At 60.2% G+C, this 56340-nt stretch carries 53 protein-coding genes (1 of these 53 only partly in view); 26 read left to right on the top strand and 27 right to left on the bottom strand.

Going from position 1 to position 56340, the window contains the following annotated elements; translation table 11 throughout:
- Nucleotides 1-1520, top strand: partial view of an alkaline phosphatase family protein gene (locus KHO33_RS10960; RefSeq protein ID WP_054033729.1) — the 3' portion only. The gene continues 148 nt to the left of window position 1, outside the view; only the last 1520 of its 1668 coding nucleotides appear in the window; the start codon falls outside the window, past its left edge; it ends in the stop codon at nucleotides 1518-1520.
- 59 nt (nucleotides 1521-1579) lie between these two features.
- On the opposite strand, the gene KHO33_RS10955 is transcribed toward KHO33_RS10960, so the two are convergent.
- The 3 genes from KHO33_RS10955 to KHO33_RS10945 all read right to left on the bottom strand — a co-directional run bounded on the left by KHO33_RS10955 (nucleotide 1580) and on the right by KHO33_RS10945 (nucleotide 3042).
- Nucleotides 1580-1783: a hypothetical protein gene (locus KHO33_RS10955; RefSeq protein ID WP_128575976.1), complete on the bottom strand. Its 204-nt coding sequence runs from the start codon at nucleotides 1781-1783 to the stop codon at nucleotides 1580-1582.
- A 64-nt stretch (nucleotides 1784-1847) separates the two neighbouring features.
- Nucleotides 1848-2180, bottom strand: coding sequence for a hypothetical protein (locus KHO33_RS10950; RefSeq protein WP_234475218.1), 333 nt, complete (start codon nucleotides 2178-2180; stop codon nucleotides 1848-1850).
- Nucleotides 2181-2298: 118 nt separating this feature from the next.
- Complete coding sequence (locus tag KHO33_RS10945) at nucleotides 2299-3042, bottom strand: SDR family oxidoreductase (protein WP_054033733.1); 744 nt, start codon at nucleotides 3040-3042, stop codon at nucleotides 2299-2301.
- A gap of 100 nt (nucleotides 3043-3142) precedes the next feature.
- Between KHO33_RS10945 and KHO33_RS10940 the strand changes: the two genes are divergently transcribed.
- Nucleotides 3143-4063 (top strand): AraC family transcriptional regulator, encoded by a 921-nt coding sequence (locus KHO33_RS10940; RefSeq protein WP_054033735.1) that lies wholly within the window; start codon nucleotides 3143-3145, stop codon nucleotides 4061-4063.
- 55 nt (nucleotides 4064-4118) lie between these two features.
- On the opposite strand, the gene KHO33_RS10935 is transcribed toward KHO33_RS10940, so the two are convergent.
- Complete coding sequence (locus tag KHO33_RS10935; protein WP_200565100.1) at nucleotides 4119-4883, bottom strand: SDR family oxidoreductase; 765 nt, start codon at nucleotides 4881-4883, stop codon at nucleotides 4119-4121.
- 139 nt (nucleotides 4884-5022) lie between these two features.
- Between KHO33_RS10935 and KHO33_RS10930 the strand changes: the two genes are divergently transcribed.
- On the top strand, nucleotides 5023-5940 hold the full coding sequence (locus KHO33_RS10930) for a LysR family transcriptional regulator (protein WP_054033737.1): 918 nt from the start codon (nucleotides 5023-5025) through the stop codon (nucleotides 5938-5940).
- Between the two features lie 121 nt (nucleotides 5941-6061).
- Here the strand turns inward: KHO33_RS10930 and KHO33_RS10925 are convergent, their stop codons facing one another.
- Nucleotides 6062-6817: an SDR family oxidoreductase gene (locus KHO33_RS10925; protein ID WP_054033738.1), complete on the bottom strand. Its 756-nt coding sequence runs from the start codon at nucleotides 6815-6817 to the stop codon at nucleotides 6062-6064.
- Nucleotides 6818-6865: 48 nt separating this feature from the next.
- Entirely contained in the window at nucleotides 6866-7267 is a 402-nt protein-coding gene (locus tag KHO33_RS10920; protein WP_054033740.1) for a nuclear transport factor 2 family protein, read from the bottom strand.
- A 228-nt stretch (nucleotides 7268-7495) separates the two neighbouring features.
- On the opposite strand from KHO33_RS10920, the gene KHO33_RS10915 reads away from it, so the two are divergent.
- Both KHO33_RS10915 and KHO33_RS10910 read left to right on the top strand, forming a co-directional pair.
- Entirely contained in the window at nucleotides 7496-8134 is a 639-nt protein-coding gene (locus KHO33_RS10915; RefSeq protein WP_054033742.1) for a TetR/AcrR family transcriptional regulator, read from the top strand.
- A 257-nt stretch (nucleotides 8135-8391) separates the two neighbouring features.
- Nucleotides 8392-9528, top strand: coding sequence for a branched-chain amino acid ABC transporter substrate-binding protein (locus KHO33_RS10910; RefSeq protein WP_054033744.1), 1137 nt, complete (start codon nucleotides 8392-8394; stop codon nucleotides 9526-9528).
- A 105-nt stretch (nucleotides 9529-9633) separates the two neighbouring features.
- Here KHO33_RS10910 and KHO33_RS10905 read toward each other — a convergent pair whose 3' ends face one another.
- A complete protein-coding gene (locus KHO33_RS10905) occupies nucleotides 9634-10110 on the bottom strand; it encodes an Lrp/AsnC family transcriptional regulator (RefSeq protein WP_054033746.1) in 477 nt (158 codons plus the stop codon).
- Between the two features lie 170 nt (nucleotides 10111-10280).
- Here KHO33_RS10905 and KHO33_RS10900 point away from each other — a divergent pair, with 170 nt between their 5' ends.
- Together KHO33_RS10900 and KHO33_RS10895 are read left to right on the top strand one after the other, a co-directional pair.
- Entirely contained in the window at nucleotides 10281-11510 is a 1230-nt protein-coding gene (locus KHO33_RS10900; protein WP_200565101.1) for a diaminopropionate ammonia-lyase, read from the top strand.
- A 36-nt stretch (nucleotides 11511-11546) separates the two neighbouring features.
- A complete protein-coding gene (locus tag KHO33_RS10895) occupies nucleotides 11547-12710 on the top strand; it encodes a M20 aminoacylase family protein (protein ID WP_054033750.1) in 1164 nt (387 codons plus the stop codon).
- A gap of 63 nt (nucleotides 12711-12773) precedes the next feature.
- On the opposite strand, the gene KHO33_RS10890 is transcribed toward KHO33_RS10895, so the two are convergent.
- Complete coding sequence (locus KHO33_RS10890) at nucleotides 12774-13433, bottom strand: FMN-binding negative transcriptional regulator (protein ID WP_200565102.1); 660 nt, start codon at nucleotides 13431-13433, stop codon at nucleotides 12774-12776.
- Nucleotides 13434-13573: 140 nt separating this feature from the next.
- Between KHO33_RS10890 and pdxR the strand changes: the two genes are divergently transcribed.
- Nucleotides 13574-15097 carry a MocR-like pyridoxine biosynthesis transcription factor PdxR gene (gene pdxR / locus KHO33_RS10885; protein ID WP_200565103.1) on the top strand — a complete coding sequence of 508 codons (1524 nt, stop codon included), beginning with the start codon at nucleotides 13574-13576 and terminating at the stop codon, nucleotides 15095-15097.
- A gap of 8 nt (nucleotides 15098-15105) precedes the next feature.
- Here the strand turns inward: pdxR and KHO33_RS10880 are convergent, their stop codons facing one another.
- Genes KHO33_RS10880 through KHO33_RS10870 form a run of 3 tightly spaced genes read right to left on the bottom strand, consistent with a single transcriptional unit; the run spans nucleotide 15106 to nucleotide 19314 of the window.
- Complete coding sequence (locus KHO33_RS10880; RefSeq protein WP_054034233.1) at nucleotides 15106-16563, bottom strand: efflux transporter outer membrane subunit; 1458 nt, start codon at nucleotides 16561-16563, stop codon at nucleotides 15106-15108.
- Between the two features lie 17 nt (nucleotides 16564-16580).
- Complete coding sequence (locus KHO33_RS10875) at nucleotides 16581-18179, bottom strand: DHA2 family efflux MFS transporter permease subunit (protein WP_054033753.1); 1599 nt, start codon at nucleotides 18177-18179, stop codon at nucleotides 16581-16583.
- The gene (locus tag KHO33_RS10870; RefSeq protein ID WP_234475216.1) at nucleotides 18172-19314 is read right to left on the bottom strand and encodes an HlyD family secretion protein; all 1143 of its coding nucleotides are present in this window, start codon (nucleotides 19312-19314) and stop codon (nucleotides 18172-18174) included. Before KHO33_RS10870 ends, KHO33_RS10875 begins: the two co-directional genes overlap by 8 nt.
- Nucleotides 19315-19423: 109 nt before the next feature.
- On the opposite strand from KHO33_RS10870, the gene KHO33_RS10865 reads away from it, so the two are divergent.
- On the top strand, nucleotides 19424-20194 hold the full coding sequence (locus KHO33_RS10865; RefSeq protein ID WP_200565104.1) for a CerR family C-terminal domain-containing protein: 771 nt from the start codon (nucleotides 19424-19426) through the stop codon (nucleotides 20192-20194).
- Between the two features lie 93 nt (nucleotides 20195-20287).
- Entirely contained in the window at nucleotides 20288-20689 is a 402-nt protein-coding gene (locus KHO33_RS10860) for a hypothetical protein (RefSeq protein WP_054033755.1), read from the top strand.
- A 94-nt stretch (nucleotides 20690-20783) separates the two neighbouring features.
- Here the strand turns inward: KHO33_RS10860 and KHO33_RS10855 are convergent, their stop codons facing one another.
- Nucleotides 20784-21155 (bottom strand): hypothetical protein, encoded by a 372-nt coding sequence (locus KHO33_RS10855; protein WP_054033757.1) that lies wholly within the window; start codon nucleotides 21153-21155, stop codon nucleotides 20784-20786.
- A 166-nt stretch (nucleotides 21156-21321) separates the two neighbouring features.
- Nucleotides 21322-22677, bottom strand: coding sequence for a C4-dicarboxylate transporter DctA (gene dctA / locus KHO33_RS10850; protein WP_054033758.1), 1356 nt, complete (start codon nucleotides 22675-22677; stop codon nucleotides 21322-21324).
- Here dctA and KHO33_RS10845 point away from each other — a divergent pair.
- A complete protein-coding gene (locus KHO33_RS10845) occupies nucleotides 22676-22837 on the top strand; it encodes a hypothetical protein (protein WP_200565105.1) in 162 nt (53 codons plus the stop codon). The genes dctA and KHO33_RS10845 overlap by 2 nt on opposite strands.
- A gap of 4 nt (nucleotides 22838-22841) precedes the next feature.
- Here the strand turns inward: KHO33_RS10845 and KHO33_RS10840 are convergent, their stop codons facing one another.
- The gene (locus tag KHO33_RS10840; RefSeq protein WP_054033760.1) at nucleotides 22842-24008 is read right to left on the bottom strand and encodes a mandelate racemase/muconate lactonizing enzyme family protein; all 1167 of its coding nucleotides are present in this window, start codon (nucleotides 24006-24008) and stop codon (nucleotides 22842-22844) included.
- A 130-nt stretch (nucleotides 24009-24138) separates the two neighbouring features.
- Here KHO33_RS10840 and KHO33_RS10835 point away from each other — a divergent pair, with 130 nt between their 5' ends.
- Complete coding sequence (locus KHO33_RS10835; protein ID WP_054033761.1) at nucleotides 24139-25098, top strand: LysR family transcriptional regulator; 960 nt, start codon at nucleotides 24139-24141, stop codon at nucleotides 25096-25098.
- Between the two features lies 1 nt (nucleotide 25099).
- Here the strand turns inward: KHO33_RS10835 and KHO33_RS10830 are convergent, their stop codons facing one another.
- Nucleotides 25100-25999, bottom strand: coding sequence for a LysR family transcriptional regulator (locus tag KHO33_RS10830; protein ID WP_054033762.1), 900 nt, complete (start codon nucleotides 25997-25999; stop codon nucleotides 25100-25102).
- Between the two features lie 123 nt (nucleotides 26000-26122).
- Between KHO33_RS10830 and KHO33_RS10825 the strand changes: the two genes are divergently transcribed.
- On the top strand, nucleotides 26123-26905 hold the full coding sequence (locus KHO33_RS10825) for an SDR family NAD(P)-dependent oxidoreductase (protein WP_054033764.1): 783 nt from the start codon (nucleotides 26123-26125) through the stop codon (nucleotides 26903-26905).
- A gap of 115 nt (nucleotides 26906-27020) precedes the next feature.
- On the opposite strand, the gene KHO33_RS10820 is transcribed toward KHO33_RS10825, so the two are convergent.
- The 3 genes from KHO33_RS10820 to KHO33_RS10810 all read right to left on the bottom strand — a co-directional run bounded on the left by KHO33_RS10820 (nucleotide 27021) and on the right by KHO33_RS10810 (nucleotide 30462).
- Nucleotides 27021-28391: an MFS transporter gene (locus tag KHO33_RS10820; RefSeq protein WP_128575977.1), complete on the bottom strand. Its 1371-nt coding sequence runs from the start codon at nucleotides 28389-28391 to the stop codon at nucleotides 27021-27023.
- A 4-nt stretch (nucleotides 28392-28395) separates the two neighbouring features.
- The gene (locus KHO33_RS10815; RefSeq protein ID WP_128576043.1) at nucleotides 28396-29148 is read right to left on the bottom strand and encodes an alpha/beta hydrolase; all 753 of its coding nucleotides are present in this window, start codon (nucleotides 29146-29148) and stop codon (nucleotides 28396-28398) included.
- 186 nt (nucleotides 29149-29334) lie between these two features.
- A complete protein-coding gene (locus KHO33_RS10810; protein ID WP_054033768.1) occupies nucleotides 29335-30462 on the bottom strand; it encodes a C45 family autoproteolytic acyltransferase/hydolase in 1128 nt (375 codons plus the stop codon).
- 239 nt (nucleotides 30463-30701) lie between these two features.
- Between KHO33_RS10810 and KHO33_RS10805 the strand changes: the two genes are divergently transcribed.
- Entirely contained in the window at nucleotides 30702-31580 is an 879-nt protein-coding gene (locus KHO33_RS10805; protein WP_234475215.1) for a LysR family transcriptional regulator, read from the top strand.
- Nucleotides 31581-31609: 29 nt separating this feature from the next.
- Here KHO33_RS10805 and KHO33_RS10800 read toward each other — a convergent pair whose 3' ends face one another.
- Nucleotides 31610-32284 (bottom strand): helix-turn-helix domain-containing protein, encoded by a 675-nt coding sequence (locus tag KHO33_RS10800; RefSeq protein WP_200565106.1) that lies wholly within the window; start codon nucleotides 32282-32284, stop codon nucleotides 31610-31612.
- A gap of 100 nt (nucleotides 32285-32384) precedes the next feature.
- Between KHO33_RS10800 and KHO33_RS10795 the strand changes: the two genes are divergently transcribed.
- Genes KHO33_RS10795 through KHO33_RS10785 form a run of 3 tightly spaced genes read left to right on the top strand, consistent with a single transcriptional unit; the run spans nucleotide 32385 to nucleotide 36491 of the window.
- Nucleotides 32385-33671, top strand: a complete 1287-nt coding sequence (locus KHO33_RS10795) for an MFS transporter (protein WP_054033772.1) — start codon at nucleotides 32385-32387, stop codon at nucleotides 33669-33671.
- A gap of 15 nt (nucleotides 33672-33686) precedes the next feature.
- Nucleotides 33687-35213, top strand: coding sequence for an amidase (locus KHO33_RS10790; protein WP_200565107.1), 1527 nt, complete (start codon nucleotides 33687-33689; stop codon nucleotides 35211-35213).
- A gap of 45 nt (nucleotides 35214-35258) precedes the next feature.
- Nucleotides 35259-36491 (top strand): NAD(P)/FAD-dependent oxidoreductase, encoded by a 1233-nt coding sequence (locus KHO33_RS10785; protein WP_054034236.1) that lies wholly within the window; start codon nucleotides 35259-35261, stop codon nucleotides 36489-36491.
- Here the strand turns inward: KHO33_RS10785 and KHO33_RS10780 are convergent.
- The gene (locus KHO33_RS10780) at nucleotides 36472-36924 is read right to left on the bottom strand and encodes a cupin domain-containing protein (RefSeq protein WP_054033777.1); all 453 of its coding nucleotides are present in this window, start codon (nucleotides 36922-36924) and stop codon (nucleotides 36472-36474) included. The two genes, KHO33_RS10785 and KHO33_RS10780, sit on opposite strands and share 20 nt — an antisense overlap.
- A 312-nt stretch (nucleotides 36925-37236) precedes the next feature.
- On the opposite strand from KHO33_RS10780, the gene KHO33_RS10775 reads away from it, so the two are divergent.
- The 3 genes from KHO33_RS10775 (at nucleotide 37237) to KHO33_RS10765 (ending at nucleotide 41058) form a co-directional block, all read left to right on the top strand.
- Nucleotides 37237-38196 (top strand): MBL fold metallo-hydrolase, encoded by a 960-nt coding sequence (locus KHO33_RS10775; RefSeq protein WP_128576045.1) that lies wholly within the window; start codon nucleotides 37237-37239, stop codon nucleotides 38194-38196.
- Between the two features lie 18 nt (nucleotides 38197-38214).
- Nucleotides 38215-39252, top strand: a complete 1038-nt coding sequence (locus KHO33_RS10770; RefSeq protein ID WP_200565108.1) for a CobW family GTP-binding protein — start codon at nucleotides 38215-38217, stop codon at nucleotides 39250-39252.
- A gap of 168 nt (nucleotides 39253-39420) precedes the next feature.
- Nucleotides 39421-41058 (top strand): methyl-accepting chemotaxis protein, encoded by a 1638-nt coding sequence (locus KHO33_RS10765; protein ID WP_234475214.1) that lies wholly within the window; start codon nucleotides 39421-39423, stop codon nucleotides 41056-41058.
- Here KHO33_RS10765 and KHO33_RS10760 read toward each other — a convergent pair.
- A complete protein-coding gene (locus tag KHO33_RS10760) occupies nucleotides 40982-41887 on the bottom strand; it encodes a LysR substrate-binding domain-containing protein (protein WP_128575978.1) in 906 nt (301 codons plus the stop codon). The two genes, KHO33_RS10765 and KHO33_RS10760, sit on opposite strands and share 77 nt — an antisense overlap.
- A 198-nt stretch (nucleotides 41888-42085) precedes the next feature.
- Here KHO33_RS10760 and KHO33_RS10755 point away from each other — a divergent pair, with 198 nt between their 5' ends.
- The 4 genes from KHO33_RS10755 to KHO33_RS10740 all read left to right on the top strand — a co-directional run bounded on the left by KHO33_RS10755 (nucleotide 42086) and on the right by KHO33_RS10740 (nucleotide 46029).
- On the top strand, nucleotides 42086-43528 hold the full coding sequence (locus KHO33_RS10755) for an N-acyl-D-amino-acid deacylase family protein (protein WP_054034239.1): 1443 nt from the start codon (nucleotides 42086-42088) through the stop codon (nucleotides 43526-43528).
- Nucleotides 43529-43588: 60 nt separating this feature from the next.
- Nucleotides 43589-44356: an ABC transporter substrate-binding protein gene (locus KHO33_RS10750; protein ID WP_054033785.1), complete on the top strand. Its 768-nt coding sequence runs from the start codon at nucleotides 43589-43591 to the stop codon at nucleotides 44354-44356.
- 180 nt (nucleotides 44357-44536) lie between these two features.
- Nucleotides 44537-45316: a carbonic anhydrase gene (locus KHO33_RS10745; RefSeq protein WP_234475213.1), complete on the top strand. Its 780-nt coding sequence runs from the start codon at nucleotides 44537-44539 to the stop codon at nucleotides 45314-45316.
- 71 nt (nucleotides 45317-45387) lie between these two features.
- The gene (locus tag KHO33_RS10740) at nucleotides 45388-46029 is read left to right on the top strand and encodes an MAPEG family protein (RefSeq protein ID WP_172737584.1); all 642 of its coding nucleotides are present in this window, start codon (nucleotides 45388-45390) and stop codon (nucleotides 46027-46029) included.
- Between the two features lie 163 nt (nucleotides 46030-46192).
- Here the strand turns inward: KHO33_RS10740 and KHO33_RS10735 are convergent, their stop codons facing one another.
- Nucleotides 46193-47545, bottom strand: coding sequence for a DUF1214 domain-containing protein (locus KHO33_RS10735; protein ID WP_200565128.1), 1353 nt, complete (start codon nucleotides 47543-47545; stop codon nucleotides 46193-46195).
- Between the two features lie 138 nt (nucleotides 47546-47683).
- Nucleotides 47684-48037, bottom strand: coding sequence for a hypothetical protein (locus KHO33_RS10730; RefSeq protein ID WP_054033791.1), 354 nt, complete (start codon nucleotides 48035-48037; stop codon nucleotides 47684-47686).
- A gap of 281 nt (nucleotides 48038-48318) precedes the next feature.
- Between KHO33_RS10730 and KHO33_RS10725 the strand changes: the two genes are divergently transcribed.
- Nucleotides 48319-49455: a hybrid sensor histidine kinase/response regulator gene (locus KHO33_RS10725; protein ID WP_054033798.1), complete on the top strand. Its 1137-nt coding sequence runs from the start codon at nucleotides 48319-48321 to the stop codon at nucleotides 49453-49455.
- A gap of 11 nt (nucleotides 49456-49466) precedes the next feature.
- Here KHO33_RS10725 and KHO33_RS10720 read toward each other — a convergent pair whose 3' ends face one another.
- The 4 genes from KHO33_RS10720 to KHO33_RS10705 all read right to left on the bottom strand — a co-directional run bounded on the left by KHO33_RS10720 (nucleotide 49467) and on the right by KHO33_RS10705 (nucleotide 55135).
- Entirely contained in the window at nucleotides 49467-52016 is a 2550-nt protein-coding gene (locus tag KHO33_RS10720; protein ID WP_054034243.1) for an ATP-binding response regulator, read from the bottom strand.
- A 17-nt stretch (nucleotides 52017-52033) separates the two neighbouring features.
- A complete protein-coding gene (locus KHO33_RS10715) occupies nucleotides 52034-53260 on the bottom strand; it encodes a hypothetical protein (protein ID WP_200565109.1) in 1227 nt (408 codons plus the stop codon).
- Nucleotides 53261-53533: 273 nt separating this feature from the next.
- The gene (locus tag KHO33_RS10710; protein ID WP_054033800.1) at nucleotides 53534-54064 is read right to left on the bottom strand and encodes a GNAT family N-acetyltransferase; all 531 of its coding nucleotides are present in this window, start codon (nucleotides 54062-54064) and stop codon (nucleotides 53534-53536) included.
- A gap of 582 nt (nucleotides 54065-54646) precedes the next feature.
- Entirely contained in the window at nucleotides 54647-55135 is a 489-nt protein-coding gene (locus KHO33_RS10705; protein WP_128575979.1) for a hypothetical protein, read from the bottom strand.
- Nucleotides 55136-55333: 198 nt separating this feature from the next.
- Here KHO33_RS10705 and KHO33_RS10700 point away from each other — a divergent pair, with 198 nt between their 5' ends.
- Nucleotides 55334-55843 (top strand): dihydrofolate reductase, encoded by a 510-nt coding sequence (locus tag KHO33_RS10700; RefSeq protein WP_200565110.1) that lies wholly within the window; start codon nucleotides 55334-55336, stop codon nucleotides 55841-55843.
- Nucleotides 55844-56340 lie beyond the last annotated feature (497 nt).

Below are 56340 nucleotides of genomic sequence, written 5' to 3'. Positions count from 1 at the left end.
TCGATGGTTTGCATGAGCAGGACGTCGCACGCTGTATCGGTTCGAATGCCTGCCCCAACCTTGCGCTGCTGGCCAAGTCGGGGACGACCTACACCAACGCGCACACGCCAGGTCTTTCGGATTCGTTCCCGGGCCTCACGGCGCTCGTCACCGGTGGCTCGCCGAAATCCGCGGGCCTGTTCTACGACGTATCGTATGACCGCACGCTCTACGCGCCGTCCGATAGCAATTGCACCGGCAAGCAAGGCTGGAACGTCGTATTCGACGAGACCACGGGCATCGACGGCGAGAACGGCGGTGCACTGACGCATCTCAACGGTGGCGGCGCGTTCAATCCGCAGGCCATTCCGCATGCGTTGGTCAATGGCGTCTGTACGCCCGTCTATCCGCACAATTATCTGAAGACCAACACGATCTTCGAAGTGGTCAAACACAATGTGAAAGGCGCTCGCACCGCATGGGCGGACAAACATGCCTGGGGCTACGACTGGCTCAATGGACCGTCCGGCACAGGCGTCGACGATCTTTCTCGCACCGAGATCAATTCGATTGATCCGGCTACCAATACGAATTACATCGACGTCTACACGCACACGGAAAAGTTCGACAATCTCCACGTGCAGTCGCTGATCAACGAAATTGACGGTAAGGATTCGACTGGCCAATCCAGCGCCGACATACCCACCGTGTTCGGCACCAACTTCCAGACATTGAGCGTCGCTCAAAAGGCAACGGTCGCGAATGGCGGCGGCTATCTGGATGCGAGCTTCACGCCAGGCCCGCAGGTAACCGGCGCGATTGCTTATCTGGACAACGCCTTGGGTCGCATCGTGTCCGAACTCAAGCAGCGCAACCTTTATTCGTCGACGGCGATCATCGTCACGGCGAAGCATGGGCAGTCCCCAACCGATCATTCGAAGCTGGTCAAGAACGGCGACACGCTCACGAAACTGCTTGAAGCAAACAACTATCTGGATCCGAACGGCAACTTCGGGCAGAACAGTACGAAGAGCGGCAACCTCAATGACGGAACGGGGCTCGTCGATACGGGTTTCGTGCAGACCGATGACGTCGGCCTGATCTGGTTACGCGATCAAAGCCAATTGCCGGCGGTCGTGAAGACCCTGAAAGACAACCTGAGCTGCAACGCGCCCGGCATCTGTGCGGACGGTCCGCAGGCGTACATTCTGTACGGCCCGCAATTGAACAGCTGGTTTGGCGATCCGGCACGCGGACGCACGCCTGACATCATCGTCCAACCGAATCCGGGGGTTATCTATACCTCGAGTACGGCTAAAGACGAAGAGCACGGCGGCAACGCGCCCGACGACAGCCATCTTGGTCTCGTTGTCTACGTGCCTCACGCCCATCACGCTGGTCGAACCAACGACGAGCGTGTATCGACCACGCAGGTCGCACCGACGATCCTGCGTTTGCTCGATCTGGAACCTGAACTGCTGCACTCGGTCGCTATTGAAGGAACGCGTGCGCTACCGGGCTTCGATCGCGAGCACTTTTAAGCGAATGGAAGCGAGTGCGCGGCTAGTGCCGCGCATTCGCTTCACCGACGACGCCGTTCTTAATTGCTCGAGGTCGTTTCTGACGACGTCGCCGGGGATGTAGACAGCACCTTGATCGACTCCCAACGCGGATGCAGGAGCCGCAACATAGAGAGAATCGCGCTTTTGGAATCTTCCGACACGGTTAGCACGTCACTTCCTGTCTGAACCGCTTTCTTGCCATGCTGGCAATACTGATACTCCACGCGAACCGTTACTGACATGATTACGATTTCCTTCCTGTTAAGACTGACATCTGGTGAGTGATCGACGGTTGATCGCTATCAGTTAGTCCCGGTTCGACTCGATTCGATTGACGAATCCGCAATCCAGCAAGATCTGACACAAGTCTTCGGGCGAGCAGGACGATCCCGCCACCTCGCTCATCCGGGCAAGAACATCAGAGAACGAAGCAAGCACGCGCCAACTGTCGTAGTAAGCATGCAGTTGCGGCACGACCTCGTTGCCGAGCTTTTCCCAACGCACGGAAAGCATGCCGACCGTTCCGCCGCCTTCCACCCGGTAGAGACCGAAGGTGACGGCCGAGACAACGGCCATCACCCGGCAATAGGAAGCCGGGTTCACATAGAATTCACGCCGAAGACGCTCATCGTTGTTCATCGCCGTTCTCCCCCGAGTTTTTGCGGTTGTAACCCGTATAACGGCGCGCGGATGTCGAAGCTTGAGTCCCGCAGGGCGTTATGGTCCTCAGCGCCCCGGTTAAAGGCTGCGCTCCGATTCAGCGTGATCCGGCCAACGCCACGGCGTCAGCGCCAGCAGCAAGACGAACCGGGCACGACGGGTCGTTCGCCGCCCGCCACACCGCTTCTGCCACATCCAGCGCCCGGGTGACGGCCGTCGACTTCGCCCATTCCTCGAAAACACTTTGCGCGAGGCCGGCGTAGGCATCGGGGATGGCACCCTGCATCCGCGGCTGCGCGTTTTCACCGAAGCGCGTCTCCGGGGCCCGTCCCGGCAGCACCAGGCTCACTCGCACGTTGAATGGCTGGAGTTCGAGCGCAAGAGACTCCGTGAACGCGTTCACCGCCGCCTTGCTCGCGGTGTAGACGGAAAGCAGGGAGAGCGGCCTCAACGTCACGCTCGACGTGACGTTCACGATGACACCGTCCTGCCGTTGCCTGAACTGAGGCAGCACCGCCTGCGTCATCGCGATCGTTCCGAGCGTATTCGTCTCGAAGACCTCGCGGGCGGTTTCCATCGAGGTGCCCTCGAGAGCACCCAGCACACCAATCCCTGCGTTGTTAACCAGGACATCGATCGGCCCGGCGGCCTCCACGGCCTGACGCACGCTGTCCGGATCGGTGACGTCGAGGGCGAGCACGCGCAGACGCTCGGAGGGCGGCAGAACATCCTCGCGCGGCGTGCGCATCGTGGCGATGACCTTCCAGTCGCGCTCGAGAAAGTACCGGGCAATTTCGAGGCCGAAGCCGGACGAGCATCCGGTGATCAGGACGGTTTTCATGGAGAGACTCCTGTAGGTGGTTTGTGGTACAGGAACGATACGTCGCCGCAACCGGACTTGCTACAATCAGAAGTCCTAGTTTCATTTGCAGGAGTCCGGCATGGTCGATCCGCTTGCCGAGGTGGTCACGTTGCTGCAACCGGGCGCCCCGTTCTCGAAATTCGTCAGCGGCGCAGGCCCCTGGCGTGTTCGCCGCTCGGAAGCCGGGCGGCCCTTCTACTGCGTGATCCTTGAAGGGTCGTGCCGTCTCGCGGTCGACGGGCACGAGCCCATCACCCTCCAGGAGGGCGACTTTGTGCTGATCCCTTCAGCGTATGGCTTCTCGATGTCGAGCCTCGACCCGGCGGCACCAGAGGACTTCGAAACCGCGCCCGTCGAGCTGGCCCACGGCCAGTTCAGACTCGGCGTTCAAAGCGGGCCGCCTGATGTTCGATCGCTGATCGGCTATTGCGTCTTTGGTTCGCCTGACGCGGCCTTGCTGGTTTCGCTGCTCCCGCAATTCATGCACGTTCGCGGCGAGAAGAGGTTGGCCACGCTCGTGCAACTCGTGGGCGAAGAATCGCGCGAGCAGCGGCCCGCGCGCGATGTCATCCTGGCACGCCTGCTGGAAGTTCTTCTCATCGAAGCCCTCCGATCCACGGCGGGAACCGCGGCGTCGCCGGGCCTCCTGCGGGGGCTTGCCGATGAACGCCTCGCGGTCGCGATTCGACGAATGCACGAAAGTCCGACCCATCCGTGGGCGGTTGCGCAGTTGGCGAAAGAGGCCTCCCTCTCCCGCTCGGCATTCTTCGAGCGATTCAACCGCGCAGTGGGTGTGGCGCCGATGGAGTACCTGCTCGGCTGGCGTATGGCATTGGCCAAGAATCTGTTGCGGCGGAAAGAAGGCGGCATCGCCGAAGTTGCGGAACGCGTCGGCTACAGCTCCGCGAGCGCGTTCAGTGTGGCATTCACCCGCTTTGTCGGACTACCGCCTACGCGGTATGCGCGGGAGTTTCAGGCGGCCGCAGCCACATTGCCTTGACCGCCTGATGATCTCTTCAACAAGGCATCCTGAACATCGGACGCCGTCAAAAGATTCACGTACGCGTAATCGACGCGCCGCCATCGACCAGCGAAGCAGTACCGGTCACGAAGGACGAGTCATCGGACGCGAGATAAAGCACCGAACGGGCGAGTTCTTCCGGCCGCGCCACTCGCTTGAGCGCATGCAAACCGGTCACGAAGGCTTGCGACTCGGCGGTGTCGTTCATGTCGCGATACATCGGCGTGTCCACGGCACCAGGCAGAATGGCGTTGACGCGTACACCCTGCGGGCCATACTCGGCAGCCAGCGCTTGAGTCAGCCCGATCAAGCCGGCCTTGCTCGCGGCGTATGCCGCGGTGCCCGGGAAAGCGAATGAGTAGCCAACGAACGTCGACGTGAAGATGACCGACCCACCACCGTGCTTCACCATCTCGGGGATCTGGTGCTTCGCACCCAAAAAGGCGCTCGTCAGATTGGTCGCCAACGCGGCCGACCAGCCTGCTTCCGACACACCCGAAGTCGGGCCCATTTCGCCCAGCGTGCCGGCGTTGTTATAGGCGATGTCGAGCCGGCCGAAGCGGCTCACGGCGAGCGCGACCAGCGCTTTCGCGTAGTCCTCTGACTGTACGTCGCCCGCGAGAAACGCGGCCTCGCCGCCTTCGCTGGCAATCTCGGCCGCGAGCGTTTCAAGTTCAGCTTCGCGGCGCGCCGCGATTACCACTTTTGCGCCTTCCGCGGCGAACAGTTTTGCGGTGGCACGGCCAATTCCCGCGCTGGCGCCGGTCACGATCGCGACTTTTCCTGATAAGCGTTGCATGTTCAATCTCCTGCTGCAGTGTTTTGACCAGTGCCCAGTGCCTTGGTCCGTGAGAAGCAATATAGGCTTCAGCCACTCGTGCAGAAAGGCTCAAAACATGGGTATATCATTCAGTATTTGTGAATGATCGGGGAAAGGCATGGACCGGCTGCGTGCTTATGAAGTCTTCGTGACCGTGGTGAGCCGCGGCAGCTTCACGCGCGCCGCCGATGCGCTCGAGACGTCGCCCGCCAACGTGACCCGCTACGTGAATGAGCTGGAAGCGCACCTCGGCACACGTCTGCTGAATCGCACCTCACGCAGGCTTTCGCTGACCGAGGGCGGCGAGACGCTTTATGCGCGCTGCAAATCGATCCTCGACGACGTCGCCGAGACTGAGGGGCTTGTGTCTTCGGCCTCGGTCGAACCGCGCGGCCGGTTGCGCATCAATGCGCCCGTGAGCTTTGGCATTCTGCATCTGGCGCCGCTATGGCCCGAGTTCATGCGCAAATATCCCGGCGTGGAACTCGATGTCGCGCTGATTGATCGTGTGGTCGATATCGTCGAGGAAGGCTATGACCTCGCCATTCGCATCTCGCGCGCCGGTTCGACCAGCCACGCAGCCCGCAAGCTCGCGACATCGAGAAACATCCTGTGCGCATCGCCAGACTACCTGGCGCGTTGCGGATACCCTGCTGAGCCAGCCGATTTGATCGAGCATCAATGCATCGGCTACTCGTACGCCGCCACCGGCGACGAGTGGCAACTGATGGATAGTGAGCGCAAGGCGCACACCGTGAAGGTGAACTGCCACATGCATACCAACAATGGCGATACGGCACGCGCGGCTGCGCTCGCTGGACAAGGCGTGATCTGGCAACCCACCTTCCTGATCGGCGACGACCTGCGCGCCGGCAAGCTGGTTCAGGTATTGCCTGACTATCGCTTGCCTGACATCGACGTACTTGCCGTGTATCCCAGCCGTCGGCATCTGAGTGCCAAGATACGTGCGGTGATCGATTTCCTCGTCGATGCGTTCGGCGACGTGCCGCCGTGGGATCGGGATGGCGGAGGTTGAGCGCATGACACGCCGCCTCCGCTCACGATTTGCCATTGCCCAGCGCGGCTAAATCTCGATGCTGCTGCCACCGGATACGCGTCAACTTGCCTGCGACGCGGCGTATCCGGCAAGCAGTCACTCACCCACCGAACACTTCGGTGAGCTGCGTATTAAAGCCATTGACGAAGGCGTGCTCGCCGGGCCCCGGGTTCGCGCGGAACGCCTTCGCCCCTTCGACCAGAACCTCATCCACGTCCGTGCCGAGGACAGCGATCGTTTCGTCGATGAAGGCGTCAAGCGGCATCGCCTGTTCGGCTTCGCGGCTGTTCATGAGGTCCGTGCGCACCCAGGGCGGTGCGATTTCGAGTACGCGAACCTTCGTGTTCCGCAGCATGAAGCGTTGCGAGAGGACGTACGAATGCAGCGCGGCCTTGGTCGACGAATACACCGACGTCATGGCCAAGGGAACGAAAGCGAGGACCGAGCTCGTATAGGCGACGACAGCGTCGTTCCGGGTCTTCAGATGGTCGAGCAGCGCCGACGTCATACGGATCGGCCCCATGAGGTTGGTCGTGATGGTGGACACCAGCAGCGCGTCGTCGATGTGGCCGCCCGCCTGGTCGGGCTGCATGATCCCGGCGTTGTTGATCAGCACGTTGAGGTCGGGATAGTCCGCGATCAGTTGCGCCGCTACCTTCGCGATGCTGGCCGGGTCGGTAATGTCGAGCTCGATTGCAGACATGCCGGGATTCGCTGCCACCACCTCGTCGAGATGGCTGCGCCGGCGGCCGCTGATGATGACCTTGTTGCCGCGTTGGTGGAGTGCCTCGGCAAGCCCGCGGCCAATGCCCGAACCGCCGCCCGTGATGAAGATCGTGTTTCCCGTGAGTTTCATGATCGTATTCCTGATGAAGTTGATTTGCTGAAGATGAGGTTGGTGTGGTCAGGCAGGAAAGCTGTCGCCGAACATCGGCAGACCGCTCGCTGATTCGGCGCGGGTCGCTTCGTCCTGAAGCACGTCCCAGTGCTCGGCGAGCTTGCCGTTTTCAAAGCGGACGACGTCGGCTGCGATCCACGCAGCAGGCCGGCCGTGTCCCGAGAAGCGCCCATGTGCAATGACATGGTCGCCCTCGGCCAGGATCAGCTGGTTCTCATAGCGCAGGGTGTCGGGCAGCGTGCGAATCAGGTCGAACAGGCCGTCGCGTCCCGGCGCGATATGAGCGCTATGTTGGATGTAACTGTCGGACCAGAAGCGTTCGGCTGCTGCGTAGTCGCGCTTGTTGAACAGGGTGTCGAATGCTTCCAGCACGAGCGCCTTGTTCTGTTCAGGGGTTGTCTTCGTCATGGTGATGCCCTCTTTCAAGAGTGAGGTGACGACGCGTTCAGGCGTCGGATAACCGTTGTGCCTCCTGCCGCCTGGACATGCAGGTAAAGAAGGCTATACTTAAGACAATGGTGAATGACATTGTCATTGAAATGGATTGTGGGCGGCCGCCCTGGCAATGTCAATGGTGGTCACCATTGTATTTTTTGATGGGTCTTATTGGGTCGCTATCGGCCAAAGGGAGGGAAAGTGGGTGTTTCCAGGCAGCAGGCGGCGGAAAACCGGCACGCGATCGTGGCAGCGGCTGAGAAGCTGTTTCGCGAGCGCGGCGTCGATGCGGTCGGGCTCGCGGAGTTGATGAAAGCGGCGGGCTTTACGCAAGGCGGTTTCTACAACCACTTCAAATCAAAAGACGCGCTGGTCGCCGCAGTGATGGAAAAGGCGATGGAAGAAGGGGGCGAGGCTTATGCCGCCTTGATCGACGGCGCGAAGTCGTCGGGCGCTGACCCGCTCAAGTACGACATTGAGTGGTACCTGTCTCCCGAGCATCGCGCGAATATCGAGGCGGGTTGCCCCTGGTCGGGTTTTGTCGGCGACGCCCGCCGATTCGACGACGTCGCGCGCGGCGCTTACGCAGAGGGGCTCGCGGTGAACCTCGACCGATTCGCCAAGGTCATCGAAGAAACCGAGGGGATCAGCGAAGGCGGCCGTAGCAAGGCGATTACTTTGTTCAGCCAGATGGTCGGTGCGCTGCTGCTTTCGCGCGCTGTTGCAAACGTTGACCCGGCGCTCGCGGATGAAATTCTTGACGAGGGCCGCCAGCATCTGCTCGCCGCGGTGGACACGCAACCTGAAGCTCAATCGCGGGGACTCTCGCGCCGACGGTAGGCCAATGTGTAGTACGGCGGTGTGACTACGGCTTTACCGGGACTCACCGCCGTTCCGCGTTTCCGCGGCGACGCGGACATCAAAAATCTCTCACTTCCCCCCAGCAGAACGATCAGAAATTGCACCACGGCGCACCTGGTGGATTTTGGCTATCGCAGCGCTCTTTTACGATCGTCATAGCCTCACGCGATCAGAAAAGGCCGCGGAAGTGCCAGCGTTTCCTCCAAACCATCGACGCAACCAGCGAGCGCCCGAACATGCAAAACCTGAAATTCATTCCTCCCTTCCTTGCGATAGTGTTCGCGGCGCAACCGCTTCTAGCAGAGGCAGACGTCACGGTCAAAATCGGTCAGGTATCGCCGTTGTCCGGCGAACTGGCCCACATCGGCAAGGACGACGAAAACGGTGTCCGGCTCGCAATCGAGGATCTCAACGCGAAGAAACTCCGAATCGGCGGACAGCAGATCACGTTCGCACTCGATTCGCAGGACGATGCTGCCGATCCGAAGACCGCCGTGACTGTTGCGCAAAAGCTGGTCGATGATCGGGTTGCCGGCGTGGTTGGCCACGCCAACTCGGGTACGTCGATCCCCGCATCGAAGATCTACTCGGACGCCGGCATACCGATGATCACCGAGTCGGCAACCAACCCCAAGCTCACGGCGCAAGGCTATAAAACTGTTTTCCGCATGGTTGCGAACGATGTGCGGCAAGGCACGGTCATCGGCACCTATCTTGTGAAGAACCTGAAGGCCACGAAGATCGCCATCGTCGACGATCGAACAGCCTATGGACAGGGACTGGCCGACGAAGTCGAAAAAGCGGTCAAGGCTTCGGGAGGCACCGTTGTCGCGCGCGAATACGGTACCGACAAAACCACCAACTGGATGGCGGTCCTCACGACTATCAAGAGCCGCGTTCCGGATGGGATCGTCTTCACGGGCGGAGACACGCAAGCGGCCGCATTCGTCCAGCAGGCTCAGAAGCTTGGTCTGAAAGCCAAACTCATCGCGGGTGACGAGGCCTGTACGCCGCAATTCATCAAACTCGCGGGTGCCGCGATGAACAGCGGCACGTATTGCACGCTGGCGGGCGTACCGCCTTCGCAAATGCCGCAAGGCGACGCGTTCTTCAAGCGCTACCAGCAGCGGTTTGGCGTGCCCGTGCAACTCTACGCGCCGTATGCGTACGACGCCGTCATGGCGATGGCCGGCGCAATGCAGGCGGCCGATTCGGTCGATCCGAAAGTCTATCTGCCCAAGCTGCAGAACCTGGCACTGGAGGGTGTGACGGGGCCGATCAAGTTTGACGGCAACGGCGACATTCGCAACGGCGCGATTACCGTCCGGCAGTTTGGCCAAGGCGATTGGCACGACACCAGCGTCGTCAGATAAGAGCCGTCGCGACAACGTAGTGGGCATCGTCTGCCGCTTGCCGGCAGCGATGCGACGCATACGTTGCGATCCGCGCGGCCCGGCGCCGCGCTCAGACAGCGTGCGTCAATCGTCGATATCGACAGGCACGCCCAAGCCGACCTTCACGCGGCTCATGCTCACGAGTGTCTTGAAGCGCTTCACATTGTTATTGGAAAAGAACAGTTGCCGGGTCAGGTCGTTGTATTGCTCCATATCGCGCACTGTGAGGATCAGTACGAAATCCCATTCACCCGCGACGTAGTAGCACTGCTGGATCTGCGGGCATTGTTCAAAGGTTCGCTTCATGGAATCGAGCAGGTCGATCTGTTCGCTCTCGACTTCCACCATGGAAACGATAGTGAGAGGACACCCCACCTTTTCGGGCGAGACGATCGCTGTGTACCGATCAATCACGCCGTCTTCGGCGAGGCGGCGCAAGCGGCGATTGACTGCGGCAGTCGAAAGGTTGACCCGGGCGCCAAGTTCATTTTGCGGGAGTTGAGCGTCCCTCTGGACCTCGGCTAAGAGCTTGCGATCGAAAGCGTCGAGAGTGATAGCCATTGGACGGGTCCTTGCACGAAAGCGAGAAATTATTGCGTCGGGACCCAAGATTTAGCGATTAATTTAAGCACGTCAAGCAATATTATTTAGGCATTGGTTGACGTATCGATTCTCCGCTGCGGGGAATCCGACGGTCCTGCCGGACAATCATTCACTGGAGCCACACCGCAATGCTGATCGCGAACGAGCGCGCGTCGCACACCGACTACCCGAACGAACTGAAGACAATTCTGAACCTGGAGGCCGCCGAACAGAGCCGCGCATGGCTAAAGAACTGGGCGCTTCTCGGTTCCTCCGCTACCCCGCTATGGGATCTTCCCGATGCGGCGGCGCGACTTGGCGTAGCGCGTCTGTGCGTCAAGGACGAATCCGTCCGCTCACCACTCGGTAGCTTCAAGGCGCTAGGCGCGCCTATTGCACTCGTGCGCCTGATTTTGCGTTTGTGGCCCGAGCACAATCTCGACCCGAAGGGTTTGATCGAGGGACGCTACAAGGACATGCTCACAAACTTCGTCGTGATCAGCGCGACCGACGGCAACCATGGCAAAGCCCTGGCCGCCGCGGCACAAACACTCGGATGCAATTGCGTGATCGTCCTGCACGCCAACGTAAGCGCCGAGCGCGAGCGGGCCATCGCTGCATACGGTGCGCAGATCATCCGTATCAAGGGCAATTACGACGAGTCGGTGGAAGAAGCTGCGCGCCTCGCAAAAGACAACGGTTGGCACGTGGTCTCAGACACATCGTATGAAGGATATGAAGCCATTCCTCGCGATGTCATGCAGGGCTACGGTGCGATCGCCGCCGAGATCGTCGAGCAATCCGAAAGTCATGCTGACGAATGCGCCTTCACGCATGTATTTCTGCAAGGCGGTGTCGGCGGTCTTGCTGCCGGGGTCGCCAGCTATCTTTGGGAGATTCATGGCAGCAAACGTCCGCGCTTCGTTGTCGTCGAGCCGCAACAGGCAGACTGCCTGTATCAAAGTGCGCGCGAAGGCCGGGCGGCAAAAGCAACCGGCTCCGTCGATTCAATCATGGCGGGCCTTGCATGCGGCGAAGCTTCACCGCTCGCGTGGAAGATCCTCGAGTCGTGCGTGGACGATTTCATGACGATCAGCGACGAAGACGCGATTGCCGCAATGCGCAGGCTCGCGGCTGGAACGGGTGCGGACGTTCCGCTGGTAGTCGGCGAATCCGGCGCAGCGGGTTACGCCGGCCTCGCGGTCCTCATGCAGGATTCGCAACTGGCACGCGCCGCCGGCCTGAACAAAGATTCGCGCGTTCTGGTGATCAGCACTGAGGGAGCGACAGCGCCGTTGGTCTACCGTGAATGCGTGGGCGAAACGGCCGACTCCGTTCTTTCACGTCAGGCTCAATGGCTCAAAGCCGCGGTTCGATAAGACAACCTGAATGGCCATCGAAAAGGGATAGACGTTATGGAAATCGCCTTGCAATCGCAGCTGAAGAGTTGGCGTCAGCATCTGCACCAGAACCCGGAAACCGGCTTCGAGGAAGTCGCGACTTCGGACTATGTCGCGCGCGCCTTGAAGGCCCTCGGCCTCGACGTGCACCGGGGAATCGGCGGCACCGGCCTCGTCGCCAATCTCACGGTCGGCAACGGCCCTGGCGTGATTGGTCTGCGCGCCGACATGGATGCGCTGAATATCGCGGAGAACGCACCGGACCGTCCGTACGCCTCGCGAACGCAAGGCAAGATGCACGCCTGCGGACACGACGGACATATGTCGATGATTCTCGGCGCGGCACGTCTGCTTGCCGAAAAGAAGAATTTCAGCGGCACCGTACGATTCATTTTTCAACCGGCCGAAGAACATGGCCGCGGTGCGAAAGCGATGATGAACGACGGGCTTTTCGAGCGATATCCCGTCGACGCGATCTTTGGCGCGCACAATATGCCGGGCATGGCCGCCGGGACCTTCGCGACACGCGCGGGCGGCATCATGGCCAGCGAAGACAATTTCGTCATCCATATCAAGGCCCGCGGCACGCATGCAGCGAGACCGCACATGGGCGTCGATCCGATTGTGATCGCCTCGCAAATCGTGCTGGCATTGCAGACAGTCGTGTCCCGCAATCTCGATCCGAGCCTGCAGGCGGTGATTTCCTGCACCGAATTCATTACGGATGGCATCCGCAACGTCATTCCGTCGAACGTAACGATCAAGGGCGATACGCGCAGCTACGCGCCCGAAGTTCAGGCCATGCTGGCAGCCCGCATGCGAGAAATCAGCGAAGGCATCTGCCACGCGCACGGGGCTGAATGCGCGTTTGAATACACGCACGAATTCGCGCCTACGGTGAATTCACCCGAATATGTCGACCTCGCCGTTTCGGCCGCGCGCAATATCGTCGGCGCAGAAAACGTGGACGCCGACGTGCAACCCATGATGATCTCCGAGGATTTCGGCGCGTTCCTTCAGGCGGTGCCGGGCAACTTCATTTTCATTGGCAATGGTGAGACGGGGAAAGAAGGGAGTACCCCGCTCCACAACGCTACCTACGATTTCAACGACGAAATCTTGCTCACCGGTGCGCGATACTTTGCTGAAATCGCGCGGCTCGCGCTCCCTTCTGCTTGAGCTACGTCCCCTTCCTGCTCAACATCAGAGGCCGTGCTTCTGATCACAGTTTTTCTGTGAGCGTCAGGCGGGGGAATCGCCCGCCTTTGCGGCCTTAATCGCAGCGCACTCAAGCATGGCTTCGCCGATCACGTTTTCTCCCCGCTCGTTGAGAGCAGCGCCTGCCCCTTCTATATCCCGCACTTCCTTGTTCTGGCCGAGCTTGACCTTCCCGACCAGACGGGTGATTTCGATTTCGACGCCGACGATCGCCTTGAGCATCATATCGATGTAGTCGGCGGTGCTGTCCGTCATCTTCCACGGACGAGGCTGGGAGGCTTCATGAGTCCGCGTGAGGCGAGCGACCAACCCGCGAACATAGCGCTCATCATCGCGGATGGTCACCCGGCCGTGCGCGTGGACCACCCTGTAGTTCCATGTCGGCACCTGCTTGTGAAGCTCGTGCTTGCTCGGATACCAGTTGGGCGAGATGTAGGCGTCGCCCGCGCGAAACACGACCAGTACCTCGTCCCCGTTGGCCACGTCCTGCCAGACCGGATTGGCGCGCGCCACGTGAGCATGAAGGACGCCGTGTGCGCCTTCGCCGGCTTTCAGATCAAACGGAATGTGGTTGGCGTCCAGACCGCTTTTGCCATGCGTGAACAGCGTGCCGAACGGATTCTCTGTGATCAGCGCGTGCAGCACCTCGGTGCGCGGTTCATCAAAATGAGTGGGTACGTACATAGGGGCTCCGTGATGAGTGCAGCGATGCGCTAACCCTCATTGCAGGCAACGCCGGTGCGGCAGGCCTGGAAACAATTGTGGCGGCAAACTGGTTTATATTGTAGAACCAGTTTCGATCATTTTCTTTGGACCAGAAAGCCATGGCTCGCAAACCGAAAGCAGTGGAAGTTCCGGCGATCGGCATGCTGGATCGAGCCGCGGGCCATTTGGGCCGTCAACTCGCGCAGGCACTCCGCGAGGCCGTCCGCCGTGGCGACCTCAAACCGGGCGAGGTGCTCCCCTCCACGCGCACGTTAGCTGCCTCGTTGCATGTTGCACGAGGAACCGTCGTCGAGGCGTTCGAGCAACTGATCGCCGAAGGCTTTCTGCAATCGCAGCCAGGCTCCGACACGCGCGTGGCGCAATCGTTGACGCTCCCTGCCGATCCCCGAGCGCGATCCTCAGCTGTTGAAACTGCCCCGCTCCCAGAACGCGCCCGTCTGTTCGCCCAGGTCGCACGTCAATTTTCTGCCGTGCCGCAGGCGCCTTTCGCAGTTTCGGTACCCATTGGCCCTGCCGCTCCGGATGATGTCTGGCGCCGGCTCGGCAACCGGCTGCGCGCCCGCGGACCTGGCGCTCCGGCCGGGTATGGCGACCCACAAGGGGCGCTGGCGCTGCGCGAAGCGGTGGCCGACTACGTCAGGAAATCGCGCTCGGTTCGTTGCGAGGCAGACCAGGTGATCATCACAAGCGGCACACAGCAAGGCCTTTACCTGTCATGCCAGGTGCTGCTCGATGGCGACGCGTCGGCGTGGGTGGAGGACCCAGCGTATAGAGGCATTACGGCCATTCTGGAAAGCTCCGGTCGCCCGGAGCGCATGATCCGGGTACCCGTCGATGCGGAAGGCCTCAACGTCGATGAGGGTATCAAGTTGGCCCCGCACGCACGGGCGGCGTTCGTCACATCGTCGCACCAGTATCCGCTGGGAATGCCATTGAGCATGGCGCGGCGCAACGCGCTATTGACGTGGGCCCGCGCGAACAACGCCTGGGTGGTCGAAGACGACTACGACAGCGAACTGCGTTATGCGGGACATCCGTTTCCGTCGCTGCAGGGACTCGATCCTAACCGGGTGGTCTATCTCGGCACCTTTAGCAAGATCCTGTTCCCGTCATTGCGGCTCGGCTATGCGGTTGTCCCGCAGAACCTCGTGGAGGCCTTCTGCGGCGCGCGCGTGCTCATGGATCGCAATCCCCCGAACGCAGATCAGCATGTACTGGCGGCCTTCATCGCTGAAGGCCATCTGGATCGTCACATCCGGCGTATTCGTGGGGTCTATGCGGACCGCCGTGCATGCATCATCGAGACGCTCGGGCGGCGGCTGCCGAAAGAGGTCGCCTGGTTGCAGCCGAGCGATCAGGGCATGCACCTTGTGCTCTGGCTTGGCGGGGGTGTCGACGACAAGTTGGTGGCGTCGTTAGCGGGCGAAAGCGGGGTTGCTGTACGAGCGGTGTCACCCATGTATTCCAATGGAAAAGGCCCAATGGGTTTGATACTGGGTCTCGGCGGTTTCAGTGACGCCGAAATTGAAATTGCTACTCAACGTCTCGCTGCGTGTATCGAGGCTGCGGCAAAAGCGGCGCGCCGTGCGAATCCGCACGACGCCGCGACCGTTAAAGCGTAACCCACACGCTAGCCTTGCTGCGCTTGCCAGCCGATGCCAAGGCTTTTCTGCAACGATACAAAGTCCTTGAGCAATTCGGCCTGTCCCGCGACGACATTCTGCTGCGCGGTGAATTCTTCGCGTTGCGTGTCAAGCAGATCGATCAGCGTGGCGACACCGGCGGAATAGCGCTGCCGCATCAGCGTGGCCGAGTGGCTTGCTGAAGTTTCCACCTTTTGCAACGTGACGACATGATCGCGCTGATGCCCATAGCGTGAGAGCGACGAGTTCGCGTCCTGCAGCGCGCCGAGCACGGCCTTCGTATAACGCGCTTCGGCTTCGTCACGCGATGCCTCGGCTGCGTGCACGCTACCCAATGTGCGGCCAAAATCGAACGCGTTCCATTGCAGATACGGCGCGGTGATCCAGCTGAAATTGTTCTTGCGCACGAGATGACCCGGATCGCCTGCACTGAAACCGATATCGCCGAGCAACGTCACCTTCGGGAAAAAATCCGCGATGTGTTCGCCGATCTGCGCATTGCTCGACGCAAGCCGCCGTTCCGCTGCGCGAATGTCGGGACGCTGCTGCAACATTACTGACGGATCGCCGATCGCCACCGTCCCGGGCAACGCCGGCAGTGGCCGCGTGCCCGCGAGTTGCTGGTCCAGCGCGCCGGGTTCACGGCCGGTCAGTACGGCGAGACGGTCGAGCGAATCGGTCAGTTGCGCGTCAAGCGGAATCAGCGTCGCGCGCGTGTTTTCAACTTGCGTGCTCAGGCGTTCCACGTCGAGGTCCGCTGCCGTGCCACGCTCCCGGCGCTGCTGCGTCAGCGTCAACATCTTCTGTTCGGTCTCTGCCTGACGCCGCGCGAGTTCAAGCCGCGTCTGCTGATCACGCAGTTCGATGTAGGCCTGCGCAACCTCGGCCGCGAGCGATACCTGGGTGTCCGCGAGATCGGCATCGACGGCTTCCGCATCCGCGGATGCCGCTTCGATGGCACGCCGCGTGCCGCCAAACAGGTCGATTTCCCACGTAGCGTCGAAGCCCGACGTATAGAGCTGCAGCGGGCCACGGCCCGACGACGCTGTACTGCTTCCGGAGCTGAGCGAACTCAGGTCAGGCGAGCGCATGCGCAGCGCGGCAGCATCACCGGAGATTTTCGGCAATTCGTTCGCACGTTGCTTCTGCAGTTGTGAACGCGATTCCCGCAGCCGGGCCTGCGCAATATGCACGTCGGGACTATGTGCAAAGGCGGCGGCGATGAGGTCGTTCAACTGCGGATCGTTGAATGCGAGCCACCACTGGTTCGGCGCGGGCGTCGCCGTCGTACCGGAGGCCGGCGCACGCACGAAGGTCGCGCTGCTGCGGGCATCCTGCGCAACCGGCGGTGCGCCGTGATAATCCGGGCCGACCGTGCAACCCACCAAGGCGGACAAAAGCACGGCGGCGGCCAGTGCGATAGACGAGGGACGGTTGAACATCATGGTGTGATGAAAAGACATTAGTGTCCGGCGGAAGAAGGCGGCGGTGCAGTCCGGCTGGGTGTTTTCAGAAGCAGCGCAAGCGGAATGCAGGCGATCAGCGCGATGCCGAGCAGATAGAAGGTTTCCGAATAGGTCATCACGATGGCCTGCTGCTGGATCTGCGCGCCGAGTTGCCCAAGCGCGCGCACCTGCGAGTACGCCATATCGCCCGTATGGGCGAACCAGTTCGCCGCGTTCGCCGTCAGGCTCTCCTGGCCGATCAGCGAATTGGCACTGACCGACTCGCGGATCATCGCGGTATGAAAGGTCGTGCGCCGGTCGATCACGGTACCGATGATCGCAAGGCCGATCGACCCGCCGAGATTGCGCGCCATGTTGTAGAGACCGGCGGCGTCACCGGAATCTTCGCGCGACACGGCCGCCATCGACGCTTGATTGAGCGGCATCATCGCGAGCATCTGAGCGGTGCCGCGTATCAGTTGCGACCAGATGAAATCGTGCCCGACGCTCTGTGCTGTCAACTCGATGTCGATCATGCAACTGATCGCGTACAACACCAGCCCGGTGATCACCAGCACGCGGAAGTCGACTTTGCCAAGCAGCCGCGGCAGGATCGGCATGATCATGAAGGCCGGCAGCCCGGAAAGCAGCATGATCGCGCCGGACTGTTCCGCGTTGTAGCCCGCAACCACCCCGAGAAACTGCGGCAGCAGATACGACACGCCATAAAGCGCTGCGCCGACCGCGGACACGATCACGATCACGCTGGCGTAGTTCGGGTTGCGCATCAGACTCAGCCGCACAATCGGCTTTTTCGCGGTCATTTGCGAGGCGGCGATCAGGATCATGCCGAAGACCGACACACAGGTGAGCGCCACGATCATCGACGATTCGAACCAGCGCTCGCGCTGACCTTCCTCGAGCACGACCGTGAGCGAACTGAGGCCGATCGCGAGACCCACGATGCCGAGCCAATCCGCCTTGAAAAACGACTCCCAGTGCGGCCGGTCTGACGGCAGGCCGACGATCAACAGGGTCATCAGCGCAAGGCAGATCGGCAGATTCATGAAGAAGCACCAGCTCCAGCTGATGTTCTCCGCGAGCCAGCCACCGACAACCGGTCCAAGCAGCGGCCCGAGCAATACGATCAAGCCGAACATGGTCATGCCGACCGGCATCTGCGATAGCGGCAGACGCGTGCGGATGATGGTCTGCGCCGTCGGAATCAGCGCGCCGCCCGTGAAGCCCTGGCCGATGCGGCCGGCGATCATCATGGGCAACGTGTGCGACCAGCCGCACATCATCGAAAAGGCAATGAAAAGCGCCGAATTCGTGAGCAGGAAATTGCGCAGGCCGAATACGCGCGTAAGCCATGCCGCCAGCGGAATCATCACGATTTCCGACATCAGATAGCCCGTCGAAATCCAGGTGCCTTCCGTACCGGTGGCGCCGATTTCGCCCTGGATTTGCGGCAATGCGGAGTTCGTGATCGAGATGTCGAGCGTCGCCATCAGGGCGCCAAGCGCGCCCGCGGCGACGGCGATCCAGTCGCCGACGCTGGCACGCTCTTCCCCACGCGCTGCGGCGGCGGGAGTTGCGGTTCCCGATTCAGCCACGATGGTTCTCGCTATCGATGCGCGCGTCACGATCGCGCGCCGAACGCGTGTCGACATCCACGGTTACCGAAAGCCCCGGCAGAAGCACGCTGCGCGTCTCCGCCCCCGTGTCGATGCGAATCCGCACGGGCACCCGCTGCACGATTTTCGTAAAGTTGCCGGTGGCGTTTTCCGGCGGCAGCAGCGCGAATTGCGAGCCCGTGCCGGGCGAGAAACTATCGATCACACCGTGCAGCGTATGACCGGGCAACGCATCGACGTGCATTTCCACCGGCTGACCGACGCGCATCCCACCCACTTGCGTTTCCTTGAAGTTCGCCAGCAAATAGGTGCTTTGGACCGGCACAACCGTCAGCATCCGCGTGCCGGGTTGCACGTACTGACCCACGCGCACGGTGCGATCGCCGACCTTGCCGCCGAGGACACTGCGCACCACGGTGTTGTCGAGATCGAGTTGCGATTGCTGCGCGCTGGCCTGAGCCGCTTCGAGTTGCGCGCGCGCCTGCGCGAGCTGCGCGGTGGCTGACCCGATCTGCGAGCGTGCTGCCTCGACCGCCGCCGCATTCGCGGCGAGCGTGGCATTCGCCTGATCGCGACTGCTGGTCAATTCCGCCAGCCGTTCGCTGCTTTCAGCGCCGGTGGCGACGAGCGGCGCGTAGCGGCGCACTTCGTCGCTCGCATGCTGCGCGCTCACACGCGCCACCTGCTGCTGCGCCTGGGCCTGCGCAATGTTGGACTGCTGCTGTTTGATGTCGGCCTGTGCGCGTTCGATGTCGGCCTTGCGCGCATCAATCGTGGCCCGCGCCTGGTCGAGCGCGACCTGATACTGGCGGGCGTCGAGATGAACAAGCGGATCGCCCGGCTTCACGACCTGGTTGTCCGCGACGTAAACTTCCGTAACGTAGCCGGCGATCTTGGGCGCCACGGTGACGCTGTCGGCCTGCAGATAGGCGTCGTCGGTGCTTTCGATGAAGCGGCCCACCGTCCACCAGCGGCCGAGCCAGACGGCGCCGACGATCAGCGCGACAACGCCGAGCGCGATCAGCACCGTGCGCCGGCTGGGGCGCCTCGCCCCTGCTGCGGGCGAATCATCGGCGGGTATCGGGCGGGAGGGAGAGCCTGCGGTCGCTGACATCGTATCGGTCCAATTGTTTCCAGGTGGCACAATTATTCCAGTTGATCAAATTGTGTCAAGTGATATATTTCTTACGAATTCCCGCAATACGCGTAATGGAGAAAGATGCATGAGCACCGCAAAGAAGCTGCGCCGCTCGCCGGAAGGCGGCTATGCACGCGGCGACGAAACGCGGCACCGGATCATCGAGGCGGCGATCGAACTGTTTGGCGAACATGGTTTCGAGGGCGCGTCGACACGCGACATCGCGGCCCGCGCCGGCGTCAACGCGCCCGCGCTGCAGTACTACTTCGAGAATAAGGAAGGGGTGTATCGCGCATGCGTCGAGATGCTCGCCGACGACGCATGGGAAACATTCGGCCCGCCCATCGAACATGCGCAGGAAGCGCTGCGTGAAAACGCCGACACCCCGGCGTTGATCGACGCATTCCTCGGCATTCAGACAGCGATCGCGCACGGCGCTTTCGTCAAGGCAAGCAAGCCCGGCCGGCGGATGTTCTTCGCGCGCGAACAGGCGGGACACGAACCTCAGAGTGCCATGCAGATTTTCGGCTGCCGGATTCGCCAGCCGCTCAACGATGTCAGCGTGGCGCTAGTGGCGCGAATTTCCGGGCGTGCAACTGACGATCCGGTCATCTTGATCCGCACCTTCAGCCTGCATGGGCAACTGGTGATTTTTCACCTCGCGCATCCGTCCAAACTGTCGATGCTCGGCTGGAAGAGCATCGACGCGGAGAAGGCGGCACTGCTCACCGCGACGGTCCGCGATCAGAGTCGCACGCTGCTCGAGCATTGGAGCCGGGAACGTGACGAGGGGGGCACGCCCCCTGCGCAAACTACGCAAGCCTCGGGTAAAGGAAAGTCGCGCAAGCAGCAGTGATCTCAGGTTGGCGCACGGATCACCACTTTCGGACCCGTTGGGCAAGATGCCATTACAATCCAGCACTTCGAACCGACTACGGTGATTTGCGCCATGAGATATCCCCTTGCATTGACACTCGCCGCGGTCATTGCAACCGCAAGCACGATCGCGACCGCCCAGACATCCGGGAGCAGCGACGCACCCAAACTGCAGTGCGCCATCGGGTATGTCACCGGCGTCGGTGGATCGGCGCAGAGCTTTCGTGAATACCTTGCAACCCCCGACCGGGACAAATATCGCTTCGTTGCTGACAACCCGATTCAATGCAAGGTGTCCGACGAAGGTCGCGCGTCAGCCTGTACCGGCGTGACAAACCTTCGGAATGAAAAAGTCAGCGTGTATGACGACGTCGACAACGCGACGATAGCCGTGGTCGCGCGTGTGGAACTCGAGCACGGGACCTACCCGGTGATCATCGTCGTGCGACGGCAGGATGTGAAGTGCGAGGAGTGAGCGCTGTCTAGCGCGTCATTGATGATCGCCGGTTGGGCACAAACAACAACCCAGCCGGCGAAGAGACGATTACGACTCGAAGACGCCCTTGAGATCAACGGCGTTTCATTTTGATCACGCGCGAAATCTGACCAAGCGTAAATCCGGTGTTCTGCACGTATTTGGCGTAGTCGAGTGGAGCGGTGAACGATTCATCGGTGACGTACTCGCCCATGTAACGGAATCGGTCAGTCGCTGTTCGGACAAAAACAGGAAGCGGCTCGGTCTGTCGCGCGAGCGTCCGGCCGGCCGCACGTGCGGCGGCGCTGCTATCGCAGACGATCACATCCGGGGCATAGGGGTTGAGGTCCTGACGCAATCGCGCAGCGACGACTTTGCCGCCCTTCGTAGGCAAGAATGCCTGCTTGCATCCTCCCGTCACCCTGTGAATGTCTTCCCGGGAATACTCTTTTCCAATTTCAAACATGATTTTTCTCCGAAGAATGACGCCTGGCTGTAGAGCAGCGGCGTCAAGCGGAGCGATGATATCGAGCTGTGTCTAAAGCCGTTGTATAAAGAGCGAGCTTCTTGATAAAGAAGATGTGTGGGTCGAGTGGAAAGGAATCTGCTCAACATCAAGTTGCCTCAACGATTCAATGCATGTGGGACCGAATGACGGCGTCTTTCGGAGGCGTCCGGTCTGTCGGCGCCTCGTCGGCGGACTCCAACACATCGATGCTCGTGTCGGTACGGTTGAGCATCGCGCGGGCCTTGTTCATATCGAGCGCCCCCTCCCATCGAGCGACCACGATCGTCGCTACGCCGTTACCGATCAGGTTCGTGACGGCGCGAGCTTCGTTGAGGAAGCGATCGACGCCTAGCAGCAGCACCAGTCCAGAGACAGGGATTTTGTGCATCGAGGCCAGCGTGGCAGCCAGTGCGACGAATCCGGCTCCGGCCACGCCCGCAGACCCTTTGGACGTCAGCAGCAATACACCAAGGAGCAGCAACTGATCTCCGATCGTCAAGTGGATATTCATCGCTTGCGCAACGAACATCGAGGCCATGGTCAGATAGATCGCCGTGCCATCGGCGTTAAAGGTGTAGCCCGTAGGCAGCACCATCCCGACCACGGGGCGTGAACACCCCAGTTTCTCCATTTTGATGAGCATCTGCGGCAGCACCGCTTCAGTCGACGCTGTACCGAGGGTAATGAAGATCTCGTCCTTGATGTAGCGGAGATACTTCCACAGCGACAGGCCGCTCATCCGCATAACAAAACCAAGCACAACGACCACGAAGAAGATCGAGGTCAGGTAGAGGCACAGCATCAGTTGGCCAAACGATGCCAGCGTGCCAATTCCGTACTTCGCGATGGTAAATGCCATGCCGCCAAAGGCGCCGATGGGCGCGACATACATCACGATTCGCACGACGCCGAACATGCCCTGAAGGAACATGTCGAGCATGTCGACGAAAGGAGCGGTGCGGGGACCAAGCCTCGCGAGGGAGATGGCGAGCAGGAGCGAAAAGAAGATGATGGGCAGGATATCCCCATTTGCGAACGCTCCGACAATGCTGTTCGGAACGATGCTCATGAAGAAATCGAGCATGCCATGCTGCTGTGCCGCATGGGTGTAGCTGGAAATGGCCGAACTGTCGATATGCGCGGGGTCAATGTTCATACCGCTGCCCGGCTTGATGACGTTCACGATTACAAGGCCAACAGCGAGCGCAATCGTCGATGCAATTTCGAAGTAGACGACCGCCTTGACGCCAACGCGACCGGCCGCATGAAGGTCGTTCATGCGGGCAATGCCGACCACAACAGACGCGAAAATGATCGGCGCAAGCAGCATCCGGATCAGCTTGATGAACAGATCGCCGAGCGGTTTGAGCTGAGAACCGATGTCAGGGTAGAAATGGCCGACTAGGACGCCGGCAACAATGCCAATCAGAACCTGTACATAGAGCTTGGAAAGAGATTTTCCAATCTTTGAAACCCGCATGACTGTCTCCTATGCGTGGCATCTTTTAATGAAAGTCAGAACCGGTCGCCGCAGCGGGATCTACCGCTGCGGCGAGCACGGACTGATTTCGCGTGCGTTCGTTTTGTCTATTCTTATGAACGCTGCGCCGACGCTTTTGTCGGCGCGCTTTGCCGTTTGAAGGCTTATGCGGACAGCTTTTGCATTTCGGCGAAAAGATCCGCTTTTCCTTCGAAGCCGATGCCGGGAAGATCGGGCATGGTGATGAAGCCGTTCTCCACCTTCACGCCGTCGGGGAAGCCGCCATAAGGCTGGAACAGATCCGGATACGATTCATTGCCACCCAGACCGAGTCCGGCCGCGATGTTCAACGACATCTGGTGTCCGCCGTGCGGAATACAGCGGCTCGGCGACCAGCCGTGTTGACGCAGCATGTCGAGCGTGCGCAGATACTCCACCAAGCCATAGCTCAGTGCGCAGTCGAACTGCAACCAGTCGCGATCCGGACGCATCCCTCCATAACGGATCAGGTTGCGTGCGTCCTGCATCGAGAACAGGTCTTCGCCAGTCGCCATCGGTTTGTCGTAGTAGTTGCGCAACGTGGCCTGCAATTCGTAGTCGAGCGGGTCGCCCGGTTCTTCGTACCAGAACAGATCGTATTGCGACAGTGCCTTCGCGTACTGGATCGCGGTGTCGAGATCGAAGCGGCCATTGGCATCGACAGCGAGTTTCTGACCGTCACCGAGTACGCTCAGGATCGAGTCGATGCGGCGCAGATCTTCATCGAGCGAAGCGCCGCCGATCTTCTTCTTCACAACCGTATAGCCTCGGTCGATGTAGCTGCGCATTTCGTCTTTCAGCTTCTCGTGATCCTGGCCCGGATAGTAGTAACCACCCGCTGCGTACACGAAGATCTTGCGGTCGGGTTGGCCATTGCCGTAACGGTCGGCCAGTAACTGGAACAGCGGCTTGCCTTCGATCTTCGCCACCGCATCCCAGATCGCCATGTCGATCGTGCCGATGGCGACCGAGCGCTCGCCATGACCGCCCGGCTTTTCGTTCGTGAACATGGTCGCCCAGATCTTGTGCGGATCGAGGTTGTCGCCGGCATCGTTGACGAGCGTGGCGGGATCGGCTTCGAGAATGCGCGGAATGAAACGCTCGCGCATCAGCTTGCCCTGGCCGTAGCGGCCGTTGGAATTGAAGCCGTAACCCACGACCGGCTTTCCGTCACGGATGACATCCGTCACAACGGCGACGAGACTCAGCGTCATCTTGCTGAAGTCAATGTAGGCATTCCGGATCGGGGAACTGATCGGAACGGTTTTTTCGCGGATTTCAACGATTCTCATGACGGTGTCTCCTGAGTTTTGGGCACGTTTTGCATGCGTCTTGCTGCAATGGAAACTAGCTTATCCGCGAAAGGAGGGATTAGAATTCACTTCGATTCATTTCATTTTTTACTTTAGGTGAACAACTGAAGTGACAACTGACTCAGCATCCGACTTCGAGTTTTTCATCCTCCTCGCCAGACTCAAGAGCTTGTCGGGCGCGGCGCGGGCGCTCGATCTCACCCCGCCGGCCGCGACCAAGCGCTTGGGGCTGATGGAACAAAGACTGGGGGCGCGGCTAGTCAACAGAACGACGCGGAGTGTCAGCCTGACGCCCGAGGGCGAGACCTACCTGCGCTACGCAACGCAGATCGTCGGGCAAGTCCGGCAGATGGAGGATGAGATATCGGGGGCTCGATCCGATCCCCACGGACTGTTACGCGTGAATGCGACGCTCGGCTTCGGGCGCACGACCATCGCGCCGCTCGTGTCTGAATTCGCGAAGCGCTTTCCCAATGTGGAGATTCAGTTCGAAGTGACCGACCGACCCATCGATCTGGTGGAGGAGGCATTCGATATGGCGATCCGTTTTGGCGAGCTCCCCGACAGCCGGCTTAGCGCCCGGCGCATCATGAGCAATCGTCGTTTTCTTTGCGCCTCCCCGAAATACCTGGAGCGGTTTGGGACACCGGAGCGTGTAGAGGATCTCGTTCGGCACCGTTGCATCATTCATCGGCAGAACGATGACGCCTATGGCGTGTGGCGGTATATGCAGGGGGACCACACCGAAGCGTTGAAAGTCAAAGGCGCGCTATCGAGCAATGACGGCGATATCGTGCTGCGGTGGGCGCTCGACGGGCATGGGATATTGATTCGCTCCGAATGGGATCTGGCGAAGTACGTCCAAAGTGGGCGGCTCAAACTGGTCTTGCCGAAAACGGTGCTGCCCTCAGCTGACCTCTTCGTCTACTATCCGAGCCAGCGAAACCAGACGGCCCGCGCCCGCGCATTCATCGACTTTCTGATCGATCGGTTTCAAGCACCGTTTATACCTGTCGAAACCGGTGCTTCGATCTACGATCAAAAAAAGAAAGCGGGCCGCAAGTCATAAGTCACGCAGACGCGAACAATGCCGCGGCCCAATCGGCAAACACCCTCACCTTGGTGCTATATCTTCGGCTAGGCGGATACGCGATATAAATCTCAAGCGGGTTAGGTCGCCATCGCGTGAGAATGGGGACAAGTTTCTTTTGCTTGATGAAAGGGCGAGCCATGAAGTCCAACGTGTGGACGATCCCCAACCCGGCCAGTGCAGTTGCAATGTGTGAATTGCTCTCGCTGACAAGAACGTCATTGCGGACACGGCCAAGCGTGATCGTCTCCTCGCCCCTGCAAAACACAAGGGGCTGCGTCACACCCGTACTGGCAGAAAAATATCCCGCAACAGGCAGGTTGTTATCCACGATTTCCTGAGGATGTTTCGGCGTGCCGTACCTCGCGAGATACGCGGGACTCGCACATGTGGTCCACGCAAGTTTCCCGATCGGATGCGTCACGAGATCCGGATCGTCGGCTGTACTGCGAATTGCGCAGTCTATGTTTTCGGCGACCAGATCCGCAGTACGGTCAGTGACGCTTAGTTGAACCTGTATGTCCGGAAAACGTTCAAGAAAGGTTGGCAAAGCGGGAATGAGAATGCCGCTTGCCGTCGATCCGCCAGCGTCGACTCTCAGTACACCACGCGGGCTCCCCTGCTCCCGACCCAACGTCGCCTCGATGTCATCGAGCTCGCTGAGAAGTTGCCGCATGCGCTCATAGTAAGCCGCGCCATAGGTCGTCACACTGACGCGCCGCGTATTGCGCTCCAGCAGCTTTACGCCAAGGTGCGCTTCCAGTGACTGGACCCATTTGCTTGCCGTGGCGTTGGGCATATTCAGAGAAAGGGCCGCCCGCCCAAAGCCGCCTGTCTCGACAACGCGAACAAAAATACGGATGGCCTGCAGATGGTCCATGAATCTATCTCGTTGATTATCTATCCATGTGGATAGATAAACCACAATATACATATTTATCTGCGTGGGTGTTTAAACTAAGCTGGGCTCACTGATCCACGTAACTGAACCAGGAGCCCTGAAATGACAACATCTCTCTACGACAACATCCATTCGACCAAGCATGCGGGAAAGGTGGCGCTCGTAACCGGCGGCAGCACCGGAATCGGCCTCGCTACCGCCAAGCGCCTCGCTCGCGAAGGTGCAACGGTGTTTATCACCGGTCGACGCCAGGCGGAATTAGACGCTGCGGTTACTGAAATCGGACACGGAGCACGCGCGATTCGCGGCGACATTTCGTCGGCCGAAGACCTTAAGAAAGTCGTCGACACGGTGGCCGCGGAACATCAACGGATAGACATTCTCTTTGCCAATGCGGGCGGCGGCGAGTTCTCCCCGCTTGGACAGATCACCGAAGCGCAATTCGACAAGTACTTCGACATCAACGTGAAAGGCACCTTGCAAACCGTGCAGAGCGCATTGCCGCTCATGCGGGCCGGCAGCGCCATCGTGATCACTGGATCGATCGCATCGGTACAAGGTGTACCGGCGTTCGGTGTCTACGCCGCCACGAAGGCTGCCTTGCGCTCCTTCGCACGCACCTGGGCATCGGATCTCAAAGGCCGCGACATTCGCGTCAATGTGGTCGCGCCGGGTGTCATCGTCACGCCTGCGTACAAGACCGAACTCAAGCTGAGCGACGAACAGATCGAAGCCTATAGCAAGGAGGTGGCCGAAACGACACCGCTTGGCCGCGTCGGCAGCACCGATGAAATCGCCAAGGCAGTGTCCTTTCTGGCCTCCGACGATGCCAGCTATATCACCGGGATAGAGCTGTTCGTTGATGGCGGACGCGTGCAAGTCTGATTTGTTCAGCACCGTATGGATGGCGGTTGGACGCTAGAAACCATCTGGCTGCCTGAGGGTGTCTTCGTCGATCCGGACGATGAGAAACGCCGCAGGCACAGCCACCTCGCGCGACCTAAGCCGCCGGATCGCCCGAATTCGCCCGCTGCATACCACCCTCGCGTGCCGCACGCCGTTGCCGGCGCTCCAGCCGATCCTCCTGCAACACCCGCCGCCCGGTGCGCGAAGCGAGCACCAGCGTGATCGCTAGCAACCCCGTACCGAGCAGGTAGCTCGGTGGAATGAAGTGCCCGTCCGTGAAACGCGCCACCAGCGAGATATAGAACGGCGCCAACCCGCCAAACAGCATGACCGAGGTGTTATACGAAATAGCCACGCCGGTGGAGCGCCCCTGCACGGTGAAAATCTTGACCAGCATACCTGGATGCGCGGCGCCCTGCAGCGTCAGGAAAAGTATGCCGACAACCCGCACGATCATCAGACGGTTCTCAGTGGGATCGGCCAGCAAATACGCGAACAACGGAAAGACGCAGATCAGCCAGCCCACGATAAAGAAGAAGAACAGCCGATACGCGCCGACACGGTCCGCCACCATGCCGAATACCGGCGACAGAACGCACATCACGATACTCGTGACGAATATCCCTTGCAGCGACGAACTCAACGACAGATGCAACTGAACCTGCGCGTAGGTCGGCAGATAGGCATTCCACACATAATTCAGCGACGTGCCGGCGATCATCACGCCCATCGCGCACACTACGGCATCGCCGTTCTCACGCACAAAATCGCGTAGCCGCTCGCGCATGGGCGCCCGTGCCGCGGGGCGTGCCTGCAAGCGGTTGAATTCATCCGATTCGGCGACATGATGGCGGATGTAGAAGCCGATTGGCCCGACCAGCGCGCCGATCATGAACGGCACGCGCCATCCCCAACTATCCAGTTCCGCATGCGACAGGTGACGCGACAGCAGATAACTGCATCCCGAAGACAACATCGCGGCGATCCCGATCGACAGCATATTGAAGCTGCCGTAAAACATCTTCCGGTTGGGCGGCGCGACCTCGTAAATCGTCACCGACGACAGCGCGAATTGCGCGCCCACCGCGAAGCCTTGCACCAGGCGGCCGATCACCACCAGCAGAGGCGCGACGAGCCCAAGGGTCGCGAAGCCCGGGGTCAGCGCCAGGATCAGCGAGCCCACCGACATCAGCACCATGATCCACGACAGTACCCTCACCCGCCCGACCCGGTCCGCGGCCATGCCCATCGCCACGCCGCCGATCGGACGGACCAGGAAGCCAACCGCAAAGGTCGCGAACGTTAACAGCATTGCACCGCTGCGATCGACGTTAGGGAAAAACACCCGCGCGATTGTGCTCGAAAAATAGGAGTACACCATGAAGTCGAACCACTCGAAGGTGCCTCCTATCACCGTCGATACAATGGTTTTCCAGACCTTCCCTGAATCGCTTTGGGCGTTCATGTGTTTATCCTCCGGCCCGCAGGGTGCGCAACGTCTGCGCAAAGAACTCCTGAACCACCTCGACGACCTGCATGCCGTTGTGGGCGATATTCGCCATCTCATCGAAACGCACGCGAACGCCGGCAGCCTCGAACGACGCCTTCAGCGTACGCAGCCGCTCCGGGCGTGTTGCGCCGGCATCGTTGATACCTGGCATATACATCGGGCTATCTTCGGATACCGTAATTTCCCAGGTTTCCAGATCCGCACGGCCCACCACCATCTGCACCGGCACACGCTGCAAGGTGGCCAGATCGAACGGCTTGCCGAAGTGACGCTCGAAACCACCCGTGCCTAGCCACCAGTCCTTCGTGTCGTCGAGCACGGTGACGTTGCCCGGTGCGCCGATCGACGCGGCCCAGAGCCGCTCCGGATGCGCGTACGCAAAGCGGTTCACGTACTGGCCACCGCCCGAATAGCCGAACAGTGCGAACTTGTCGAAACGCTTGCCATAACGCTCGCCCACTTCGGTCACCATGTCGAGCAGCACTTTGTCGTAACGGATATCGCCTTCGATCAGGCGCTTGAAGCCGCTGCGCTCACCATCGCCGCGCACACCGACCGGAAACAGCGGACACAGCACGATGCAGCGGTTCCAGCGGCCGAACGGCGCGAACGCATCGCGATACTGCGTGAACTGACGCCCCGTGCCATGCATCACGACGACCAGTTCGACGTCGTTGCCGGGTGTCAGGACTTCGGGCGGCACGTACAGCACGTACGGAAAGCGCGGATCGTGGCGACTCGCGTACACGGTGGTCGAGCCCAGGTCGTACAGCGCCTGCGCTTTCTCATGACCCGGAGCGGATCGCGTCTCTGCATTGAACATCTGTCATTCCTCTCTGACGATTTCAGCGGTCTCGTGCATGCCCCGCGTTGCGAGGCATACGTGTTTATTTACAACTCACGCCGCCTCGGCGAGCGGTTCGTGGTGCAGGCTGTAGCGGGTAAAGACCCGGTTGAGCGCGGGCAACGGCGCGACATCCATTTCCCCTGCGGCCGGCACCATGACGATCATCGCGACCGTCGCGGTCATCGTGTGACGTGTACCCGGGCGCGGCGGACGGCACACCGAAAACGGCGTGGCGAACGCATCGAACAGCGCGGCCTTGACCGCGTCGCGATCCACCTTCGGTGCGGCCTTCAGCAACTGACGCACGCGCCAGTCGCGGTAATAGCTGTCCGGCGAGCTCTCGCAACCGGTATCCAGCAGCTTGGTGCGGGCGACCGGGCTGATCCAATGGTTCGCATGCACGATCATCTGGTCGTCGTCCGGATAGATCGGGAAAGCTTCGTTCGGCGCGCATTCGAAATCGATGCCGAAGCCCTCGGCCATCCCGAGCATGATGTTGTTCGAACAGGATTTCGGCGTGATGGCGATTACCCGCAACGCGTTCGCGAACACCGGCTCTTCCAGCACGCGCCGGCGCAGCAGCGAGAGCGGCACGCCCAGTTGCGTGAAGTCGCGCTCGGACTCGAGATAGTTCGCGGTGATCGACACGCCCGCGGCATTGAGGCCGCTGCGTGCAAGACCGCCCGCTTCAACGAAGGTCAGGAAATCGGGGCCGTTATCGTTGCGTACGCGCAAGACGATGCCGGTATCGACGCAATCGGCCTTCCAGTCCCAGTTCTGCGCATGGATCAACTGTCCGGTCGACGTGCGCGACGGCAGCACCAGCACGCCGGTACAACCGTCTTCGTCGTCGGCTTGCAGCGCCATTTCGGCTCGCGCCTTGGCCAGCACCTCGGTACGGGCATTGATCATCACGATGTCTTCGAACAGCACTTCCGCACCGGTGGCGATGCCGCGCATCTCGTCCAGGTACTCCGGTTGAAATTCGCCGATGACCTGTTCGAGCGAGCGGATCAGCGCCGTCTGCGACGCTTCGCTGTAGCCGAGATTGCGCAGCGTCTGGCCGTAGCGCGATGCGCTTAGGCGCACCCGCGCCGCCGCCGCACGACCATATTGCAAGCCGCGCTCATACGGCTTGCCGGATACGCTGACGAATGGAAACTGCTGGATTTGCGACATGTGTGGGACTCCTCACCCTGGCTGCCGCCGAGGACATGACGCGGGGCTAAGCCCGCGCTGACGCCATCGGCCTGATTTGTGACAGATCGATTTTCATTGGCCACAAACAAAATAAAAAGCGTTATTTTCTTTACCGAAAGGAAAGAAAAATTTTCGTTTCGTGCGATCATGCGACGCGTGGAGACGGGAAAAAATCGTGCAATCCGAGCACGTCCCGAAGACCTTGGAGGAGATCCCGCATGAGTGAAATTCGAATGCTGCGGACGTTTCTCGCCATCGAGAAGCATGGGACCATGGCGGCCGCCGCCGATCGCATGGCGCTCACGCACGCCGCGGTCGGCGCGCAGATGCGCACGCTGGAGCGCGTGTGTCAGCGCCAGTTGTTCGACCGTAGCGGGCGCAGCATCCAGTTGAACGATGCCGGCCGCTCGATCATCGAGCAGGCGCGCATGGTGGTGGCCGCGTACGACTCGCTGTTGCGCGGCGTGGCCGACAAACTCAGCATCGAAGGTTCGATCACGATCGGCTCGACCGTGTCGTCGATGGGGTTTCTGGCGGCCAACGTGATCCAGCTACGGGTCCCCTACCCCGGCCTGAAGGTGCGACTCGCGCACGGTAGTAGCGGCGAACTGGAGCGCCAGGTGCGTGCCGGCGAGATCGATGCGGCGGTGATCGTCAGCGAACCCCGGGTGACCACGCTACCCGAGTTGTGGGAGCGCCTTTACGATGAGCCACTGGTGTTGCTGGTCAATCCAGCAATCGCCGCAGACGATGCGTCGGTGACCTCACTGCTGAAGCGTCACCCGTTCATCGGCTTCGAAGCGGCATCGCTGACAGGCACCCATGTGGCGAGCCTGCTTCGGCGGCTGCGCGCCGAGGTCAACCCTATTCTGGAAATGAATTCGATCGCCGCCATTGCCGATCTGGTGCGGCAGAACGTGGGCGTGTCGATCGTGCCGCGTTTGCGGCACGCCGCCTGGGACGAAGATCCGTTGTTGTCGGTGAGGCCGATTCCGGGCACGGCATGGCGCAGACATATTGGATGGTATGAATTCGGGCGGCAACCGCTGGCCACCGCGATCGTCAAGAATCAATTGCTCGCGGCGCTAGCCGAATAGCGGCGCCGCGCCGGGTGGCACTACGCCGCTCAGATGGCACCATTCGGCCGATGCTCATCCGTATCCACGCAGCACACCAACACCTCCGCATCTTCCTTTCCCAGGCTTAGGTAAACATGCCCAATCGAGCTGTCGAAATACAGGCTATCGCCCGGCACCAACTTGAACGACTTGCCTTTTTCAAAGCGCAATTCCAGTTGACCTGCCAGCACAAAGACGAACTCCTCGCCTGAATGCCGGATGTACTCCGGGAAGTCCGAGACGGCGCGGGCGCGAATGTGCGCGCGCATCGGCACCATCCGCTTGCCGGTCAGATTGTTAGCGAGCATGCCGTACTCGTAGTTCGGCGTGTCGTAGATCTCCTGTTTGCCGTTCGCCGTAAAGGACGGTTTCATCACGCGCGCCGGCTGATTGAGTTTGCGGCTGCGCCTGAAAATCGCGTCGAACTCCAGTTCAAGCGAATGTGCCAACGCCGCAAACTTGTCGTAAGTCAGGGCGATATCGCCGCGCTCGGCCTTTGAGATCGTCGACACGGCGATGCCGGAGCGCTCCGACAACTCCGTCAGGGTCAGCCCGCGCGCCTTGCGCGCCTGCCGCAGATGGCCGCCCACGAGCTTGTGGTCGAGCGCAGGCGGCGCCTCATGCGGCTCATGCGGCTCATGCGGCGCCTCGGCCTGGTTGTCCACGACTGCTGCTTTGGCCATTTCATTCACTTCCACAGAAAATTTTCTCATATACGAGAATTTATTTTTTCTCGTATATGATAACTCACGTCGATTCCACCCTTCCTGTGGGAACCCTATCGTGTCTACCCTTGCTCTGAGTAAGTCCGGTCTGACGAAAACCCACGTTATCACCGCCACGACGATCGGCACGGCGCTCGAATTCTACGACTTCACGATCTACAGTTTCTTCGCGATCCAGATCGGGCAACTGTTCTTTCCGGGCGCTTCGCCGGTCAATCAGTTCCTGCTGTCGATCGGCGTATTCGGCGTAGGTTTCGTGGTGCGGCCGCTGGGCGGAATCGTGATCGGCGCCTACGCGGACCGCGCGGGCCGCAAGAAGGCGATGGTTCTCACCATCATGCTGATGGCGCTGAGTTGCGCGATGATCGCTTGTGCGCCGACCTACGCCGTGGCGGGGCTCGCGGCGCCATTGATCGTGCTGAGCGCGCGCCTCATCCAGGGTTTCGCCGCAGGCGGCGAGTTCGGCCCGGGCACCACCCTGCTGGTCGAATATGCGACCGACAACACGCGCGCCTTCTTCGCCAGCTGGAACTTCGCGGCCACTGCCGCCGGTCTCGTGCTCGGTGCGCTCGTGGCCACGCTGATCAACGCCACGCTGCCCAAACAGGCGATCCTCGACTGGGGCTGGCGTATCCCCTTTCTGCTCGGCATCGTCGCCGCGCCGGCCGGCATGCTGATTCGCAAGCGGCTCGAAGAAACGCTCGCCGAGCGCAAGCCCGGCGAAGCACCGCCGCGCGGCGCGTTGAAAGCGGCGCTGACCACACATCTGAAGCTGACAATACTCGGCACGTTCGCCGAACTGGGCGGCTCCGTGTCCGTCTACATCACGGCGTTTTTTCTGCCGAGCCACGCGGTGCGCGCCTTGCATCTCTCGTCCACCGCGGCTGTCACGTCGGGCATTGTCAGCTCGCTCGTGTTGTTCGCTGCGGCGCCGCTGGCGGGCATGCTCGCGGACCGCTTCAGCCGCAAGCGCGTGCTGGTTATTTCGCGCGTCGTGATGCTGTTGCTGGTCTATCCTGCCTTTGCCTTCCTCAGCGCGCATCCTTCGGTGACCGCGCTGTGCATCGTATCGGCCGTACTCGCCGTGTTTGTCGCGGGGCAGATCGTGCCGGTGCTCGTGATGATCCCGGAACTCTTTCCAAAGCATGTCCGCGCAACGGGTATTGCGCTGACCTACGTAGTGAGCGCATCGTTCTTTGGCGGCTTCTCGCCGTTCATCGCAAGCTGGCTGGTCGCGCAAACCGGCAACCCGCTCGCGCCGGCCTGGTATGTGGCCGCCGCGTGCGCCATCTCGCTGGTGCCGGTAATCTGGCTGAAGGACCGTACGGGCGAAGCGCTCGCCTGATGAATCGAGGATGCAATGAGTCACGATAATGAACTGGTTGGACGCAGCGCCGTTGAGCTGCGCCGCATGATCGGCGCGAAAGAGATTTCGCCGGTCGAACTGCTCGACGCCTGCATTGCGCGTATCGAGGCAATCAATCCCGCAGTCAATGCCGTGACCGCGACGGACTTCCCGGCCGCGCGAGAAGCCGCGAAGCGCGCCGAAAAGCAGGTGCTCGACGGCGAAGCGCTCGGTTTGCTGCATGGCTTGCCGCTCGGCGTCAAAGACCTCGAAAATACAGCCGGTCTGCTGACGACTTATGGCTCGCCCATGTCGCGCGGCAACGTTCCCACGCAAGACGTGGTGCTGGTGGAGCGCCTGCGCGCCGCCGGCGCGATCGTCACCGCGAAGACCAACGTGCCGGAGCTCGGCGCGGGCGCCAATACGCGCAATCCGGTATGGGGCGCAACGGGCAATCCATTCAACACCACGCTGAACGCGGGCGGCTCGTCAGGCGGTTCGGCCGCCGCGCTCGCGTGCGACATGCTGCCGGTCTGCACCGGCTCCGACACCGGCGGGTCCTTGCGGATTCCGGCGTCGAAATGCGGCGTGGTGGGCTTTCGTCCGACGCCCGGCCTCGTGCCGAATTCGCGCAAGCTGGTCGGCTGGTCGCCGATCTCGGTGGTCGGGCCGATGGGCCGTACCGTCGCCGAGGCCTGCCTGCAGCTCGCCGCAACCGCGGGACTCTCCGCCGGCGATCCGCTCAGCTTTCGCGTCGACCCGCTGGACTTCGCGCGGCCTGACGATATCGACCTCAGCTCGTTGCGGGTCGGCTGGACAGAAGACTTCGGCAGTTGCGACGTCGACGACGAAATCCGCAAAGTGTTCCGCGAGCGCATCGCACTGATCGCGCCGTCGTTCCGTTCCTGCGAGCAGGTGAGCTTCGATCTCGGCGACGTACACCGTTGCTTCGACGTGATCCGCGCGGAGAGCTTCGTCGCTGGTCTGCACGACGCCTATACGCGCGATCCGAACCAGCTCGGACCCAACACGCGGGCGAACTACGAAATGGGCGCGAGCATGAGCCTCGGCGACAGCGCTTGGGCACAAGCCGAGCAGACCCGTATTTTCAAACGCTTCCAGAGTGCGTTCGAACAGTACGACGTAATTCTCTCGCCGACCACGCCGGTTTCACCGTTCCCCTGGCAACAACTGTACGCGGCGCAGATCGGCGGACGCGAACAGGACAACTACTATCGCTGGCTCGCGCTGACGTACGTCGTCACGCTCACGACGCATCCCGCCGTGTCGCTGCCCTGCGGGGTCGATCATGCGGGCATGCCGTTCGGTTTGCAGATCGTCGGCCCGTTTCATGTCGATCGGAAAACGCTCGCCGTCGCGCACGCCTTGGAACAGGTCTTCGATCAGTCGCCGGTCTTGCGCCGGCCGCGTCCCGATCTGTCGAAGCTCACGCAGGCTGATCCGTCGCTGAAGTCGATCGTGACGGCGCCGCCTCTTTTCAACGAGTCCGGCCCGAATGGCGCCGGCGTTTCAACGGTCTAAACGGCACTGTCGGCGTAATCGTCAGTCTGTGAGTTCATGAGCATGATGAAATTCGATACCGTCGTACTTGGCGCGGGCATCGTCGGCGTGTGCGTCGCCGTCCATCTTCAGAAGCGCGGCCAGCGGGTTGCGCTGGTCGATCGCAAGCCGCCCGGCAACGAGACGTCGTTTGGCAACGCGGGGTTGATCCAGCGCGAGGGCGTATATCCGTATGCGTTTCCGCGCGAACTCGGCACGTTGATGCGATACGCGCGCAACCGGTCGCCGGAGGTTCGATTTCACGCCAACGCGATGCTCAAGGCCGCACCGTTCCTGTGGCAATACTGGCGCAATTCTCATCCGGTGAAGCATGCGGCGATCGCGCGGTCCTATTCGACGCTGATCGAGCATTGCGTGAGCGAGCACCGCGCATTAGCCGCCGATGCCGGCGCGAGCGCATTATTGCGTCCGATCGGCTGGATGAAAGTGTTCCGCACCGAAGCGGTTCGCGACAGTGAAACGCGGCTTGTCGAGCAGTGGCATCGCGAATACGGCGTCGAATTCGAATCGCTCGACGCGGCGAGTCTGCAACAGACGGAGCCCGATCTCGACCGCAGCCTGATCGGCGCGTTGCGCTACACGGCATCCGATTCCGTCAGTGACCCGAACGCGCTCGTCACCGCTTACGCAAAATACTTCGAGAAGCTTGGCGGGCGTTGTTTGATCGGCGATGCGAATACGTTGCGCGATCATTGGGTGGTGGATACATCGGAGGGCGCCCTCGTGGCATCGTCGGCGGTGGTCGCGTTGGGCCCGTGGTCGGATCAACTCAGTGCGCGGCTGGGCTATCGCCTGCCGCTCGGCACCAAGCGCGGGTATCACATGCACTATGGCGCGCAGCCAGGCGCGCGTCTGAATCACCCGGTCCTCGATGTCGAACGCGGTTATCTGCTGGCGCCGATGGCCAAAGGTATCCGATTGACGACCGGCGCCGAAATCGCGCTGCACGACGCACCGAAGACGCCCAACCAGCTTGACGCCGTCGAGCCCTCTGCCCGCACGCTGTTCCCGCTGGCCGGGCGTCTGGACGCCGAACCGTGGATGGGCCGCCGCCCATGTACGCCGGACATGATGCCGATCATCGGACCGGCGGCAAAGCACAAGGATTTGTGGTTTGCATTTGGTCATGCGCATCACGGGCTGACGCTGGGTCCTGTGACAGGACGGCTGATCGCGGAGATGATGACCGGCGAGGAGACCCTTGTGGATACCCGGCCCTTCAGGGTGGACCGGTTCTAGCGGCCGGCACCAGCCCATACCTCGACATGACATCGATAAGCTTTGAGCGGTCGGGCGGCCCGCCGGCGCTTACGATTGCTCCGACATCACGAAAATACTGAGCGCCTATATCGGGCGTAAGGACGATCAGCGCGCGGGCCACGTCATTGTGCGGGTTGCTAAAGTGATGAACCGACCCACGCGGAGTAAACATCCATTCTCCCGGTACCAGGTCGCGGACCACTCCGTCGACCGAGTACCGAAGCATGCCCTCCAGCACGTAGACGCACTCTTCGTTGCGCGTGTGGCTATGTGGCGGTGGGACTTGTGAATCCGGTCCCACAGTCAGTTCGAAAACACCCATCCCACCCGTAGCAGTTCCATCAATCAGGTACTGAATGCTCAATTGACCAATGTTGATTGGTTCGATCGGAGTCGCGCCGTTAAGTGTCATTTTCGAACTCCTTTGGATTCAGGATTCTCGTCAGTCCACCAGCGTTGCAGGTAAGGGGCGTACCGCTTGCGGCGCGTCCGCCGACCAAACGGAACGCAACTCATCCAGGATTATGCGCCTCTCAAGGACATATTTCGTCCCGGAGCAACGACAGACCGTAACCGGCGGGACAGGGTCCGGATCCCGGGCATACTGGCCGATGTGTTGCCCGCAGGGGATTAACCCAGCAAAATCGAGCAGACCTCAACCAAAAATATCAGGAGAAACAGAACCATGAGTGATCAGCCGTTCGGACGTTCCCGTCGTGATTTCATGCGTATCGCCGTGACAGCCGGCACGACCGCGGCGCTGCCGTGGATGCAGGACGCCCAAGCGCAGTCACCAGCCAACTCCGCAACCACAGCACCCGTTGCGGGACATCCGGCAAAAGGCACGCAGCTGATCCTGCTCGGCACCAAAGGTGGCCCTACGCCGTCCGACCTGCGCGCGGCGCCGGCGAACGTCCTGGTGGTCGACGGTCAGCCCTACGTGGTCGATTGCGGCAACGGCGTCGCGCTGCAGTTGACCAAAGCCGGCATCAAGCTGCCGGCTATCCGTGACATCTTTCTGACCCACCATCATTCGGATCACAACGCCGACCTCGGCAACCTCGTGTTCCTCGCCTGGGCCACCGGCCTGCATACGCCCGTCAACCTGTACGGGCCGCCGCGCATGACAAAGATGATCGACGACTTTGTCGACATGAATGCGATCGACCTCGACGTGCGCATGCGCGAAGAAGGCCGCCCGCCGTTCCGCCCACTGATCAACATCCATGAATTCGACGGCCCGCGCCTCGTGATGGAAGACGACCGCGTGCGCGTCACCTCGACACTGGTCGATCACTACACGATCAAGCCGGCATTCGCTTACCGCTTCGAGACTCGGGACCGCACCGTCGTCTTCTCCGGCGATACGACCTACTACCCGGCGCTTGCCGAGTTTGCCAAAGGCGCCGACGTCCTGGTGCATGAAGTGATGTACCTGCCCGCGCTCGAAAAGCTGATGAAGACCGTCGACAACGCGCCGACGCTGCTCGATCACCTCATGAAGAGCCACACCAGCACGGAGCAGGTCGGCAAGATCGCCGCGGCGGCGGGCGTCAAAACGCTGGTGCTGAGCCATTTCGTGCCGGGCGGCGACCCAGCGATTACCGACGAGATGTGGGCCGCCGATGCGCGCAAGCATTTCGACGGACAGATCATCGTTGGCAAAGACCTGCAGGTTATTTGAGTGTCAGGAATAGCCACCATGCAATCTGCTGCGATTCCCTTGACGTTGCTGACTGGCTTTCTCGGTTCGGGTAAGACCACGTTGCTCAATCGCCTGCTGCCGCAACCCGCGCTGGGCCGTTGTGCGGTGGTGATCAACGAACTGGGCGCGATCGGTCTCGATCATCTGTTCGTCAGCACCTCACGCGATGAAACCATCGCCCTGCTGGAAAACGGCTGCCTGTGTTGCGGCGTGCGCGACGAACTGGCTGCGACCGTGACCGATCTGCTGCAGCGCCGCATGCGTGGCGAGATTCCGGCCTTCGAGCGGATTCTGATCGAGACCACGGGGCTGGCCCGGCCCGGCCCGGTGATCTCGTTGCTGCTGGGTGACCCGGCGCTTGAAGGTCGTTTGCAACTCGATGGCATCGTAACGACCGTCGATGCGAAACACGGCGCCGCGCAACTTGCCCGACATGAGGAGTCGCGTCAGCAGGTGGCCGTTGCGGACAGGCTGTTGCTGACCAAAGCCGAACTGGTCGATGCGCCCGCGCTGGCGGACCTCGAGGCGGCACTTGAGGCGCTGAACCCGGGTGCGCCACGCATCCCGGTGCACAACGGCGAGATTGACGCACAACAACTGCTCGACATCCTGACGCCGCGTGCCTTGCGGCCCTGGTTGCGTGTGGAGTCTTCGCCTGCGCCGCGCAAATCGCTGATGCGCGGTGCGACGGCGTCACGCGTGGCCCATCCGGACATCGACAGCTTCTGCCTGACTTACTCGCAAGCATTGCCGATGCAGGCATTCGAAACCGCGTTGACCGTGCTGCTCGGCTATCACGGCGAACGGATCCTGCGGGTTAAGGGGATCGGCAATTTCATCGGCGAATCCCGACCTGTCGTGTTCCATGGTGTGCAGCAGTTGCTGCATGAACCGCTACGGCTCGAAGCGTGGCCTGACGACGATCACACGACACGGCTCGTGTTTATCGTGCAAGGCCTCGCCAGGTCGGTGATCGAGGAGACGATCACGCATTTTCTGCGCGAAGCCGGAGTGGAGGCAGCGGCAAGCTGTTAACCAAGGGTTTCACTGGACGAAACTTTCGCTCACATCCGCCGATAACTCGAGCAGGAACCACCTGGATGACCGCCGGACAATCCACCGGCGCCATCCGGCGCGCCCATTCACGTGCCACTTCGCATGGCGGCCCTGCGCGGTTTCCATTCGTTTGCTCGAGGACTCAGGATGCACATGCTCAGTTTTAAGCAGAAGCTGTGGCTGCCGCTGATCATCAGCCTCGTCGCGTTGCTCGCCGTCTCCGTATCGGCGGCGTGGCAGTCGCGCGAGACGCGGATCGAGGAACGTAAGCACGACCTCACGAATATCGCGCACGTCGGGCTCAGCATCGTGACGGAGTATGCGGCACTGGTGCAAAGCGGCGCGCTGCCGGAGGCCGATGCCCGCAAGCAAGCACTCGAACGCCTGCGCGGCGTCCGCTACGGCGAAGACGGCTACTTCCTCGTGATCAACTCGAAGCCGCAGATGGTGATGCATCCGATCAAGCCGGCACTCGAAGGCAAGGATCTCGCGGGCAGCGCCGATGCCGACGGCCGCCATCATTACGTGACGTTCGCGTCGGCCGCTCAGGCGCCGGACGGCGGCTTCGTCGACTACGTGTTCCCGCATTCGGGTGCGGCGTCGACACAGGCGGTCGGCAAGATCGGCTACGTGGTGCGCTACGCGCCGTGGGACTGGATCATCGCGACCGGCGCCTATGTCGACGACATCGACGCTGCGTTCATGGCGTCGCTGTGGCTGATCGGCGGGATCTTCCTGGCAGTGTCAGCAGTACTCGTGACGCTCGTCGCGGTGACGAACCGCAGTATCGCGCGCACGGTCGGCGGAGACCCGGCCTATGCGGCGAATGTGGCGGAAGCGATCGCATCGGGGGACCTGACAGTGGCGATCCGCACCCGCGACGGCGACACGTCGAGCCTGCTGCACGTAATGCAGCGGATGCGCGACGCGCTGACGGGCACCATCTGCCAGATCAAGCACGCGTCCGACAACGTCGCGTGCGGCGCGAACGAGATCGCGAACGGCAATGCGGACCTGTCGTCGCGCACCGAGAACCAGGCGGCATCATTGCAGGAAACAGCGTCGAGCATGGAGCAGATGACAGCAATGGTCCGCCAGACTGCGGACAACGCGCGCACCGCCAGCGAGCTTGCGGCCGGCGCCGCGAAAATCGCGAACCGCGGCGGAGACATGATCACGCAGGCTGTCGCGGCGATGAAGGGCATCTCGAACGAATCGGGCCGCATGGTCGAGATCATCGCGACGATCGAGGGCATCGCATTCCAGACCAACATCCTCGCGCTGAATGCGGCGGTCGAAGCGGCACGCGCGGGCGAGCAGGGCCGAGGCTTCGCAGTCGTCGCGAGCGAGGTGCGCAGCCTCGCGCAGCGTAGCGCGACCGCGGCGAAGGAAATTCGCGAGCTGATCAGTCATGCGGTGGGCAGCGTCGGCAGTGGTGCAACGCTAGTCGAAAACACCGGTTCAACGATCGACGAAGCGCGCGACGCGATCATGCGTGTGACCGGCGTCGTGCAGGAGATCGCGGCGGCCGCGGCGGAACAGAGCGCCGGCATCGACCAGGTGAATCTCGCGGTCACGCAGATGGACAGCATGACGCAGCAGAACGCGGCGCTCGTCGAGCAGGCGGCGGCCGCGGCGCAGTCGCTGAAGGAGCAGGCGATGAGCCTGCAACGCGCGGCGGCGGCGTTTCAGGTGGGTGACGCTGAAGCTAGCAATGCCCCATTCCCTGCGACTCCCGCATCGTTGAAAACAACCAGTCCCGCAGCAGCGTCATCGGCACGCTAGGTTGCGTGTCAGGCGCCGAGGCGAGGTAGTAACCCTTCCCGGTTTTGATAAGCAGATCACACGGTGCAAGGAGCAACCCGTCGGCAAGATCGGACGCGGCGAATAACGGATCGCTGATCGTGACTCCCATCCCGCGCTTGGCGGCCGAAAGGGCCATGTAATCGGTGTCGAACTTCTGCACTCGCCCAAGATCCCGAGGCGTCATTCTGGCTGCCTTCCACCATCTGGGCCAGTCACTGCAATCGCCGGTCGGGTGAATCATCGTCATGGAGGCAAGATCTTCCGGCTTCATTGATCCACTACCGCCGGGGCACAACGCCGGGCTGCAAAGCGGCGTCAGCGACTCTTCGTGCAGCAGTTCGGCGTTATGGCCGCAATCTTCGCTGCTACCGTATTCGATCGTGTAATCGTACTCATCCCACCGTGCAATGGGCGACTCGGTCGACACCGTGGTCAAGCTGACCTTGATTCCTGGGTGTACGAGATAAAAGTCGCACAGCCGCGGCATGAGCCAGAGGAATCCGATTGAAGGATAGGTTTTGATACGGATCTGGTTTTGGTTGGTGTCTCGCATCTGCGCGACGGTTCGCGCGATCACCTCGAGCGCAGCCTGCGCACCGGCGAACAACGCCTCGCCCGCCGTGTTCGGCGCCGGCGTGCGTTTGCGGCGATCGAGCAATGGGAAGCCGAAAAACTCTTCAAGATTGCTGATCTGATGGCTAACCGCGCTTTGGGTCAGGTGGAGTTCGGCGGCAGCGGCGGTAAAGCTGCGAAGGCGAGTGACGGCTTCGAAAACCCGCAATGCGTGTAACGGCGGTAGTCGGTGCATTTCTAGGGTCCGGAAAGACTAAACCCCATTACAACGAGCCACTTCCGGTTTGTCAAACGACCTTCGCGAGACGAATTGCATGAAGCAGATCGATTGGAGCATGAGGAAGTTTCATTTCTTCCGGTCAATCGTCCCGTGCAAGATTCGCTAACCGACAGCGGCCTTTCCGGCCGCCGACACTCAATCTTGCCGAAATTGATGAACGCATTTGATACGATCATTCGTGGTGCATGCCTCGTTGACGGCACGGGAGCCGAGCCTTATGTGGCTGACCTGTTTGTCGTGGACGGGAAAATTGCTGCAATCGGCGCCTGCACCGGCGCCAGCGCAAACGAAGAAATTCAGGCACACGGACTTTTCCTCGCGCCGGGATTCATCGATGCCCATACCCACGATGATCTCCATGTCATCAACCACCCAGCAATGCTGCCGAAGATATCGCAAGGCGTCACCACCGTCGTGGTCGGCAACTGCGGTATCAGCGGTTCGCCGGTACGGTTAAGCGGCGAACCGCCCGATCCCATCAACCTTCTGGGTGACACGCTCGATTTCCGGTATCCGTCTTTCACCGCCTATGTTGAGGCTGTCAATCGCGCAATGCCAGCCGTGAATGTCGCCGCACTGGTCGGCCATACGTCGCTGCGCAGCAATCACATGACCGACCTTCGGCGTGCGGCAACCGCAGCCGAAATCGCAGCCATGAAAAGAGAACTGACAGACGCGTTGCGTGCGGGCGCCATGGGTCTGAGCACAGGCCTCGCGTATCGCAACGCACAGTGCGCACCGACAAGCGAAGTCGAAGCGCTCGCGGCAGCACTCGAAGACGTCGGTGGACTCTATGTCAGTCATATCCGCTCGGAAGACGATTCGATTCTCGAAGCCCTCGACGAGGCAGTCGGAATTGGCCTCACGGCGAACGTCGAGGTCGTGATTTCGCATCTGAAGTGTGCAGGTCGCCGGAACTGGGGGAGGAGCGCCGAGGTGCTGGAGCGCATTGGCAGCTTGCAGGCCGGTCGACGCCCCGGTTGTGACTGCTACCCCTATGCGGCAAGCTCCACCACGCTGGATCCCAATCTCGTCGACGAGGCGATCGAAATTCGCATTACATGGTCGACGCCGTGGCCTGACATGGCGGGGCGCACGCTGGCTGAGATCGCACGTCACTGGGACATTCCGCAGGTGGACGCGGCGCGGCGCCTCGAACCCGCGGGCGCTATCTATCATGAGATGCAGGAGTCGGACGTCCAGCGAATTCTCGCTCATCCGGCAACGATGATCGGCTCGGATGGCCTACCCAACGATCCCCGGCCACATCCAAGACTGTGGGGCACTTTCGCTCGAGTACTTGGCCACTATAGCCGCGAATTGAATCTCTTCCCTATCCAGGAAGCAGTGCGCAAGATGACTGGCCTGACTGCGCAACGTTTCGGTCTGAAAAAGCGTGGGGAACTCAAGCCCGGCTATTTCGCGGACCTGGTGCTGTTCGACGCACACCGGATTGCGGACCGTGCGACGTTCGAGGCGCCGACGCGCGCCGCGCGCGGCATCGAGGCCGTGTGGGTAAACGGTACGTTGTCATGGCGAGAAAGCGCCGCTACTGGAAAGCGGGCAGGGCGATTCATCTCGCACCGGTCTTTATGACTTCGCCAACCAAATGCACCTTGCACTCAAGTTGATAATTCGATTCCCAAAGGAGCTGTGATGAAAAAACTGGCGACGACCACGTTGCTGTGTCTGCTGGCGTCATCGGCGTTTGCCGCCGACACGTTACGCTTTGGCATCGAAGCGGACTACCCCCCATTTGAATACAAGCTGCCCAGCGGTGAACTGGCTGGCTTCGATATCGATATTGGCAATGCCGTCTGCGCGAAGTTGCAGCTCAAATGTACGTGGGTCGAAGGCTCGTTCGACGGCCTCATTCCGGCTCTGATGGCACGCAAGTTCGACGCGATCAATTCGGCGATGTGGGCAACCGAGCAGCGCGAAAAAGAAATCAATTTTACGTCAGCGCTCTACGTTCCCCCGATTCGACTGGTCGCGCGAGCCGACAGTCATCTTCTGCCGACCAGCGAGTCCCTCAAAGGTAAGCGTGTTGGCGTATTGCAAGGCGCGACCCAGCAGTTCTACGCGGAGGCCAAATGGGCGCCGAACAGCGTCGTAGTGGTTGCTTATCCGTCTCAGGGGCAGGTATTCGCGGACCTGGCCGCAGGTCGTCTCGACGCCGCCTTGCAAACGCAGAAGACCGCCGAAGACAGCTTCCTGAACAAGCCTGAAGGGAAAGGGTTCGCGCTTGTCGGAGCGCCGCTGCGGGACGAGAAAATATTTGGCACCGGGGTAGCCTTCGGAGTCCGCAAACAGGATCAGGCACTCCTTGCCCGTCTCAATCAGGCGATCGCCGCATTGAAGCAGGACGGTACATTCAACAAGATTGCGCAAAAATATTTTCCCTATCAGATCGTTGCGCCTTGAGTTGGCCGCCTGACCGGAGATTCGCAGCCGCGGGATTTTCCGGACACTGCATCAGGCGACGGTATAGACTCAAACTTATACAAGTTGGTTGATCTATCGCGTGGCGTTGGACCACCACGTGAGGTGCACATAGCAGGTGACCGGTGTGCCATTTGCGTTGCGACGCAACAAGGCGCCTGTTTGCGGCCGGATGCGCCCAGCACTGGCGGAGACATTCAAATGTGTGATGTCTGTGGTGATGCGCAGCACGAGCCCCAAGTATCGCGCCGGGATTTCATGAAGGCTGGCGCAATCGCGGCGCTCCTGCCGTGGAGCGTGAGCGCCGCCTTCGCGGCCGAGCCGCCAGCACCCGGCGCATCGCCACCGCCGAACTCGATCCCACCTGCGGATGCGTTGAAGCGAATCATGGATGGCAACGCGCGCTACGCCGCCAACGCGCCGAACGAGCGCGACTTTTCATCAGGTCGCGCCGCCCGTGTGCAGGCGCAGTATCCGATCGCCACGATCCTGAGCTGCGCCGATTCGCGCGTGGCGCCGGAGTTCGCGTTCGATCAGGGGCCGGGCGATCTGTTCGTTTTACGCGTTGCGGGCAATGTCGTGAACCCAGATCTGCTTGCGTCTCTCGAATACGGCGCGCAGTTCCTGGGGGTGCCGCTCATCATGGTGCTAGGCCACACCGGATGCGGCGCGGTCGACGCCGCAATCAAAGTGCTGAAGGCCAAGGCGGTTCTTCCGGGTCATTTGCCGGGACTCATCTCAGCGATCAAGCCGGCCGTCATCGCCGCCGAGAAGACGAAGACCGGCAATTTGCTGGACAACGCGGCCGCCGAGAACGTGCGACGGCAAATGGCTCGATTGAAGCGCTCACCGCCGATCGTCCAGAAACTTTACGAGAGCAAGAAGATCGACATTGTCGGCGGCATGTACGACCTCGCCACCGGCAAAATTACGCTCGTCTAAACGAGTGGGTTTATCCTTCCGCGGGTGGCCAATGCCGATGCCCCCGTATGAAACGCCCGGAGGAAAAATCCATGACCGACCCGACCTATCACGCGTCCGATTTTCGACAGCAGCGCAGCGTCGGTATTGCCGGTATCGCAGTCGCGTCGCTGTTTGCCTCGGGGCTCTGGCTCGGCATCGATCTTTTGATGTCGCCCCTGCCGGGCATGGACAGCCTCGGTGCGCGGATGCTTCTGACGCTCAAATGCTGCTGTGCCGCGGTGCTGTTCTGTCTGGTGACGGGTGTCGAAGCCGTAGCGCACGAACGATTGACCTCGCCCGCATTCGATCCGTTGGCCGGCTTCGAGACGCGCAGGTTGCGCGTCAATCAACGATACCTGCAGAACACGGTGGAACAGATCATCGTGTTCGCGGCGGCGCTGTTCGGCTTGGCCGCCTACTGCCCCGACGGCTCGTCCATGCGCGCTGTCGTGGCGACGACCGTCGTCTGGATCGTCGCGCGAGCCGCGTTCTGGCTCGGCTACCAGCGTAGCGCTGCACTGCGCGGACTCGGGGCGCCGGGCATGGCGGTCAGCATGATCGTGTTGCTGTATGTGACCAGCCGGTTCGGGCGTGAGATCGCGGGGACGCTGGGCGCTATTGTGCCGCTCGTTGCATTTTTCGCGATCGAGGCAGTGTTGTTTTGGGGGACACGGCCGGTGAAAGCGGATTGATTCAATGGGCGTCCGTCGGCTCGACTCGACGCTATCGCCACACAGCAAGGGTAGCAATCCAGATCTGACGGGCGTTGCGTGCCGATGGACCCGAGACGAAATTCAGCCTGTTCGCGCGATGCTCGCACAGGCTGAACGCCGATTACATTGACTGCCTGACCGCTTATTGCACTGCCACGATCGGTGCTGGGAACCATTCACCTTGCTGGACTTCCTGTTTCGGCACATACGCACGGAAGTTCAGCGAGAATCCCTTGCCCTCAGGCGTAGGCAGCCAATTACTTTGTGGGACGTTCTTCGGCCGCACTGGCGCAAGCCAGATACTCGTGCTGCCGTCAGCGTTGGACTTTAGATGCGATACATTATTCAGGTTATAGCGATGTAATGCGTTGGGTACCACGCGGTAGTCTGGCACGCTGTACAGTGAGACTGACCAGAAGCCATTCACATGCGTGTCCGGCTTTTCGCCTTTAGCAAACCGGATCTCATAGGTCTTACTACCGTCGAGCGGTTGCTTGTCGCTGTCTGTCTGACCTATAAAATAAATTGCCTCGCTGATGGCGTTTGCCCATAGGCCACCGTAGTTGATCATGTTGCGAGCCATCACGTCATTGCCAAAGTTGCCAGCCGCGTAAGTGACTGACCAACCACCCTTCTGCGTGCCGAAGCCCTTGGCGCCTGCCAGAAAGCCAGGAATCGCCTTGGTCCTGATCACATCGTCGACCCGCTTGCGGGCAGCGTCGTTGCTCTTCACGTATTTGGCAACGGCGATTGCCGTCGCCTGGTACTCCGGCGCCTTCGGCATGGCGTCCGGATAGGTGGCCATTACTTCGGTAACGTGATCGAAAATCTCAACACGGATTGGGGCGGCTGGTGTAAAGGCTGGAACGGCAAAGGGCGGATCGATCGTGATGTCAGGAGACGCTTGCACCGTGAACTGATGCTGCAGTCGCACTGCAGTCTTCGGAGATCCCTTAAGCTCCACGCGCGCCAGCAACTTGGCCTTGGCAGAAGGTATTTCGATTTTGAGTGCATCAGATGGCACCGGCGGATTGGTGCCCTTGATCACCAAGGCGAACTTCCCGTACGGATGGTCAGGGTAGGTTCGCTCGTTGATGTTGGTGATAACTTGACCCCATCCGTCGAGTAGCTCGGCCGTGTAGTAACGACCCTTGACTCGAGGCACGTTCAGGATGACTGCATGATCCTTGTCTGCGACGAGCCATGCCTCAAGGTAGGCTACGTCGAGGTTGGGATTCACAAACTGGGCCGATCCCAACGGGTTGTATTTGATCTTGTTGTAGCCGACCTTCTCCACATTGATGTCGTAGTTCTCCTGCTGCAACACCAGATAGCGCCCGTACAGATAATTCCACGCCGACACAATCTGGTCGTCCGAGGGAACTGCTTCGCTCGCGGCTGTACTGTTTTGCGACGGCGTACCGGACGTACTGCAGGCCGCGACGCCCAATCCGATCAAACCAGCTGCAATCCAGCAAGAAATCCACTTAGACATTTTCACGGAGCTCTCCATCAAATTGACCCTAATATGCACGGTCCGGAGAGCTTACGTTGAACATCTATCTGTTCATAGAGTCAGGATGGCTGTTTCTCGAAACACCACGTTGTGCTATGCATTCTGATTATTGAATGCCTATTTGTGACGCTTCGGCGGCTCGGCCGACGAACGCTTCGGATCTTCCCCCCCCGATTTCCGCGTTCGATGCAGCGAGTTTCTGACCTGTCCGGCGACCCCCTGGATAGACGAGCGCATGTACCAAGGCCACCAGGCCAGATGCCAGAACCACAGGCATGCTCCGCGGTATCCCCGCAGCCACTGACGGTTTATGCCGGTCGCAGGAAAGCTTTCAAGGCTGCGATGGCCGAGCGCCATCACCCCAATCGTCATCCAGACAACGGCGATCACGAGGGTTGGAAGCGACAGAACGCATGCGGCGACAAATATCGCAAGCGGCAAACAGATAGCGAGTGGCGAGCGGGTCTTCATTTTTCTTTCGCCCCTATATAAGCAATCTTATTGTTTCAGATTAGCGTATTTTGGACGTATTAACTGATAGGGTTTTGTACCATCGCTAGAACCCTAACGCCGACCATCAAAACGCGCGTTATTCTGCGGTTTGAAAACCCAAAGTGTGATTCATAATTAGCCCTTGGCCCACGAAGTGACGCGTTGCCCGCACGCGTTCACGGTGGCCCTTACCAGGCAGGTGGCACGATCAGGAGATCGGAGTCTCCGCAGGCTTAACATTGAAACTTGCTGGGAACGCAATGAGTGACACTATGCAGCCGCCTTTTTCCGTTCTCTTCGTCGACGACGACGAGATGTCGCGCAATCACTTCGCACGCGCAATCCGTAAAGAATACTGTGTGCATGTCGCCCAAGGCGTAGACGAAGCGATGGCCATGCTGAATGAATACGGAGCGGAGATTGCCGTACTGGTGACCGATTTCCGCATGCCAGGGCGCCATGGAGACGATCTGCTGCGTCAGGTAGCGCAGGAGTATCCGCAAATCGTGCGGATACTCGTGACCGCCTATGCGGACAAAGACATGCTGTTGCAGACGGTCAATACCGGCGACGTATTCCGTATCCTCGAAAAGCCGCTTCGGGCGGAAACGGTGCGCGAGGTCCTGCAACTGGCAACCGCACGCTACACCGAGCGGGAAACGCGCCAGCAGCGCCTGTTGGCGATGGATGAGACGCTGGCTTTCCTCGCCCATGAACTGAATACGCCATTGGCAACGATCTCGCTTTTTGCGCGCACCGTCGAGAGCGACGTTGCTGAGCAATACGATCCAGAGCGTCAAATGGCGATCGGCCAGGCAGCAACGTCAATGCTTAACAATGCGCAGTATTGCCTGACGCTGATCTCGTCTTTCTGGGCGGCGGTGCACAAAAACGGAGGCCAACAGTCCGCATCGGGCACTGGATCCCAGGAGATCCGAGCGACGCGATTGATCGCTACCTTGCTCGATACCTATCCGTTCGCCGCGTCGCAGCGCGACTGGATACAGATCGACATGCAAGGGGATTTTGTCGTGCACGCCATGCCTAATTGCGTGGCGCTCGTACTCTCTTCGCTGTTGTCCAACGCATTGCGTGCGCTCGACGGTACGCCCTCGCCTTCGTTGCGCCTCGAAGTCGTGGACGCTCCGGAACCTGAGATCCGTATCCGCGATAACGGTCCGGGGATTGCACCGGAGACAAAAGCGCGCCTGTTGCTGGACCCCGTCACGACTTACGCAGGGTCCGGCGGGCACGGCATGGGCCTGATCTTTTGCAACCGCATCATGCAATCTTTTGGTGGATCCCTCCGGATCGAATCCACCTTGGGTGCGGGCACTACCGTGACGATGGGGTTTCCCGGATTGAGAAGTCGAATGCCGGTCAGTGACACCGCGTAGCCGTTAGACGGCTACCCATCGCTCAGCACGTCCCGATGATCGCGACGTGTTTTGGCCGAATCGAAATACGTCTCCAGCGCGTTAGCTGAACGCTCACCCAAGACGCAAATCCGCGCAAGCCAGTCAGCCTCCGAAGGCCATTGGCCTTCCACCACTCGCGGATAAATCTGTCTCGTGAATTGGTGCAGCGCCTTTGCTCCGATATTGCCGCTGACGCCAAGAAGGAGGTGCAATGCTCCGTGCGCCGATTGAAGGTCACGAGCCGTCACACTGGTAGTAAGTTGCGCCATCAGCACGCGAATCTGCTCGATGCCGTTGAGGAACGACTGATCCAGCAAATCAAGCGCCATAAGCTCTTCGAGGTGTTTCTTGTCAAGCAGATCGCCTTCCGCGACGGTCTCGGGCTTGCCGGTTGGGCTAGCCGCTGCTTGAGATAGATCTGCCTTAGCCGGCGCATGCAAGGTACGCTGCTGGGCAAACTGTCTTGCCAGGGAGGCATACAGGGAACCGACCTGCACGGGTTTTATCATGACCTCGTTCATCCCTGCAGCGAGACATGCCTGTACGGCTTCCATATCGGATTGGCTGGTCAAGGCAATGATCGGTACCTGGGCATACGAGTCGGTACGGGCGCGAATCAATGCGGTGGTTTCCACGCCACCCATTCCTGGCATATTCAGGTCCATCACGATGGCATCGATAGCGTTGTCTTCCTGCAGCCTGGCCAGCACAGCCAGCCCATGTTCGGCCTCGACAACGTTCGCGCCGCATCGCTCCAGATAACTTTTGGCGACCAGCCCGCTGTAGGTGTCGTCGTCCGCCACCAGGATCGTTTTGCCGGCGAACCCATCGAAACTCTGTTTCGAATGATGCTGTTTGCCATTTTCGAAGAGCGTCTGCAGGGTGCCAACCAATTCCACTACGCCGCAGGATTTGCTGACGAGTCCGTCCATGCCGGCTTGCCGTGCGAGGACGCGCGCCACGTTGCTTGGCTCTGCCGTGTAAGCGACGATCAGGACATTCCAGTTAGGATCTTGACGGCCAGCGCGGATTTTCTCGGTGGTCGTGTAGCCGTCCAGACCCGGCATGTTGATGTCCATCAGTACAAGATCCCACGGCGGGGCCTGTCGAAGCATGCTCAGCGCCGTCTCGCCGTCTGCGGCTTCGCTCACGTCCGCGTCCACCTTCGACAACGCGCGACGGGTCCTCGCCCGCTGACCGGCATCGTCGTCTACGACAAGAACGCGTTTCCCCCTGAAAAATGGCGTGGCGTGGTCCAAAATCTTCTGCTCATGGATCGCAACTTCGCTTTCAGAGACGGCGGGAAACTGCAGCGTGAACTGTGTAAATTTTCCCACTTCCGACCGGCAGCCGATGGTGCCGCCGAAAGCGTGCATCGCGCGCTGGCAGTAGGCAAGCCCGAGCCCCGTCCCCCCCGAATTTCCCGCCGTGCGGAAAGGCTCGAACAGATGCGGCAGGATGTCAGGCGCAATACCTGGGCCTGTGTCATGAACGATCACCGTTTGCCGCTCGACCGTGAGTGTGAGCGTCGCTAAAGGATGCGCGGCAATGTGATGGAGCGCGTTTTTTATCAGATTGAACAGGGTGAACAGATAGACGGTTTCGTCGACCTTGAAGGTGAAATCCTCCAGCACCATGAGTCTGACTTTGCTGCGCTCCTTCTGATCGCTGAAACCGTATTCGTCCAGCGCTTTGCGTGTGGTACTCGCCGCACTCAGATAGGTCAGATAGTCGGAGCGGATGGGTTTTGCGCTGACTTCGTCCAGTGTCATCGCAATGATACGCAGGCCTCGCTCAATCGACAGTTGTCCGTGGGCGAGATGACGATAGAGCAACGCCGCGCCGTCCTGCGACAACGCTGGCGACGGGCTGGATCCGGTCCTCGCAGGCAGCACATCTTCCACGCGATCCAGAACGTGCTTGAGCTGACTGAGGGGATTACGCATTTCATGGGCGATCGAGCCCGCGAGGGCCTGCAATGCCCGGTTTCTCTCGACAAAGATGCGTCCTTTGCTGATCGCATAGCTGAAGGCCATGCTGCACAAGACGACGACGGGCAGCACGGCGAGATCCGACTGGTTGGCCGCGCTTAGAACGATCGGAGCCGGTGAGCTGGCCACCGCAGCCAGCGTGCCGGAAAGAATGCCTATGCCTATGCAGCCCATCAGCAAAAGCGGGTTGTCGATACACAGCGCCATGATGAAAAGCATCATGACCTCGGTCATCATCCACATAGTGGAGAATGAATTTCTGATCGCGAGGAAAGTACAAACAAACGGCAATACGTAGATCAGGCAGCAATGCCAATAGATCAGCAGGTAATTGTTAAATCGCCTCGGCCAACGCGCCTGAAAGATCAAGGGAATGCAGATGACAGCCGCACTCAACCGGAGGAAGAGGTTGTCGTACGGCTGCGGCAGGACATAGGTCCAGACGACGTAGTAAATGGGGTGGCACAGGAGGCCCAATATGCCTCCCCATCGAATTGCAAGCCGGCTTCGTTCCAGCAAATCCCGCATGCTCTCGCGCGGCATCACCATCTGGCCTCCAATGACGTTCACGACCCTATAAGCTCATGTTTGCCACGATGCTGGGTACTCCGGGCGATCGTCGAACCGTCTTTGCCGTGAAAAGGTCCGACCGAAAACCCGTACTTCTTCAGAAGACCGTGAGTATATGAAACGGACCACACAGGCGGGCTGCCGATGATGAAATCGGAAGCAATGCCTTCCTGCCAGGCTGCATAGCCTTCGGCGAAACAGGTGTAGCAATCGCGGGTGGTCGGCAGTCTGAACGGAAACACGGTGTTGAGTCCGGCAGGGCCACGGGCGAAGCACTCAATATATAGCGTGTGGGCCCGCGACGCGAGTTCGGCCTCGATGCTCGCTGCCCGGGGATGAGAATCGTCGATCCAGAACTGCGCCCGTTTGAGGTCGGAAGCCGTGAGGTAGGGAACGCTGGTACTGCTGACCAGGATTGCGCCATCGAACTGCGGCAGCGGCGTGTCCGGACTGAATGTGTGTATCGACACACGGGTTCGTCCCAGCAGGTCGGTTGCCAGCAGTTCTTTTGCTTGCTCCTTGAGCAGGTTCACCTTGTCCGGCAAATCGATCAGAACAAGCTCTTTCGGTGCATCTTTGTAAAGCAGGTATTTAGCCGCCGTGACGCCGAGCCGCCCGGCGGCGCCGAATAGCGCGAGCTTCGTCTTGCCGAATTCGAGATCAAGTTCGTTGCAGCAGTGGATGGCCCAGTCTTTCAGCATCGAGGCCGTGGCGGCATGACCCGTGGTGATGTGGGGCGGCTTCGTATGCCGGGGAAGTGCGCCATAGTTGCAGGCATAGGGCGTGGAAGCACCCATCGCCACCATGCTCAATCCCGCCCGCCTTGCCAGTTCAAGAGCCGGAAAAAATTGCGTCTCCCGAAATCGTTTGATACCGCGTGGGCTCCCCAGCCATAACTCGAGGGGAACCGGACACGCAATATTGGCCCCTATGACCTGAGATCCCGAATAGATAGGCGATGCGATAAAAGGCTTTGCTTTCCAAAGCTCTTCTTCGAATGACGCATTTCTGCGTTTCACATTATGAAATGAAAATGAAAGCGTATCCCAGTCCGTAGCGTGAAACAGAAACCCAATGCCACCTTGGCCCGCCGACAGGTTGTCCCGGATCTCTTCTGGGTGAATGGTGTGTTTGAGCGTCAAAGGCGCACTATTGGGGTGCAGACTGGAGTTGGCCTGCTCATCGAAATCGATTGTAATTTCCTGTTGAGGAGACGTTCTCATTTGGGTTCCCTTAGGTTGAATGCACGCTGGAAAGTCAGCGCGGCATCGTCAGTCAGGATTGACTGCCGACATTCAACTCTAGAGAAATCCGGCGCAGTGTGTCCGTCTGTTCGGTCGCATCGCGAAAGTTGCGGGACTTACCGGAAATTGCGGCTGGGGGTGGGGTGAGGCTGGCGGCAGGTGGATTCGAAGCAACAAGCGTGGGCGTATCGGAGTTCTGATTGAAAGTTAGTCCGTCGATTTCTTATCATTTGAGAACTCTGACGACGTCTCTCAACCAATCAGACTCGCAACGTCGTCCCAGACAAAGACGATGTTCTGCGACTGCCAGATCGGACCCGGATCGATGTACTCACCCGCTAGCCGGCCATTTAGCGCATCGTAAAAGGCGATCGCGGGATCGTTTCCCTTGACGACGCTTAAAGCGGCTCCCTGATAGTGCATTTCTCTCAAATGAGTCGCGAGTTCTGCAAGCAACTCGCGACCGATACCGCGGCGCTTGAAGTCAGGATCGACATAAAGGAATTTGATCTCGCCGCGGCCGCCGAATATCGATTCCGAAGGCGCCCCTGCGGCTCCGATTCCAACAGTTCTACAGTCAATCTCAGCAATGAGCACGACCTGGCTGCTGTCATTCGCGGACAGTTTTTGCTTCCACATCTTGCCGCGATGTTGCTCGTTGAGGACGGCATATGCTTCGGCTGGCGCAAGCTCCTGGTAGGTATGCCTCCAGACCTTCACATGAAAATCGGCGATCATTTGAGCATCGTCGATATTTGCGGTTCTGATGAATATTCCCGTCATTTAAGGCTCTTTCAGATGCGGAATTGCGCCGGTGGGCTCAGTTGCACGTATGAGATTGTGAGTGATCTGAGCAGCGGTGTCGACGACCGGTTGCGGCCGAGTTTCGCACAGGCACCTCGCATTCATTTGCGGCTGACTCTTGTCATATCACTCGGCACGGGTGACCGATCGCACGCACTCGGTGATGAGCCGACAGAAGCTCTCAAACTCGCGATCACTACGGAACCGGTATCGTTGAAATTCATAGGGTCGCCCCTGGAACGTGAAACCGATCGTCTCCCGTGCCTTGGAAGAATAGCTCCCGCGCCGTGTCAGCGAAGGCTGCTGATAACGCCGCAGATTGCCAATCGCGGGATGCCCTTCGCCCTAACGGGTCTGTACCCAGTACCATTCAAGAAAGGCAGCTTCCCCTTTGGGCGCAACCTCAGGGGCGAATACCATCAAGTCATAGCTCATCTCGTTGGTTCCTATGTCGTCACGAAAGGCGCAAATTCATGGCGTTAGTCAATCCCAACGTCCGCCGACGACAGCGATCAGCAACCGATACGGAAAGCGCTGCTTCGTTGACCACAAAAAGTACGGCTATGACCCACAGAAAGGGCCTTGCTCACTCATCGCGCGCTTCCAAGTGTGTTCCGTACTGGGAACCGGCGCCGGGGAAGCGAGTGGCGCCGCCGGAGTACCCGTGTCGTTCAGATCGATATGACAGCGACCGTCGGTCACCGCGAGAAGAGCGACATAGCGGTGGGTGGCTTCCGGTGTGAACGTAAGGGTGTCGACGCAGAATTTCTCGATCACCAGCATATTCTTTGTGTAGACCATGGAGAAAGACAATGGCGCGTTTGGTGTAACTTTGCGCGCGATCTCCTTCTCAGCATCCATTACGGGAAGATGATGCCGCTCGGTACATTCAGCCGCGCCTCCATAAATAAATGCTTGTGCTGTGAAATCGCCTGCTTTGCGAAAAACTATAGTAGCAGCGTCTGCTTGAGATGGTTCCTGATAGGTTGCCGCGCAACCCGTGATGGCGAGCGCGCATGCACCCAGCATAAGTGTTTGGCTAAATTTCATAATTATTGATTAGGGGTATGTGCAGATTAGAATTCACACGCAGTCGCGCTCAAAACGCAAGCGCGCCTAATCATCCTTTACGACACCCGGCAAAATATCTTGAGAGATTGTGCGTTCCGCAAGTGAGTGAAAATCACAGCCTGTCAGTGATTTGTATACTGACGTTATACGACCGTAAACGGAAAAGCGAGACGGCAAATGTTGAGCGGAAAGCGAATTTCAATGGTGGCGGCCATGGCCGCGAATCGGGTGATCGGTGCGGCTAACGACATTCCATGGAGAGTGCCCGGAGAGCAGCAGCGGTTTCGTCAATTGACCGAGGGGCACCTGGTCGTGATGGGACGACGCACATACGAGTCAATAGGTAGACCACTGCCAAATCGCGATGTGCTTGTGATTGGCAAGCATGCTGTCGCCGCCGAACGAGCGTCGACTTGCAGTACGCTGCAAGAAGCGATCGAAATCATCGCGAACGATCCGCGTGAAGAGATTTTTATCGCGGGCGGCGAACAGATTTACCGTCTGTTTTTGCCTTACGCGGATACGGTCTACCTCACAGAAATCGATTTGGAGCCGGCGGGCGACACCAGGTTTCCAGATCTGCCTGCCGACTTTCATTGCACAGAAAAGGTCGACGTCAGCGGCCCTCCACGTTATACATTTTCTACCTATCGCCGCACCTCCGGTCACGAGGGCAATCTGTATTGAGAGCTAGATGTCGTGCATTTTCAGCCACGCGGCGCGGCACGAACGCTCGACACTAAGGCGCCGATTGCGCTAAGCGATAGAATGATGCCCGCACCGCGCTACCAGTGATCCCATTTGAAATGCTACGCTGTCGAAGCACGATCTTGAGGGACCATAAAAAAATCCCCAGACCGCCAGCAGCGATCATCGCCAGTATCCCGACCGCTGCGCCGTGAGTCTCCAGACACCACCAAGTTAGCCATGCCGCGCCAAAGACAGCAAAGAACATAGCGCCGTGCGCTCGACTCGACGATGCAGATTGAATGGAATCCATGCATGTACTCATCGTTGGAGAAAGGGCAGAAATAATCATGTTCGGTGCCAACTGTCATCGATCTGGGCATCGACTTGCGATTACCCACAATTTTTGGTGGTTCCCCTCTGTTAACAAGGAGTCCATTCTGTTAACTTCGTTGCATGTCCAGTCGACGAAGGAATGCGATCGATGTCAAACAGAG

The organism is Paraburkholderia nemoris, assembly GCF_905221015.1.
GTDB lineage: Bacteria > Pseudomonadota > Gammaproteobacteria > Burkholderiales > Burkholderiaceae > Paraburkholderia > Paraburkholderia nemoris.
This window is presented reverse-complemented; position numbering and strand designations above follow the sequence as displayed.

Excerpts from the sequence above, each read along its gene's own strand:
- KHO33_RS10945 (WP_054033733.1), bottom strand. The coding sequence starts at position 3,042 with ATGAAAACCGTCCTGATCACCGGATGCTCGTCCGGCTTCGGCCTCGAA.
- KHO33_RS10800 (WP_200565106.1), bottom strand. The coding sequence starts at position 32,284 with ATGGCCAAAGCAGCAGTCGTGGACAACCAGGCCGAGGCGCCGCATGAG.
- KHO33_RS10865 (WP_200565104.1), top strand. The coding sequence starts at position 19,424 with ATGAGCACCGCAAAGAAGCTGCGCCGCTCGCCGGAAGGCGGCTATGCA.
- KHO33_RS10905 (WP_054033746.1), bottom strand. The coding sequence starts at position 10,110 with ATGGCTATCACTCTCGACGCTTTCGATCGCAAGCTCTTAGCCGAGGTC.
- KHO33_RS10860 (WP_054033755.1), top strand. The coding sequence starts at position 20,288 with ATGAGATATCCCCTTGCATTGACACTCGCCGCGGTCATTGCAACCGCA.
- KHO33_RS10740 (WP_172737584.1), top strand. The coding sequence starts at position 45,388 with ATGACCGACCCGACCTATCACGCGTCCGATTTTCGACAGCAGCGCAGC.
- KHO33_RS10900 (WP_200565101.1), top strand. The coding sequence starts at position 10,281 with ATGCTGATCGCGAACGAGCGCGCGTCGCACACCGACTACCCGAACGAA.
- KHO33_RS10735 (WP_200565128.1), bottom strand. The coding sequence starts at position 47,545 with ATGTCTAAGTGGATTTCTTGCTGGATTGCAGCTGGTTTGATCGGATTG.
- KHO33_RS10925 (WP_054033738.1), bottom strand. The coding sequence starts at position 6,817 with ATGAAACTCACGGGAAACACGATCTTCATCACGGGCGGCGGTTCGGGC.
- KHO33_RS10825 (WP_054033764.1), top strand. The coding sequence starts at position 26,123 with ATGACAACATCTCTCTACGACAACATCCATTCGACCAAGCATGCGGGA.
- KHO33_RS10840 (WP_054033760.1), bottom strand. The coding sequence starts at position 24,008 with ATGAGAATCGTTGAAATCCGCGAAAAAACCGTTCCGATCAGTTCCCCG.
- KHO33_RS10720 (WP_054034243.1), bottom strand. The coding sequence starts at position 52,016 with ATGGTGATGCCGCGCGAGAGCATGCGGGATTTGCTGGAACGAAGCCGG.
- KHO33_RS10790 (WP_200565107.1), top strand. The coding sequence starts at position 33,687 with ATGAGTCACGATAATGAACTGGTTGGACGCAGCGCCGTTGAGCTGCGC.
- KHO33_RS10920 (WP_054033740.1), bottom strand. The coding sequence starts at position 7,267 with ATGACGAAGACAACCCCTGAACAGAACAAGGCGCTCGTGCTGGAAGCA.
- KHO33_RS10955 (WP_128575976.1), bottom strand. The coding sequence starts at position 1,783 with ATGTCAGTAACGGTTCGCGTGGAGTATCAGTATTGCCAGCATGGCAAG.
- KHO33_RS10765 (WP_234475214.1), top strand. The coding sequence starts at position 39,421 with ATGCACATGCTCAGTTTTAAGCAGAAGCTGTGGCTGCCGCTGATCATC.
- KHO33_RS10910 (WP_054033744.1), top strand. The coding sequence starts at position 8,392 with ATGCAAAACCTGAAATTCATTCCTCCCTTCCTTGCGATAGTGTTCGCG.
- KHO33_RS10705 (WP_128575979.1), bottom strand. The coding sequence starts at position 55,135 with ATGAAATTTAGCCAAACACTTATGCTGGGTGCATGCGCGCTCGCCATC.
- KHO33_RS10830 (WP_054033762.1), bottom strand. The coding sequence starts at position 25,999 with ATGGACCATCTGCAGGCCATCCGTATTTTTGTTCGCGTTGTCGAGACA.
- KHO33_RS10805 (WP_234475215.1), top strand. The coding sequence starts at position 30,702 with ATGAGTGAAATTCGAATGCTGCGGACGTTTCTCGCCATCGAGAAGCAT.
- KHO33_RS10730 (WP_054033791.1), bottom strand. The coding sequence starts at position 48,037 with ATGAAGACCCGCTCGCCACTCGCTATCTGTTTGCCGCTTGCGATATTT.
- KHO33_RS10710 (WP_054033800.1), bottom strand. The coding sequence starts at position 54,064 with ATGACGGGAATATTCATCAGAACCGCAAATATCGACGATGCTCAAATG.
- KHO33_RS10725 (WP_054033798.1), top strand. The coding sequence starts at position 48,319 with ATGAGTGACACTATGCAGCCGCCTTTTTCCGTTCTCTTCGTCGACGAC.
- pdxR (WP_200565103.1), top strand. The coding sequence starts at position 13,574 with ATGGCTCGCAAACCGAAAGCAGTGGAAGTTCCGGCGATCGGCATGCTG.
- KHO33_RS10755 (WP_054034239.1), top strand. The coding sequence starts at position 42,086 with ATGAACGCATTTGATACGATCATTCGTGGTGCATGCCTCGTTGACGGC.
- KHO33_RS10770 (WP_200565108.1), top strand. The coding sequence starts at position 38,215 with ATGCAATCTGCTGCGATTCCCTTGACGTTGCTGACTGGCTTTCTCGGT.
- KHO33_RS10760 (WP_128575978.1), bottom strand. The coding sequence starts at position 41,887 with ATGCACCGACTACCGCCGTTACACGCATTGCGGGTTTTCGAAGCCGTC.
- dctA (WP_054033758.1), bottom strand. The coding sequence starts at position 22,677 with ATGCGGGTTTCAAAGATTGGAAAATCTCTTTCCAAGCTCTATGTACAG.
- KHO33_RS10895 (WP_054033750.1), top strand. The coding sequence starts at position 11,547 with ATGGAAATCGCCTTGCAATCGCAGCTGAAGAGTTGGCGTCAGCATCTG.
- KHO33_RS10940 (WP_054033735.1), top strand. The coding sequence starts at position 3,143 with ATGGTCGATCCGCTTGCCGAGGTGGTCACGTTGCTGCAACCGGGCGCC.
- KHO33_RS10715 (WP_200565109.1), bottom strand. The coding sequence starts at position 53,260 with ATGAGAACGTCTCCTCAACAGGAAATTACAATCGATTTCGATGAGCAG.
- KHO33_RS10775 (WP_128576045.1), top strand. The coding sequence starts at position 37,237 with ATGCGTATCGCCGTGACAGCCGGCACGACCGCGGCGCTGCCGTGGATG.
- KHO33_RS10750 (WP_054033785.1), top strand. The coding sequence starts at position 43,589 with ATGAAAAAACTGGCGACGACCACGTTGCTGTGTCTGCTGGCGTCATCG.
- KHO33_RS10930 (WP_054033737.1), top strand. The coding sequence starts at position 5,023 with ATGGACCGGCTGCGTGCTTATGAAGTCTTCGTGACCGTGGTGAGCCGC.
- KHO33_RS10880 (WP_054034233.1), bottom strand. The coding sequence starts at position 16,563 with ATGATGTTCAACCGTCCCTCGTCTATCGCACTGGCCGCCGCCGTGCTT.
- KHO33_RS10950 (WP_234475218.1), bottom strand. The coding sequence starts at position 2,180 with ATGAACAACGATGAGCGTCTTCGGCGTGAATTCTATGTGAACCCGGCT.
- KHO33_RS10855 (WP_054033757.1), bottom strand. The coding sequence starts at position 21,155 with ATGTTTGAAATTGGAAAAGAGTATTCCCGGGAAGACATTCACAGGGTG.
- KHO33_RS10890 (WP_200565102.1), bottom strand. The coding sequence starts at position 13,433 with ATGTACGTACCCACTCATTTTGATGAACCGCGCACCGAGGTGCTGCAC.
- KHO33_RS10780 (WP_054033777.1), bottom strand. The coding sequence starts at position 36,924 with ATGACACTTAACGGCGCGACTCCGATCGAACCAATCAACATTGGTCAA.
- KHO33_RS10870 (WP_234475216.1), bottom strand. The coding sequence starts at position 19,314 with ATGTCAGCGACCGCAGGCTCTCCCTCCCGCCCGATACCCGCCGATGAT.
- KHO33_RS10700 (WP_200565110.1), top strand. The coding sequence starts at position 55,334 with ATGTTGAGCGGAAAGCGAATTTCAATGGTGGCGGCCATGGCCGCGAAT.
- KHO33_RS10820 (WP_128575977.1), bottom strand. The coding sequence starts at position 28,391 with ATGAACGCCCAAAGCGATTCAGGGAAGGTCTGGAAAACCATTGTATCG.
- KHO33_RS10935 (WP_200565100.1), bottom strand. The coding sequence starts at position 4,883 with ATGCAACGCTTATCAGGAAAAGTCGCGATCGTGACCGGCGCCAGCGCG.
- KHO33_RS10785 (WP_054034236.1), top strand. The coding sequence starts at position 35,259 with ATGAAATTCGATACCGTCGTACTTGGCGCGGGCATCGTCGGCGTGTGC.
- KHO33_RS10810 (WP_054033768.1), bottom strand. The coding sequence starts at position 30,462 with ATGTCGCAAATCCAGCAGTTTCCATTCGTCAGCGTATCCGGCAAGCCG.
- KHO33_RS10845 (WP_200565105.1), top strand. The coding sequence starts at position 22,676 with ATGACTGTCTCCTATGCGTGGCATCTTTTAATGAAAGTCAGAACCGGT.